This window comes from Pseudomonas sp. E1MeOHC2, from assembly GCF_058745025.1.
Genome location: NZ_CP196675.1, coordinates 511,764 through 567,981, shown reverse-complemented (window position 1 = coordinate 567,981; position 56,218 = coordinate 511,764). Strand labels below are relative to the sequence as shown.

General features: G+C 62.3%; 53 protein-coding genes (2 of these 53 only partly in view). 39 read left to right on the top strand and 14 right to left on the bottom strand.

The window, feature by feature from the left end:
• Window positions 1-52: the 3' end of an alpha/beta hydrolase gene (locus ACSSU5_RS02480; RefSeq protein ID WP_492560521.1), read on the top strand. 911 nt of this gene lie to the left of the window's left edge; the window shows 52 of its 963 coding nt (coding positions 912-963); the start codon falls outside the window, past its left edge; its stop codon occupies window positions 50-52.
• Between the two features lie 51 nt (window positions 53-103).
• Here the strand turns inward: ACSSU5_RS02480 and pvdN are convergent, their stop codons facing one another.
• Together pvdN and ACSSU5_RS02470 are read right to left on the bottom strand one after the other, a co-directional pair.
• Entirely contained in the window at window positions 104-1,387 is a 1,284-nt protein-coding gene (gene pvdN, locus ACSSU5_RS02475) for a pyoverdine-tailoring periplasmic protein PvdN (RefSeq protein ID WP_492560520.1), read from the bottom strand.
• Window positions 1,388-1,403: 16 nt separating this feature from the next.
• Window positions 1,404-2,750 (bottom strand): dipeptidase, encoded by a 1,347-nt coding sequence (locus tag ACSSU5_RS02470; RefSeq protein WP_264312302.1) that lies wholly within the window; start codon window positions 2,748-2,750, stop codon window positions 1,404-1,406.
• Between the two features lie 198 nt (window positions 2,751-2,948).
• Between ACSSU5_RS02470 and pvdP the strand changes: the two genes are divergently transcribed.
• Window positions 2,949-4,577, top strand: a complete 1,629-nt coding sequence (pvdP, locus tag ACSSU5_RS02465) for a pyoverdine maturation tyrosinase PvdP (protein ID WP_492560519.1) — start codon at window positions 2,949-2,951, stop codon at window positions 4,575-4,577.
• 176 nt (window positions 4,578-4,753) lie between these two features.
• Here the strand turns inward: pvdP and ACSSU5_RS02460 are convergent, their stop codons facing one another.
• From ACSSU5_RS02460 to ACSSU5_RS02450, 3 genes are read right to left on the bottom strand one after another with little or no spacing between them, the layout of a single operon-like run.
• A complete protein-coding gene (locus ACSSU5_RS02460; RefSeq protein ID WP_492560518.1) occupies window positions 4,754-6,157 on the bottom strand; it encodes an efflux transporter outer membrane subunit in 1,404 nt (467 codons plus the stop codon).
• Window positions 6,158-6,160: 3 nt separating this feature from the next.
• Window positions 6,161-8,125, bottom strand: coding sequence for a MacB family efflux pump subunit (locus tag ACSSU5_RS02455; RefSeq protein ID WP_492560517.1), 1,965 nt, complete (start codon window positions 8,123-8,125; stop codon window positions 6,161-6,163).
• On the bottom strand, window positions 8,126-9,295 hold the full coding sequence (locus ACSSU5_RS02450) for an efflux RND transporter periplasmic adaptor subunit (protein WP_264312306.1): 1,170 nt from the start codon (window positions 9,293-9,295) through the stop codon (window positions 8,126-8,128).
• 225 nt (window positions 9,296-9,520) lie between these two features.
• On the opposite strand from ACSSU5_RS02450, the gene ACSSU5_RS02445 reads away from it, so the two are divergent.
• The 5 genes from ACSSU5_RS02445 (at window position 9,521) to ACSSU5_RS02425 (ending at window position 12,836) form a co-directional block, all read left to right on the top strand.
• Window positions 9,521-9,997, top strand: a complete 477-nt coding sequence (locus ACSSU5_RS02445; protein WP_264312307.1) for a sigma-70 family RNA polymerase sigma factor — start codon at window positions 9,521-9,523, stop codon at window positions 9,995-9,997.
• A gap of 170 nt (window positions 9,998-10,167) precedes the next feature.
• Complete coding sequence (locus ACSSU5_RS02440) at window positions 10,168-10,647, top strand: histidine kinase (protein ID WP_264312308.1); 480 nt, start codon at window positions 10,168-10,170, stop codon at window positions 10,645-10,647.
• Window positions 10,648-10,716: 69 nt separating this feature from the next.
• The gene (locus ACSSU5_RS02435; protein ID WP_492560516.1) at window positions 10,717-12,042 is read left to right on the top strand and encodes an MFS transporter; all 1,326 of its coding nucleotides are present in this window, start codon (window positions 10,717-10,719) and stop codon (window positions 12,040-12,042) included.
• 94 nt (window positions 12,043-12,136) lie between these two features.
• The gene (locus ACSSU5_RS02430; protein WP_492560515.1) at window positions 12,137-12,433 is read left to right on the top strand and encodes a type II toxin-antitoxin system MqsR family toxin; all 297 of its coding nucleotides are present in this window, start codon (window positions 12,137-12,139) and stop codon (window positions 12,431-12,433) included.
• Between the two features lies 1 nt (window position 12,434).
• Window positions 12,435-12,836, top strand: coding sequence for a type II toxin-antitoxin system MqsA family antitoxin (locus ACSSU5_RS02425; RefSeq protein WP_492560514.1), 402 nt, complete (start codon window positions 12,435-12,437; stop codon window positions 12,834-12,836).
• 72 nt (window positions 12,837-12,908) lie between these two features.
• Here ACSSU5_RS02425 and ACSSU5_RS02420 read toward each other — a convergent pair whose 3' ends face one another.
• Complete coding sequence (locus tag ACSSU5_RS02420) at window positions 12,909-14,591, bottom strand: electron transfer flavoprotein-ubiquinone oxidoreductase (protein ID WP_492560513.1); 1,683 nt, start codon at window positions 14,589-14,591, stop codon at window positions 12,909-12,911.
• Window positions 14,592-15,129: 538 nt separating this feature from the next.
• Between ACSSU5_RS02420 and ACSSU5_RS02415 the strand changes: the two genes are divergently transcribed.
• The 9 genes from ACSSU5_RS02415 (at window position 15,130) to ACSSU5_RS02375 (ending at window position 22,192) form a co-directional block, all read left to right on the top strand.
• Entirely contained in the window at window positions 15,130-15,879 is a 750-nt protein-coding gene (locus tag ACSSU5_RS02415) for an electron transfer flavoprotein subunit beta/FixA family protein (protein WP_027592887.1), read from the top strand.
• The gene (locus tag ACSSU5_RS02410; RefSeq protein ID WP_264312313.1) at window positions 15,880-16,809 is read left to right on the top strand and encodes an electron transfer flavoprotein subunit alpha/FixB family protein; all 930 of its coding nucleotides are present in this window, start codon (window positions 15,880-15,882) and stop codon (window positions 16,807-16,809) included.
• 90 nt (window positions 16,810-16,899) lie between these two features.
• Window positions 16,900-17,721, top strand: a complete 822-nt coding sequence (locus ACSSU5_RS02405) for a substrate-binding periplasmic protein (protein WP_264312314.1) — start codon at window positions 16,900-16,902, stop codon at window positions 17,719-17,721.
• 9 nt (window positions 17,722-17,730) lie between these two features.
• Complete coding sequence (locus tag ACSSU5_RS02400) at window positions 17,731-18,084, top strand: DUF4398 domain-containing protein (RefSeq protein ID WP_264312315.1); 354 nt, start codon at window positions 17,731-17,733, stop codon at window positions 18,082-18,084.
• Window positions 18,081-18,893, top strand: coding sequence for an OmpA family protein (locus ACSSU5_RS02395; protein WP_264312316.1), 813 nt, complete (start codon window positions 18,081-18,083; stop codon window positions 18,891-18,893). Before ACSSU5_RS02400 ends, ACSSU5_RS02395 begins: the two co-directional genes overlap by 4 nt.
• A gap of 293 nt (window positions 18,894-19,186) precedes the next feature.
• Complete coding sequence (locus ACSSU5_RS02390; RefSeq protein WP_264312317.1) at window positions 19,187-20,629, top strand: aminotransferase-like domain-containing protein; 1,443 nt, start codon at window positions 19,187-19,189, stop codon at window positions 20,627-20,629.
• A gap of 62 nt (window positions 20,630-20,691) precedes the next feature.
• Window positions 20,692-21,168: a hypothetical protein gene (locus ACSSU5_RS02385; RefSeq protein WP_492561299.1), complete on the top strand. Its 477-nt coding sequence runs from the start codon at window positions 20,692-20,694 to the stop codon at window positions 21,166-21,168.
• A 130-nt stretch (window positions 21,169-21,298) separates the two neighbouring features.
• Window positions 21,299-21,553: a YkgJ family cysteine cluster protein gene (locus ACSSU5_RS02380; protein WP_033699278.1), complete on the top strand. Its 255-nt coding sequence runs from the start codon at window positions 21,299-21,301 to the stop codon at window positions 21,551-21,553.
• Window positions 21,554-21,586: 33 nt separating this feature from the next.
• Window positions 21,587-22,192, top strand: coding sequence for an START domain-containing protein (locus ACSSU5_RS02375; RefSeq protein WP_492560512.1), 606 nt, complete (start codon window positions 21,587-21,589; stop codon window positions 22,190-22,192).
• Window positions 22,193-22,363: 171 nt separating this feature from the next.
• Here ACSSU5_RS02375 and gltA read toward each other — a convergent pair whose 3' ends face one another.
• Window positions 22,364-23,653 carry a citrate synthase gene (gene gltA, locus ACSSU5_RS02370; protein WP_264312318.1) on the bottom strand — a complete coding sequence of 430 codons (1,290 nt, stop codon included), beginning with the start codon at window positions 23,651-23,653 and terminating at the stop codon, window positions 22,364-22,366.
• Between the two features lie 351 nt (window positions 23,654-24,004).
• Between gltA and sdhC the strand changes: the two genes are divergently transcribed.
• The 11 genes from sdhC to ACSSU5_RS02315 all read left to right on the top strand — a co-directional run bounded on the left by sdhC (window position 24,005) and on the right by ACSSU5_RS02315 (window position 38,060).
• A complete protein-coding gene (sdhC, locus tag ACSSU5_RS02365; protein ID WP_077068487.1) occupies window positions 24,005-24,391 on the top strand; it encodes a succinate dehydrogenase, cytochrome b556 subunit in 387 nt (128 codons plus the stop codon).
• Entirely contained in the window at window positions 24,385-24,753 is a 369-nt protein-coding gene (gene sdhD, locus ACSSU5_RS02360; protein ID WP_027592876.1) for a succinate dehydrogenase, hydrophobic membrane anchor protein, read from the top strand. The genes sdhC and sdhD overlap by 7 nt, the downstream gene beginning before the upstream one ends.
• Before the next feature lie 3 nt (window positions 24,754-24,756).
• Window positions 24,757-26,529 (top strand): succinate dehydrogenase flavoprotein subunit, encoded by a 1,773-nt coding sequence (gene sdhA / locus ACSSU5_RS02355; protein ID WP_027592875.1) that lies wholly within the window; start codon window positions 24,757-24,759, stop codon window positions 26,527-26,529.
• Window positions 26,530-26,540: 11 nt separating this feature from the next.
• On the top strand, window positions 26,541-27,245 hold the full coding sequence (locus ACSSU5_RS02350) for a succinate dehydrogenase iron-sulfur subunit (RefSeq protein WP_008091906.1): 705 nt from the start codon (window positions 26,541-26,543) through the stop codon (window positions 27,243-27,245).
• Window positions 27,246-27,490: 245 nt separating this feature from the next.
• A complete protein-coding gene (locus tag ACSSU5_RS02345) occupies window positions 27,491-30,322 on the top strand; it encodes a 2-oxoglutarate dehydrogenase E1 component (RefSeq protein WP_264312319.1) in 2,832 nt (943 codons plus the stop codon).
• Window positions 30,323-30,364: 42 nt separating this feature from the next.
• Complete coding sequence (gene odhB / locus ACSSU5_RS02340; RefSeq protein ID WP_492560511.1) at window positions 30,365-31,582, top strand: 2-oxoglutarate dehydrogenase complex dihydrolipoyllysine-residue succinyltransferase; 1,218 nt, start codon at window positions 30,365-30,367, stop codon at window positions 31,580-31,582.
• A 93-nt stretch (window positions 31,583-31,675) separates the two neighbouring features.
• A complete protein-coding gene (gene lpdA / locus ACSSU5_RS02335; protein WP_492560510.1) occupies window positions 31,676-33,112 on the top strand; it encodes a dihydrolipoyl dehydrogenase in 1,437 nt (478 codons plus the stop codon).
• A gap of 172 nt (window positions 33,113-33,284) precedes the next feature.
• On the top strand, window positions 33,285-34,451 hold the full coding sequence (gene sucC, locus ACSSU5_RS02330; protein ID WP_008091914.1) for an ADP-forming succinate--CoA ligase subunit beta: 1,167 nt from the start codon (window positions 33,285-33,287) through the stop codon (window positions 34,449-34,451).
• Window positions 34,451-35,335: a succinate--CoA ligase subunit alpha gene (gene sucD, locus ACSSU5_RS02325; RefSeq protein WP_264312322.1), complete on the top strand. Its 885-nt coding sequence runs from the start codon at window positions 34,451-34,453 to the stop codon at window positions 35,333-35,335. Before sucC ends, sucD begins: the two co-directional genes overlap by 1 nt.
• A 439-nt stretch (window positions 35,336-35,774) precedes the next feature.
• A complete protein-coding gene (brnQ, locus tag ACSSU5_RS02320) occupies window positions 35,775-37,088 on the top strand; it encodes a branched-chain amino acid transport system II carrier protein (protein WP_492560509.1) in 1,314 nt (437 codons plus the stop codon).
• Window positions 37,089-37,310: 222 nt separating this feature from the next.
• Entirely contained in the window at window positions 37,311-38,060 is a 750-nt protein-coding gene (locus ACSSU5_RS02315) for a DUF599 domain-containing protein (RefSeq protein WP_492560508.1), read from the top strand.
• 67 nt (window positions 38,061-38,127) lie between these two features.
• Here ACSSU5_RS02315 and ACSSU5_RS02310 read toward each other — a convergent pair whose 3' ends face one another.
• Entirely contained in the window at window positions 38,128-38,439 is a 312-nt protein-coding gene (locus tag ACSSU5_RS02310) for a hypothetical protein (protein WP_264312325.1), read from the bottom strand.
• Between the two features lie 154 nt (window positions 38,440-38,593).
• Here ACSSU5_RS02310 and ACSSU5_RS02305 point away from each other — a divergent pair, with 154 nt between their 5' ends.
• The 4 genes from ACSSU5_RS02305 to ACSSU5_RS02290 all read left to right on the top strand — a co-directional run bounded on the left by ACSSU5_RS02305 (window position 38,594) and on the right by ACSSU5_RS02290 (window position 42,314).
• The gene (locus ACSSU5_RS02305) at window positions 38,594-39,070 is read left to right on the top strand and encodes a PaaI family thioesterase (RefSeq protein WP_264312326.1); all 477 of its coding nucleotides are present in this window, start codon (window positions 38,594-38,596) and stop codon (window positions 39,068-39,070) included.
• Window positions 39,067-39,549, top strand: coding sequence for a PaaI family thioesterase (locus ACSSU5_RS02300; RefSeq protein WP_264312327.1), 483 nt, complete (start codon window positions 39,067-39,069; stop codon window positions 39,547-39,549). The genes ACSSU5_RS02305 and ACSSU5_RS02300 overlap by 4 nt, the downstream gene beginning before the upstream one ends.
• Before the next feature lie 70 nt (window positions 39,550-39,619).
• A complete protein-coding gene (gene htpG / locus ACSSU5_RS02295) occupies window positions 39,620-41,524 on the top strand; it encodes a molecular chaperone HtpG (RefSeq protein WP_492560507.1) in 1,905 nt (634 codons plus the stop codon).
• Window positions 41,525-41,588: 64 nt separating this feature from the next.
• Window positions 41,589-42,314 (top strand): dienelactone hydrolase family protein, encoded by a 726-nt coding sequence (locus tag ACSSU5_RS02290; RefSeq protein WP_264312329.1) that lies wholly within the window; start codon window positions 41,589-41,591, stop codon window positions 42,312-42,314.
• A gap of 177 nt (window positions 42,315-42,491) precedes the next feature.
• On the opposite strand, the gene ACSSU5_RS02285 is transcribed toward ACSSU5_RS02290, so the two are convergent.
• Window positions 42,492-43,355: a pirin family protein gene (locus ACSSU5_RS02285; protein ID WP_492560506.1), complete on the bottom strand. Its 864-nt coding sequence runs from the start codon at window positions 43,353-43,355 to the stop codon at window positions 42,492-42,494.
• Window positions 43,356-43,470: 115 nt separating this feature from the next.
• On the opposite strand from ACSSU5_RS02285, the gene ACSSU5_RS02280 reads away from it, so the two are divergent.
• Window positions 43,471-44,475 carry an amidohydrolase family protein gene (locus ACSSU5_RS02280; protein WP_264312331.1) on the top strand — a complete coding sequence of 335 codons (1,005 nt, stop codon included), beginning with the start codon at window positions 43,471-43,473 and terminating at the stop codon, window positions 44,473-44,475.
• A 168-nt stretch (window positions 44,476-44,643) separates the two neighbouring features.
• Here the strand turns inward: ACSSU5_RS02280 and fabB are convergent, their stop codons facing one another.
• From fabB to ACSSU5_RS02255, 5 genes are all read right to left on the bottom strand, one after another.
• Complete coding sequence (fabB, locus tag ACSSU5_RS02275) at window positions 44,644-45,864, bottom strand: beta-ketoacyl-ACP synthase I (protein WP_264312332.1); 1,221 nt, start codon at window positions 45,862-45,864, stop codon at window positions 44,644-44,646.
• A gap of 11 nt (window positions 45,865-45,875) precedes the next feature.
• A complete protein-coding gene (gene fabA / locus ACSSU5_RS02270) occupies window positions 45,876-46,391 on the bottom strand; it encodes a 3-hydroxyacyl-[acyl-carrier-protein] dehydratase FabA (RefSeq protein WP_027592861.1) in 516 nt (171 codons plus the stop codon).
• 207 nt (window positions 46,392-46,598) lie between these two features.
• On the bottom strand, window positions 46,599-48,530 hold the full coding sequence (locus ACSSU5_RS02265) for a response regulator (protein WP_492560505.1): 1,932 nt from the start codon (window positions 48,528-48,530) through the stop codon (window positions 46,599-46,601).
• The gene (locus ACSSU5_RS02260; RefSeq protein WP_264312334.1) at window positions 48,527-49,417 is read right to left on the bottom strand and encodes an ABC transporter substrate-binding protein; all 891 of its coding nucleotides are present in this window, start codon (window positions 49,415-49,417) and stop codon (window positions 48,527-48,529) included. The genes ACSSU5_RS02265 and ACSSU5_RS02260 overlap by 4 nt, the downstream gene beginning before the upstream one ends.
• Window positions 49,417-51,564 (bottom strand): TonB-dependent receptor plug domain-containing protein, encoded by a 2,148-nt coding sequence (locus tag ACSSU5_RS02255; RefSeq protein ID WP_492560504.1) that lies wholly within the window; start codon window positions 51,562-51,564, stop codon window positions 49,417-49,419. Before ACSSU5_RS02255 ends, ACSSU5_RS02260 begins: the two co-directional genes overlap by 1 nt.
• A gap of 138 nt (window positions 51,565-51,702) precedes the next feature.
• Between ACSSU5_RS02255 and ACSSU5_RS02250 the strand changes: the two genes are divergently transcribed.
• The 7 genes from ACSSU5_RS02250 to ACSSU5_RS02220 form a co-directional block, all read left to right on the top strand.
• The gene (locus tag ACSSU5_RS02250; protein ID WP_264312336.1) at window positions 51,703-52,728 is read left to right on the top strand and encodes an NAD(P)H-dependent glycerol-3-phosphate dehydrogenase; all 1,026 of its coding nucleotides are present in this window, start codon (window positions 51,703-51,705) and stop codon (window positions 52,726-52,728) included.
• A gap of 36 nt (window positions 52,729-52,764) precedes the next feature.
• Window positions 52,765-53,112 (top strand): DUF4389 domain-containing protein, encoded by a 348-nt coding sequence (locus ACSSU5_RS02245; protein WP_264312337.1) that lies wholly within the window; start codon window positions 52,765-52,767, stop codon window positions 53,110-53,112.
• Complete coding sequence (gene sixA / locus ACSSU5_RS02240; protein ID WP_264312338.1) at window positions 53,109-53,567, top strand: phosphohistidine phosphatase SixA; 459 nt, start codon at window positions 53,109-53,111, stop codon at window positions 53,565-53,567. The genes ACSSU5_RS02245 and sixA overlap by 4 nt, the downstream gene beginning before the upstream one ends.
• A gap of 94 nt (window positions 53,568-53,661) precedes the next feature.
• Window positions 53,662-54,048, top strand: coding sequence for a hypothetical protein (locus ACSSU5_RS02235; RefSeq protein WP_264312339.1), 387 nt, complete (start codon window positions 53,662-53,664; stop codon window positions 54,046-54,048).
• Between the two features lie 93 nt (window positions 54,049-54,141).
• Complete coding sequence (locus ACSSU5_RS02230; RefSeq protein WP_264312340.1) at window positions 54,142-54,930, top strand: alpha/beta fold hydrolase; 789 nt, start codon at window positions 54,142-54,144, stop codon at window positions 54,928-54,930.
• Window positions 54,927-55,781 carry an alpha/beta hydrolase gene (locus tag ACSSU5_RS02225; protein WP_492560503.1) on the top strand — a complete coding sequence of 285 codons (855 nt, stop codon included), beginning with the start codon at window positions 54,927-54,929 and terminating at the stop codon, window positions 55,779-55,781. Before ACSSU5_RS02230 ends, ACSSU5_RS02225 begins: the two co-directional genes overlap by 4 nt.
• Window positions 55,782-55,890: 109 nt before the next feature.
• Window positions 55,891-56,218, top strand: partial view of a DUF4892 domain-containing protein gene (locus tag ACSSU5_RS02220; protein ID WP_492560502.1) — the start only. The gene runs 467 nt beyond the window's last position; the window shows 328 of its 795 coding nt (coding positions 1-328); its start codon is at window positions 55,891-55,893; the stop codon falls past the right edge of the window.

Sequence of the window (56,218 nt, the reverse complement as noted above, 5' to 3'; positions counted from 1 at the left end):
GGGGGAGATATATCAGGATGTGGGGGACTGGCTAAAGAAGGTTGGGGGGTGAGCTGACTTTGGGTTCGCTGGGGCCGCTTTGCGGCCCCAGCATTCTTCAAGTTCAACTCACCCGCCGCCCCAGCACATCGACCAACCGGTCAATTTCGGCCTCGGTGTTCAACAGCCCAGGCGCGGTACGCACCACCGGCCCAACATCACGCGACACGGCATCGACGACAATCCGCTGGCTGTTGAGATACCCGGCCACTTCATCCGCATCCTGGCCCTTGACCCTGAAGAAGGTAAAGCCAGCCGAATACTGGGCACTACGCGGCGTCACCAGCTCGACAGCTTCAAGCGCCTCAAGGCGCTGCTTGAGGTAGTCGTTGAGCCCATGAATACGCGCCTGGATATTCGCCTTGCCCTGCTGCAGGTGCAGTTCGAATGCCTTGCCCAGCGCCCAGCGGTGCTCGAAGGCATGGTAGCCACCTGGGGTCATGACGGTGGCGAAGTCTTCATTCTCGGAAAACGTGGCGATGGTCGGGTTCAGGTGCTTGAGCTCGGTGGACGCCGCGCAGATGATCCCGGTGCCGCGTGGCCCGAACATCCACTTGTGGGTGCCGGCGATGAAGTAGTCGCAGTTCAGGTCGGCAAAGCGCATGTCCTCGACGCCGAAACCATGTACGCCGTCGATCACGTAGATGATGTGGTCGTTCTCATCGCGCTGGCGGTTGACCTCGCGCACCAGTGCGCCGATCTCGCCCACCGGCAACTTCACGCCGCTGCCGGAATGGACCCAGGTCATGCCCAGCACCCGCGTCTTGGCGCTGATGGCGGCGGCCAGGGTGCCGAGTACCTGGTCGGTGCTGACCTGTGAGGGTTCTTCGAACAGGCGCAATCGGCGCACCGGCGTCCCCTCGCGTGCTGTGCGGAAACTCAGGGTATGGCGCGCCGCCGAATGCTCGTGCACGGTGGTAAGTATTTCCTGCCCCGGCGCAAGTTTCAGGCCGCCATAAATCAGGCCCAGGCCTTCCGTGGTGCTGCCGGTCAGGGCGATCTGTCGAGGGTTCACGTCAAGGTAGCGGCCGGCCCACTCGCGCACTGCGGCTTCGTGCTTCCACTCCGATTGGCTGTCCCAGTCGACCATGCGTGCCGGGTGGCGGTCGAAACGCGCGCGCAGGGCCTCGATGGCCTCGCGCACCGGTTTTGGGTGTGACGTGATCAGGAAGTTGGCGAAGTGTGCATAGGCCGGGTCCAGGTCGAACAGGCCGCGAAAGGCGGCCCAGGCATCGCCGCCTGTGGGGGGCGAGGGTGCGGCCTGTGCGGCCGGTAACAGCTGGCTGGCCAGGGGCAGGGCAGCGGCCAGAAGGCCAGCCTGCTTGAGGAAGGTACGGCGATCGTTCATGAAGGCGCTCGCAGGGTTATCGGGACGAGGTGCTGGCGGGCTGCGCGGCGTTCTGCACCTGCTCCCACACCCGCAGGAAGTTGCCGCCCCAGAGCTTGGCGATATCGGCCTCGGAATAGCCACGGGTGATCAGTTCGGCGGTCACGTTGCGCGCCTCGCTGGCGTCGTGCCAACCGTCGATGCCGCCACCTTCATTGAAGTCCGAACTCAGCCCCACATGGTCGATGCCGACCTTGCGCACCGTATAGTCGATGGCGTCGCCGAAATCCTTGAGCGTGGCCGGCGGCTCTTCGTCGAGGATCCCGTACAGCGCGTTGGCATACTGGCCTACCTTCTGCTCGGGCCAGCCTGCGATGACCGGGTCACCGGGCATCAGCGCGTAGTTGAGGTTGGCCAACGGCGGCAGGTCGTAGCGGGCGCGCAGGGCGTTGAGTTTGTCCTGGGTTTGCGGGCTCAGTGGCTTGAGGTAGGTGGAGAAGGCCACCAACTGAATCACGCCGCCGCTGTCCTTGATCAGTTGCATTTCCTTGTCGGAAAGGTTGCGGGCGATGTCGACCATGGCCCGTGGCGCGGAGTGCGAAGCCACCACGGGGGCGCGGCTAAGGCTGACCGCCTGGGTCAGTGCCTTGCTCGACATCTGCGACACATCAATGATCACGCCCAGGTCATTGAGCCGCTGTACGGCGCGTTTGCCGACCGGCGAAAGGCCATCCAGGGCATCGACGGTGTCATTGAAGAACGGCAGTGGGCGCGAAGAGTCCGCCCAGCTGTTGTTGCCCACGTAACTGAAACCGAACATCCGCACGCCACGTGCGGCCCAGCGGTCCAGCTGATCGATATCGTCGCCCAGGGCATAGGCATTGAGCATGCTGAGGAACACCGCGAACTTGCCTTCGCCCTGCAGGCGCCGCATGTCTTGTGGGGTGTAGGCGATACCGACCTGCTCGGGGAAGTCGCGGACCATGGCATCGATGGCGTTGTAGCGCACTTCCTGGGTGTGGCGTGCGGCTTCGACGAAGCCTGCGGTCGGCCGGTGCGGGCCATCGTCGCCGGTCCAGGATTCGGGCCAGGCGAAGATCGTCAGTGCGGCGCCGGACAGCCGCCCACGGGCGGCCTTGGCCAGGTCGAAACGGCCATTGCCATCCTGGTCGGCTTCGCTGCCTTCTGTGCCGAAGGTCAGCGGCAGGGTGACATGGCTGTCGAACGAGATGATGCGTTCCTGCAGGTCGTTGGCCTGGCGCACCACCTCTCTGGAGTAGCCGGCCGGCGTAGTGAAGTAGTGCCAGACGGCCAGCCCGGCACCTGCGGTTACGGCCGCGGCCAGGCTGATAAACAGGGCTTTTTTCCAGCGTGGAGTCGTCATCTTGGTCTCAGTAGGTTCACCGTCGAGGGATGGGCACAGAGGCCGCCGCTACCTGGAGTGAACGAGCGCGCATTGGCGAAATTTAGCCAGCCGTGGCGGCTTGCTTGCGCCAGCAGCGGTAAATTTCGCGCTGTGTGCAACGTTCTAGCCTTGAACGGGCCGTGCTCCATGGCCGCAATGAATGCACAGGTAGTTGCAATGACGATTTCTCGACGCGGGTTCATCGCCGGTGTGGCATTGACGGGCGTGGTGGTGCCCGGTGCGTTGTATGTACAGCGCCAGCGGGCCGCCGAGGAGTTCCCGGAAACCTCCGGCGAGGCTGTCGTCGAACTGGCCGATACGCACGTGCAGCAGTTGGGCGACACCTTGCGCGGTATCTGGCGCTGGACCCTGCACGGCAAGGACGCGGGCCTTGCAGGGTTGCCTGCAGGTGAGCTGGAGTTGTTCCTGGATGTTGCACCCAGTGGGCGAGCGTTACGCGGCTACCTGGATACCCCCGAGCGCCTGCGCAGCGATGAGCCGCCGCGCTACCGTGTGGTGGGCGACCTGCTGGCGGACAAGCCGGGCACCTTGCGCTGGCGCTTGTTCTCGACCCGGCTGGGTGAAACGCAGGCCCGCTACGAATGCCATATCGTCATCGACGAGGTCTGGGGCCGCTTCGGCAATGCTGGGCCGGCGACCCTCAATGGGCGCATTGCGCAACTGGACCGAGCGTTGTCGTTGCCGGTGCAAGACAATCACTTTCTGGCGCTCAAGCACACTTTCCCCGAGGCGCGCGAGCGCACGCCGTTGAGCCCGCAACTGCTGGCCTGGCTGATCACCCCGGAGCACCGGCTGTTTCACCAGCTGTGGCATGCCTCGCGTGACAAATGGCACAAGCTGGACAAGGACAAGCAGGGCGCCCTGCGCGGCCTGGGCTGGCAGCCGGGGCCGCGTGATCGGGAGCGTGATGCGCGTGGTCGGCACAAGGACCGCAACGGTTCGGGCGAGGACTTCTTTTTCATGCACCGGCACATGCTTGGCAGCGCCCGGGCATTGCAGGACCTGCCTTCATGGACGCGGTTTCCGCAGCCACAGCCGGAGCTTGAGCGCGACCGTGCGGGTTTCGCCCGCTATTTCGACAACCATGACGGCAATGCCTTGCCGCCCACCTGGCTGGCGAGCGGCGACGAGGAATACACCCAGTGGGTGCGCGACATCAAGAACCCGGATACCTACCATGGCAACTTCCAGGTCTGGGAGTCGCGTTACAGCGACCCGGACTACCTGAGCACGCTGACCCTGGGCCAGTTCGGTTCGGAGGTGGAACTGGGCCTGCATGACTGGCTGCACATGCGCTGGGCCTCGGTGCCGCGTGACCCGGTCAACGGCATGCCGGTGCCGACGGCGCGCACGCCCGATGATTTCGCCTTGCGCTGGTTTGCCGCCCAGAATGACTTTCTTGGCGACCCGTTTTCATCCCATGTGAACCCGGTGTTCTGGCAGTTCCATGGCTGGATCGATGACCGCATCGAGGACTGGTTTCGGGCCCATGAGCGGGTTCACCCCGGCGAGGTGCGGCGCCTTGAAATCAATGGCGTGCCCTGGTTTGCGCCAGGGCGCTGGGTCAAGGTGGCGGACCCTTGGCTGGGGCCTGACACGCATGGTTGCTCGACGGTGCCGGGCTTGCGGCCTGGGCGCAGCGTCGAGATGGACCCAGAGACGATGAAGCTGGCCTTGCGCATCATCTACAGCGATGAAGAGCTGTTTGGCAAGTTGCGGCCGAAGGTGCCGCAGCGGCCATGGTATGCGCGTAATCTCAAGGTGGCGCAGCGGTCGCGTAGTTAACGAAGTTGGTAAGCGCGTTGCCTAGTCGCACGCACAAAGATCGCAAGCGAGTTGCAGCCCCCTGTGGGAGCGGGCTTGCCCGCGAAGAAGGCGAAGCGGTGTATGGCACCGGCTTTGCCGGTGTTCGCGGGCAAGCCCGCTCCCACAGGGGGGCGCAACTTGCTGGCGGCCTGTGTTCACTGCTCAACCTTCCACCCACCCCCCAACGCTTTGTACAGCGCCACACTCCCTTGCAGCCGTGCCAGGCGCAGTTGCGCCTGCTGGTCCTGGGCCAGGTACAGGGTGCGCTGGGTCTCCAGGACGCTGAGCAGGGTCTCGGCGCCTGCACCATAGCGCTGCTGGGCCAGGTCGAAGGCCAGGCGCGCCTGTTGCACCTCCTCGTCCTGCCATTGGCGCTGGCGGTCCACGCCGTGAATGGCGTTGAGCGCTTTCTCGACATCGGCGAAACCGGCCAGGATGCTGCCCCGGTAAGTTTCCAGCAACTCGGTTTGCTCGGCTTCTGCCAGGTCGCGCGACGCCCGCAACCGGCCGTTGTTGAAGATCGGCGCGACCAGCCCGGCGCTGAGGGTGTAAAAAGAGCTGTCGAGCACATGGGCAAAGGTATTGGCGCCACTGCCCAGGTTGGCCCCCAGGGTCAGCTTTGGCAGCATCGCGGCCCTGGCCACTTGCACGTTGGCGCTGGCCGCAGCCAGTCGCGCTTCGGCAGCGGCGATGTCCGGGCGACGGGCCAGCAGTTCGCTAGGGACGCCGCTGCCAATCGACGGCCACTGCAACGCATCGAACGCTTCACGGCTGGGTGGCAGGGCCTGGACCGGGTCGCCAAGCAGGGTGGCCAGGGTCACCCGGCTGTCCTGCCACTTCTGTTCGAGCAACGGCACCTGCCGCTCCTGGGCGGCCACTAGGCTGCGTTGCTGGGCCAGTTCCAGGCGAGTGGCCGAGCCGGTGCGCTGGCGGGCTTCGACCAGGCCCAGCACATCCCGTGCATTGCGCAGGTTGAGCTTGGCGATGTGTACCTGTTCTGCAAGGGCCAGGCCTTGCAGGTAGCTGTCGGCCACGGCGCTGACCAAGGTCAGTTCGACCGTCTGCCGATCGAAGCGGCTGGCGTCGAGGCTGCTCAACGCGCTGGCTCGGGCTGCACGCAGGCCGCCCCAGAAATCGATCTCGTAGGCGGCGCTGAGCTTCAGGTCGAACGAGGTGCTGGTGCGCTCGCTGCTGCTGACGTCCAGCTGGTCGTTGCCTTGGCCATGCAACAGGCGCTGGCGACTGCCATCCAGGCCCAGGTTCAGTTCGGGGAGCAACGGCGCGCCTGCAATGACCGCCTGGGCCTGGGCTTGGCGCACCCGTGCCGTGGCGGCCGCCAGGTCATAGGCGTTGAGCCGGGCGCGCTCGACCAGGCGGTCCAGTTCGTTGCTGGCGAAGGCACGCCACCACTGGGTTGAAGGCAGCGGGGTCGATGACGGTTCGACCTCGCCTTGCCAGGCGTGCGGTGCGCCAATCCCGCTTTCGGGCGTGGGCGGCGTGCTGCAAGCGGCAAGGCTCAGGCACAAGGTCAACAGGCTGATACGGCTGGGCAAGGTCATGGATTATTCGCTGGTAAGGGCTTTGACCGGGTCGAGTCGGGCGGCTTTGCGGGCCGGCATGAAGCCGAACACGATGCCGGTAACGACAGCGCAGGCGAACGCGCCGAATATGGCAGGCAGGGCGAAGGCCACGGCAACTTCGGCCAGCATCAGGGCGCCGCCGATGGCCAGGGCCAGGACGATGCCGGCCACGCCGCCGACCATCGACAGCATCACGGCCTCGCTGAGAAACTGCCGCAGGATGTCGCGCTGGCGTGCGCCGGTGGCCATGCGGATGCCAATTTCACGGGTGCGCTCGCGCACGGTCATGAGCATGATGTTCATCACCCCGATGCCGCCCACCAACAACGAAATCGCAGCGATCGCGCCCAGCATCAGCGACAGGCTGTTCTGCGTGCGGGCTTCGGCCTGGATCAGTGCGGCGTCGTTGGTCAGCTCGAAATCCTGGCGGCCCTGGTGGCGCTGGCGCAACAAGTGATCGATGGCCACTTCGGCTTCGTTGACCCGGGTCGAGTCGTGGGCGGCGACGGCGATGTAGTCTGGGTCGCGCTGGCCGAACAGGCGGATAGCCGCGGCGGAGTAGGGCACCGCGATGCGTCCGTCGCTGTCCTGGTCGCCGGAACTGGCGCCTTTGCCCGCGAGAATGCCAACGACCTGGAAGGGTACATTGCCGATCAGGATGTATTGCCCCAGCGGGTCGCGCCCGGGGTCGAGCATCTTCTCTCGCACCTTCTGGCCGATCACCGCCACGGGTGCGGCACTGGCTTCGTCGGCCTCGCTGTAGAAGGCGCCCTCGACCGCCGGCCAGTTGAAGATCTCCGGGAACCAGATGTTGTTGCCGCCGACATAGAACTGTTGGCTGTTGTTGCCGTGGCGCACCATCAGCTTGTCGCCGATTACTGGCATGACGTGCTTGACCTGGGGCAGTTCACCGATGGCCGCGACGTCGTCGAGGGTGATGGTGCCGGCCTGTTCACCCAGGGTTGCCGGTTTGCCATTGAGGTAGAGGACGTTCGAGCCAAACGCCGCCATTTGCGCCATGACCTGGCGCTTGCTGCCTTCGCCGACGGCGAGCATGACCACCACCGAGGCTACCCCGATGACGATGCCGAGCAAGGTCAGGGCGGTGCGAAAGCGGTTGACCCACATCACCCGCCAGGCGGCCTGCAGGGCCTCGAACAGTTCACCTTTCCAGGCCCCGCGCAGGGTTGCGCCACGGTCCAGGCGCTGGCGCAGGTCGTCGGCCTGTAGCCCTTGGTTTGTGTGGGGCGGAGGCTGCTCGGCGGCCGAATCGCTGATGATCAGGCCATCGCGGATTTCAATGACCCGCTGCGCCCGCGCCGCCACTTCGCGGTCGTGGGTGATCAGGATGATCACATGGCCTTGGCTGGCCAGTTCGTCGAGCAGCGCCATGACTTCGGTGCCGCTGTGGCTGTCGAGCGCGCCGGTAGGTTCGTCGGCGAGGATGATGTGGCCACCGTTCATCAACGCCCGCGCAATCGATACGCGCTGTTGCTGGCCGCCGGACAGCTGATGCGGGCGGTTGCCCGTGCGGCTCGCCAGGCCCAGGCGGGTGAGCAGGGCGGTAGCGCGCGCGTGGCGCTCGCTGGCGTCGATGCCGGCATAAATGGCCGGCATCTCGACGTTCTCCTGGGCCGAGCCCGAGGGGATCAGGTGGTAGCCCTGGAATACGAAGCCAAAGGCTTCGCGGCGTAACCAGGCCAGCTCGTCGCTGCCCAGTTCGGCGACGTCCTTGCCTGCAAAACGGTAGTGCCCGGCGGTGGGCCGGTCGAGGCAGCCGAGGATGTTCATCAGCGTCGATTTGCCTGAACCGGACGCGCCGACAATGGCGACGAACTCGCCGGGGTGGATGCTCAGGCTGATGCCCTGGAGGATGTCGACCTTGGGGGTATCGACGCCGCCGTAGGATTTACGGATGTCGATCAGTTCGATCAGGGGCGTAGTCATTCAACCTCCGCTGACGCTGGGGGCGCCGATCACCAGGCGCTCGCCTTCGCTGAGGCCGTCAAGTACCTGCACCCGCAGCCGGTCGCTCAGGCCGGTCTGGACTTGGCGCTGTTCCACTTCGCCTTTGCTGTTGAGTACCCGGGCGAGGCGCAAGCCATCGCTGTCGTCCAGCGCGGCAAGTGGCACGGTCAGCACCTGGCTGGCCTGGCCTGCGACAAAGAACACCTGTGTGGTCATCTCGGCCATCAGGGCGCCATCCGGGTTGTCGACATCCAGCAGCACGGTGTACTGCACCACTTGGCTGCCGGTGGTGCCATTGGTGGCGCTGGTCGGGCTTCCGCCCCCTTGGCTGCTCTGGTCCAGCGGCTTGGGCGGGATCGGCAAAATCTGCCGGACCGTGCTGGTCCAGCGGCGCTTGCCGCCGGCCAAGGTGGTGAAGTAGGCGGTCATGCCGGGTTTGACCTTGCCGATGTCAGCTTCCGACACCTGGGCCCAGACGGTCATGGGCGAGAGCCTGGCGATGCGCAGGATCAAGGGGGTCTGCTGTTGGGCGTTAAGGGTCTGGCCTTCTCGGGCATCGACCGCCACCACGGTGCCGTCCATGGGCGCATAGATGCGCGTGTAGCCCAGTTCTGCCTCGTCGCTGCGCAGGTTGGCCTGGGCCTGACGGATCTGCGCCTGGAACATGTCGATACGGGCCTGGGTCACCTTGAGCTGGGCATCGGCCGTCTGCACGTCTTCGTCACGGGTCGCGCCGGCGGCGGCCAGGTCGCGCTGGCGCTTGAGCTGCTGTTGGGCCAATTGAAACTGTGCGCGCTGCTCGGCCAACTGGGCCTTGAGGTTGTCAATCGAATAGCGCCCGGCATCGAGCCTGGCTTGCTGGGTGGACGGGTCGATCTCGACCAGCAACTGGCCCTTGCGCACCTGGTCGCCGGTTTCAACGTGCAGCTTGTGGATCTGTCCGGAGGCTTGGGCGCCCACGTCGACGTAACGCCGCGGTTGCAGCGTGCCCAGGGCGGTGACGCTGCTTTCGATATCGGCTCGGGTGACGGCGACCGTGCTGATCGGCTGCGCGCCGAAGGGCAAGGTCTTCCAGGCCAGCAAACTGCCCAGGCTCAGGGCAAGGCCACCGAGCAGTATCCGACGGCGGTTGTGGGGTAAACGTCGCATGCAGACTTCCAGCCAGGAGTGAAGGCCACGCGCCGAAAAGCGGCGCGTACTGAGGTCCCAGATAGACGAAGGCTAGCGAGACGGATTTAGCGTACAGGGTAGGAGGATGTCGTGTTGCTGAGAATAATTATAATTTGTAAGATCGCACGTTGACATCACTTCGGTCCTGCGCAGCTTTGCGAAAGGCTTCCAGACAAAAGCTGCAGGGCCCTCTCAGGTAACGTCGTGGAACATTACTATCGCGAACTGGTGGGCTTTCTTTCCGCGCGCCTGGGCAGTCGTCAGGCAGCCGAAGACGTTGCGCACGATGCTTATCTGCGGGTGCTGGAGCGTACCGATGCGCAGCGGATCGAGCATCCGCGTGCTTTCCTCTACCGCACCGCGCTTAATCTGGTGGTCGATCGTCACCGGCGCCATCAGGTGCGCCAGGCCGAGCCATTGGAAGTGCTGGACAGCGACGAGCGCTGGCATAGCCCTGCGCCCAGCCTCGACATCCAGCTTGACCAGCGTCTGGCGCTGATGCAGCGCGCCCTGGATGAACTGGGCAAGGTCTGTCGAGATTGCTTCCTGCTGCGCAAGCTCGATGGCCTGTCGCATCAGCAGATCGCCGAGCGCCTGGGGGTGTCCCGCAGCGTGGTGGAAAAACACATCGTCAATGCCATGAAGCACTGCCGTGTGCGCATGCGCGAGTGGGAATCTTGAACGCCCGACTAAAAGACAGATGAAAATTCCGTCAGCCCGCGACTTGATTTATGCGGCTTTCCCGACAACTATCAAGAGAGACCCCAGCCAGGCATAGCTTTGGCGATTGCCGTTACTGGCGCAGTATGGTCAGGGAGTGTCCCTTATTACCTAACTGCCCAGGTCCGATAATGGCAAACAAGACCCTGCGCATCCTCATCGCCGACGAGCATCCGTGCCAGCGCTTGCAGCTGGAAAAACTGCTCAATGGCCTGGGCTATTACCGGATTGCGCCCGTGGACAGCTTCGAGGAACTGCAGCGCCTGGTGCACTGTGCCTTGCAGCCCTTTCATCTGCTGCTGGGCAACATCGAACTGGCCAGCCACGTCGGCGTCGACCTGGCACGCTTCTGCCGGGTCAGTACGCAGATCCAGCATGCCCTGCTTTATCACTCCCAGCAGTTGAAAGTGCCCGCGGTGCCGCAGACCGAGCGCCAGGCCGTCAGCGTGAGCCTGCCGCAGGCACCGGATAACGAGGCGCTTGAGTCGTTCATGGCGATCATCGACGCGCCGCTGCTGGTGAGCAAACTGCCCCTGCCTGTGGCGGCACCGGCCAGCTCGCCGCGCCCGCGCCCAAGGGCGAACTTCGCCCACACGGTCTTCAGCCGCTAGCGCCGATACAGGCAGGGCAAGGCAGGGATTTGCTATCCTCTTGCCCTTTGCCGATCTGCGGACCCTGCCATGACTGCCATCGATACCGTTCGCCCGCCCCGTTTCAGCCGTGGCGACCACCGGACCCTGGGGCTGGCGGCACTGGGTGGCGCGCTGGAAATCTACGATTTCATCATCTTCGTGTTCTTCGCCCTGACCCTGAGCAAGTTGTTCTTCCCGCCAGAGATGCCCGAATGGCTGCGTCTGCTGCAAAGCTTCGGGATCTTCGTCACGGGCTACCTGGCGCGGCCGCTGGGCGGCATCCTGATGGCGCATTTTGCCGATCATCTGGGGCGCAAACGGGTATTCAGCCTGAGCATCCTGATGATGGCCCTGCCGTGCCTGCTGATCGGCGTGATGCCGACGTATGCCGACATCGGCTATGCCGCGCCACTGATCCTGCTGGCGCTGCGCATTCTGCAGGGGGCAGCGGTAGGGGGCGAAGTGCCGAGCGCCTGGACGTTCGTTGCCGAGCACGCGCCACCGGGTCGGCGTGGCTATGCCCTGGGCTTCCTGCAGGCCGGGCTAACCTTCGGCTACCTGCTGGGCGCGCTGACGGCCACGCTGCTGGCGCAGGTGTTCACACCCGAGGAAATTCTCGACCATGCCTGGCGTTACCCTTTCCTGCTCGGTGGGGTGTTTGGTGTGATTGGTGTGTGGCTGCGCCGTTGGCTTAGCGAGACGCCGGTGTTTCTGGCCCTGCGCGAGCGCCGGGAGCCGCCGGTGGCGTTTCCGCTGCGGCGTGTGCTGGGCGAACATCGCCGGGCGCTGATCCCGGCTGCGCTGTTGACCTGTGTGTTGACGTCGGCCGTGGTGGTACTGGTGGTGATTACCCCGACGGTGATGCAGCAGCGCTTTGGCATGACGGCCGGGCACACCTTCGCCTTGAGCAGTGCAGGCATCGTTTTCTTGAATATCGGCTGCGTGCTGGCTGGCCTGCTGGTTGATCGCTTGGGCGCCTGGCGTGCGCTGATGATCTATAGCCTACTGCTGCCGCTGGGCATCGGCGTGTTGTATGCAAGCCTGGTGGGGCAGTGGGGCGCAACCTGGCTGGCTTATGCAGTGGCAGGGTTGTGCTGTGGCGTGGTGGGCGTGGTGCCGTCGGTGATGGTCGGGCTGTTCCCTGCGCAGATCCGGGTGTCGGGCATTTCCTTCACCTACAACGTCGCCTATGCCCTGTGGGCCAGCACCACGCCGCTGGCGCTGATCGCCTTGATGCCCTGGAGCCCGTGGGTGTGTGTCGGCTTTTGTCTGATCATGGGCGCGGTAGGTTTGCTCACCGCCCTGTACTTCGGGCGTCGCGAGCCCTTGGCGTTTGCGGTGGAGCCGATGCCGATCATGTGTGGTGACAAATGAGCCAGTAGCGGCTGGCAGGTGGTGAGGCAGACTTCCGGGTGGGGGCTATTGGAATAACCTATTAGCCAAATTTAACCTGGAAGGTTAATTTCTCATGGAAAAGAGAACGCCTCATTGCCCACTGGAGCGGGTGCGATTGCTGTTGAACCAGGGCAAGGTCAATACAACACAATCGGCGACGCTGGGAGCGCTGGCGTTGGGTTTAGGTCCCTTTGACATCGTCGACATCGTTCGTGGTCTGTCCGTCAAGGATTTCTATAAAAGCATGACGACTTACCATGATCACCGCCTTTGGCAAGATGTCTATCGCCCCCAAACTACTGTTGGCAGGGTCTATCTCAAGTTGATGGTGATTGATGATCTGCTGATCGTGTCATTCAAGGAGCTTTGATATGAAATGCCCGATGTGTGGAGGGGCGGAACTGGTCGCACAGGCGCATGACATGCCATACCGGTATAAAGGTGAGTCAACTGTAATTCCCGATGTTTTCGGCGATTATTGCGGTGTATGCGGCGAGAGTGTGCTGAGTATGGATGAAGCTCAGCGCATCAGTGACCTGATGTCGGCGTTCAATCGCCAGGTCAACGCTGCGGCGGTCGACCCTGGTTTCATCGTCTCAGTGCGCAAGAAATTCGATCTCGACCAGCGCGAGGCAGGGGAGATCTTCGGGGGTGGCGTCAATGCGTTCTCCCGCTACGAAAACGGTAAAACCAGACCACCCGTGGCGTTGGTCAAGCTGTTCAAACTGCTGGACCGCCACCCTGAACTGTTCGAGGAAGTGCGTACCGCCTGATGCAGGTAGGCAACAAATAGCCCCCGGCTCTCACGAGGCGGGGGCTTTTTGTTGCCGCAAGGGCAGGGGGCCTTACATGTTCGGATAGTTCGGCCCGCCGGCGCCTTCAGGGGTGACCCAGGTGATATTCTGGGCGGGGTCCTTGATGTCGCAGGTCTTGCAGTGCACGCAGTTCTGCGCGTTGATCTGGAAGCGTTTGCTGCCGTCTTCGTTGCTGACTACTTCATACACACCTGCTGGGCAGTAACGCTGGGCCGGCTCGTCGTACAGCGGCAGGTTGCTGGCGATCGGGATGTTCGGGTCGGTCAGTTTCAGGTGGCAGGGTTGTTCCTCTTCATGGTTGGTGCTGGAGAGGAATACCGAGCTGAGCTTGTCGAAGCTGAGCTTGCCGTCCGGTTTCGGGTAGTCGATCTTTTTCGACTCCGTCGCGAGCTTGAGGCAGGCGTAGTCCGGCTTGGTATCGTGCAGGGTGAACGGCAGCTTGCCGCCGAACCAGTTTTGGTCGACATAGTTGAATGCCGCACCGAGCAATGGGCCGAACTTGTGCATGGCCGGGCCAAAGTTACGGCTGGCGAACAATTCTTCGTGAAGCCAGCTGGCCTTGAACGCGGTGACGTAGCCATTGAGCTGGTCGCCGCCCTCGCTACCGGCGATCAAGGCGTCTGCTACGGCTTCAGCGGCAAGCATGCCGGATTTCATCGCCGTGTGGCTGCCTTTGATCTTGGCCACGTTCATGGTGCCCAAATCGCACCCGATCAGCGCACCGCCGTTGAAGACCATCTTCGGCAGTGAGTTGATACCGCCTTTGGCCAAGGCGCGGGCGCCGTAGCTGATGCGCTTGCCGCCTTCAAGGTATTGGCTGATCACGGGGTGGTGCTTCAGGCGCTGGAACTCATCGAACGGCGACAGGTAGGCATTGCTGTAGGAAAGATCGACGATCAGACCCACCACCACCTGGTTATTTTCCAGGTGGTACAGGAACGAACCACCGGTGTTCTCGGTACTCACCACGTCCAGCGGCCAACCGGCGGTGTGCACCACCAGGCCCTGCTGGTGCTTGCTTGGGTCGATTTCCCAGATTTCCTTGAGGCCGATGCCGTAGTGCTGGACATCGGACTCGCTGTCGAGGTTGAAGCGCTTGATCAACTGCTTGCCGATATGGCCACGGCAACCCTCGGCGAACAGGGTGTACTTGGCGCGCAGTTCCATGCCTGGGGTGTACAGGCCCTCTTTCGGGTTGCCTTCGCGGTCGACACCCAGGTCGCCGGTGACGATGCCGCGAACCACGCCGTTCTCGTCGAACAACGCTTCCTGGGCAGCGAAGCCTGGGTAGATTTCCACGCCCAGGTTCTCGGCCTGCTGGGCCAGCCAGCGGCACAGGTTGCCCAGGGAGATGATGTAGTTGCCCTGGTTGTGCATGGTCTTGGGCACGAACAGGTCAGGGACTTTGACCGAGCTGCCAGCATCCTTGAGCACATAGATATCGTCGCGCTTGACCTCGGTGTTCAGCGGCGCGCCCAGTTCCTTCCAGTCAGGGAACAGTTCGTTCAGGGCGCGCGGCTCGAACACCGCGCCGGAGAGGATGTGTGCACCGACTTCAGAGCCTTTTTCGACCACGCAGACGCTGATCTCGCTACCGGCTTCGGCGGCCTTCTGCTTCAGGCGGCAGGCGGCGGACAGCCCCGCCGGGCCGGCGCCGACGATGACCACGTCGAATTCCATGTATTCGCGTTCCACTGGTTCTCTCCTACTCATCAAGGCTCGTGCTGTTGCTTTGTCTTATGGGTGTGGGGTGATCATGCGCACCACGCTTCACGGGAGCGGAGCTGTAGCAGCGCAGAGGATGGACTACACCGTTTTGTCTTGGCCGCGCATTATATCTACACCACTTGGCGGGTCCAATACAAACGTTTGTTTGAATTTGCCGCAGGCCAGTAAAATCACAGGAGTGCGGCTGGAGGGTGACCGATTTGCCGTATTGACCGGATTGGGTGTTGCGGTCAAGATACGAGCGGTTTTACGTTCGCCGTAGGCTTGCCGCCGGGCGCAGGTACACCTCTAAAGACCAGGTGTGGGGTAGGGCTTTCGGGCCAATTCACGGTTTGTAGTGGAGTTTACACGCCACCACAGAAAATGACCCGCGGGTATTTACCGCAAGCGTCTCGAAAAGACTGCTCGGTCACCATGAAGTTTGCGCCTCCCGGTACGTTTTTAGAGGTGCCCTTGTACCCACGCGCATCGCCGGGCATGTCCCCAGGCGACTTTCTATTCACCGGAGAGTAACGAGGAATCCATGAAGGTTCTTGTAGCTGTCAAACGAGTGGTCGACTACAACGTCAAGGTTCGCGTCAAAGCGGACAACTCCGGCGTCGACCTTGCAAACGTCAAGATGTCCATGAACCCCTTCTGCGAAATCGCCGTTGAGGAAGCCGTACGCCTGAAAGAGAAGGGCGTTGCGACCGAGATCGTCGTGGTTTCCGTCGGCCCGACCACTGCCCAGGAGCAGCTGCGTACCGCCCTGGCCCTGGGTGCCGACCGCGCCATCCTGGTAGAAGCCGCTGATGAACTGAACTCCCTGGCCGTGGCCAAGGCGCTCAAGGCCGTTGTCGACAAAGAGCAGCCACAGCTGGTCATCCTCGGCAAGCAAGCGATCGACAGCGACAACAACCAGACCGGCCAGATGCTGGCCGCGCTGACCGGCTACGCCCAAGGTACCTTCGCCTCCAAGGTGGAAGTCGCTGGCGACAAGCTGAACGTCACCCGTGAAATCGATGGCGGCCTGCAGACCGTATCGCTGAGCCTGCCTGCTATCGTCACCACCGACCTGCGCCTGAACGAGCCGCGCTACGCGTCGCTGCCGAACATCATGAAGGCCAAGAAAAAGCCGCTGGAGACCGTAACGCCAGACGCGCTGGGCGTATCGCTCGCTTCCACCAACAAGACCCTGAAAGTCGAAGCGCCGGCTGCACGCAGCGCGGGTATCAAGGTCAAGTCGGTGGCCGAACTGGTCGAGAAGCTGAAGAACGAAGCGAAGGTAATCTAAATGACTATCCTGGTTGTCGCTGAATACGAGAACGGTGCTGTAGCCCCGTCCACCCTGAACACTGTCGCCGCAGCCGCCAAGATCGGTGGTGATGTGCATGTGCTGGTCGCTGGCCAGAACGTCGGCGGTGTTGCCGAATCCGCTGCCAAGATCGCCGGTGTTGCCAAGGTACTGGTTGCTGACAACGCAGCCTACGCCCATCTGCTGCCGGAAAACGCCGCGCCGCTGATCGTCGAGCTGGCCAAGGGCTACAGCCACGTGCTGGCCCCGGCCACCACCAACGGCAAGAACATCCTGCCGCGCGTCGCCGCTCTGCTGGACGTCGACCAGATTTCCGAGATCATCTCGGTCGAATCGTCTGACACCTTCAAGCGCCCGATCTACGCCGGTAACGCCATTGCCACCGTGCAATCGAGCGCTGCGGTCAAGGTCATCACCGTGCGTACCACCGGTTTCGACGCAGTCGCTGCCGAAGGTGGTTCCGCCTCGGTTGAAGCCGTTGCTGCCGCCCATGACGCTGGCAAGTCGTCCTTCGTTGGCGAAGAGCTGGCCAAGTCCGATCGCCCAGAGCTGACCGCTGCCAAAATCGTCGTTTCCGGCGGCCGCGGCATGGGCAACGGTGACAACTTCAAGCACCTGTACAGCCTGGCCGACAAGCTCGGCGCTGCCGTGGGTGCCTCGCGCGCCGCAGTCGACGCAGGCTTCGTGCCCAACGACATGCAGGTCGGCCAGACCGGCAAGATCGTCGCGCCGCAGCTGTACATCGCCGTCGGTATCTCGGGCGCGATCCAGCACCTGGCCGGCATGAAAGACTCCAAAGTGATCGTTGCGATCAACAAGGACGAAGAAGCGCCGATCTTCCAGGTTGCCGACTACGGCCTGGTTGCCGACCTGTTCGAAGCGGTTCCGGAGCTGGAAAAGCTGGTCTGATCCGCCTGCTTCACTTATAAAGAAGCCCGGCCCTCGTACTGAGGGCCGGGTTTTTTTATGGATTTCAGGGTGTCACGGCTAGGAGTGAGCATGAGGTTTTGCAAAGCGGGCGGAGTACTGGCATGCATGGCGGCGTTGCTGTCGCCGGTCGCGATGGCGGCAGGCAAGTGCGAGCGTCTGATCGCGACCGGCAGCCCCGATGCACCGCCCTATTCCTGGCAGGATCCAAAGGACCCCAAACACCTGATCGGGGCCAATGTCGATCTGTTGCAACAGGTGGCCAGCGAATTGGGTGTCAAGGTTGAGGTGCTGAGTGCCGGGCGCCGCGATCAGGCCCTGGAGGAGGTGCGCAGCGGCCGCATGGACCTGCTGCTCGATACCCCTCTGCAGGTTGGGCAACTGACCGCGCTGGACTATATCCACCCACCCTTGCAGTTGAACGAATACCTGGTCTGGACCCGTCACGACGCCGAGCTGGCGTTCGACGGCCCGGCGGACCTGGCCAAGTATCAGGGCGGGGTGTCCGAGCGCGCACGCCTGACCCCTGCCTTTGAAGCCTTTGCCAAAGCCCACCTGAAGTTGCAGCCGGCGCAAAACCTGACCCAGGCATTCCAGAAGCTGGTGTTAGGGCAGGTGGATTATGTGCTCGCCGGGCGCTACTCGGGCATGGCCATGACCCAGAGCCTGGGTATGGGCAACAACCTGATTGCCCGCGGTCTGCCGGTCGATCGCCCTGGGCTGTACCTGGCCGTGTCGCACAACTCGGCGTGCAATGACAGCTGGCTGCGTGGGCAACTGGCGAAAAAACTGACAGAATTGCCGATCTCCGGTGCGTCCGAGGCTGTGCTGCAACGTAATGTCGAGCGCTGGAAGGCGCAGATGCAGGTGCCGCTGGACGCCCCCAAACACTAGGAAGATTGCGTGAGAATCCAACCACTAATCCTTGCTCTGGCCATGCTCGGCCTGGCGGGTTGCGCCAACGACCCGGCGCCGAACGAGCAACTGCGCATTTCCGAGCAGGCGCTGGAGCAGGCCAAGGCGGTCGGCGCCACCGAGCAGGTCGAAGCGCTGAAGCTGGCCGAAGACAAGCTCGCCCGGGCCAAGACCAACATGCTCACCGAAGATTATCGCGATGCGCGCATGCGTGCCGAGCAGGCCGAGCTGGATGCACGCCTGGCCGAGGCCCAGGTGTTGAACCAGAAGAGTGAAGAGCAGCTGCAACTGCTGCAGTCGCGGGTCAAGCGCCTGCGCAAACAGCTGGAGGTTCAGCCATGATGCGCTCCACACCAATGGCCGCGCTGGTGTTGCTGGCGTTGACGGCGGGGCTGCAGGGCTGCGCCAGCCAACGCAGCGAGGCGGCACTGGATGAAGCCAGCGCCACCTTCCAAAAGGTCAAGGACGACTCCGACGTGCTGCGCAGCGCGCCGCGCGACGTGATCCGCGCGGGCGAGTCGCTGGCACGGGCCGAGCGCCTGTCCAGTTACATCGGCACCGGCACCGATGTGCGTCATTACGCCTACCTGAGCCAGCGCTACAGCGAAATTGCCAGCGAGCACGCCAAGCTCGCGCTTAACCAGGAGCGCCAGGCCAAGCTCGACCTTGAACGTCAACGCCTGCAATTGGCGCTGCGTGAGGCCAAGCTGGCCAGCGTGCAGCAGCAAGGCAAGTGGGTCGAATCGCAGATCGCCGCGTTGGCCTCGGAGCAGACCGACCGTGGTCTGGTGATGACCCTGGGCGATGTGCTGTTCGACACCGGGCGTGCTGACCTCAAGAACTCGGCCAGCCGTACCGTGCTCAAGCTGGTGCAGTTCCTTCAGCTCAATCCGCGCCGGATCGTACGTATCGAGGGTTACACCGACAGCACCGGTGCCTCGGAAGACAACCTCAAGCTCTCGCGTGATCGGGCGCAGGCAGTGGCCGATATGCTGGTCGACCTGGGTATCGACGAAAAGCGTCTGCAGGTTGAAGGTTACGGTGACCAGTACCCGATCGAGGCCAATGCCTCGGAGCGGGGCAGGGCGCAGAATCGTCGGGTAGAAATCGTCTTCTCTGACGACAAGGGCAAGCTCGCGCCGGCGCGCTGATCTCGCTGGCGGTTGGTTCTCCTTGCAGGTGATTGAACCTGCTCATTGTGGGAGCGGGCGTGCCCCGCGAATGGGGCACGCCCGCTCCCACAGGTTAACCCACTCTCCAGTCACCTCTGTTGCCTGCCAGTTATCGGTGAGTGGGCCGGCTCGCTGGTCTGGATGCTGTCCTGGCATTGTATTGTTGGCTATTCTGCAATCTGTCCCAGTACACTTCGCAACTGTTACGGTATTCTCTGCCGTCAGTGTGTCGCACAAGAATAACGAGCCCGTCCGCGCGTCGAGATATCGCCATGACCAACCTGCTGCTATACCAGCGTATCGCCCAGCAACTGGCCGAGGACATCCGTCGCGGTGTCTACCAGCCAGGCGAGCGCGTACCCTCCGTGCGTAAGATGAGCGCCCAGCTCAACGTCAGCCATGCCACGGTGCTGCAGGCCTATGCCAATCTCGAAGACCAGGGGCTGATCCGTGCGCGTCCGCAGTCGGGGTATTACGTTCACCAAACCCCGGCCCTGACTGCGCAGACGCCGGACATCGCCCGTGTGGAGCGCCCTGGCCTGGTGACCCGGGCCAGCATCATCCAGCAGGTATTGACCGAGGCCCGCCGCGATGGCGTGTTCCCGTTCGGTGCGGCGGTTCCCCATGTGGACTACCTGCCGGTGCGTGCCCTGCACCAGCAGATTGCCAAGGTGACCCGCTTCCATAGCCCGCGCGCTTTCAGCTACATGTTCAGCCCAGGCTTCGAGCCGCTGCGCCGGCAGATCGCCATTCGCATGCGCGATGCGGGGGTGCTGGTTGACCCGCGTGAAGTCATCGTGACCCATGGTTGTGTCGATGCGTTGCAGATGTCCCTGCGGGTGCTGACCCGCCCGGGGGATCTGATCGCCGCCGAATCGCCGACCTATTACGGTTTGCTGCAGTTGGCCGACTTGCTGGGCCTGAAAGTCATCGAGATCCCCAGCGATCCGTCCACCGGCGTCAGCCTTGAGGCCTTGCAGCTGGCGGCCAACCAGTGGTCGATCAAGGCGCTGGTGCTGACGGCGCGCCTGAGCAACCCGTTGGGCGGCACTATCCCCGAGGAGCGGCAGAAGCAGTTGCTGCGTCTGGCTTCGGACTTCGATATTCAGATCATCGAAGACGACATCTATGGCGAGCTGATGTTCGAGCAGGGCAAGACCAAGGCGCTCAAGGCATTCGATCGACTGGATCGAGTGATCTACTGCTCAAGCTTTTCCAAGACGCTGTCGCCGGGTGTGCGTGTCGGCTGGATGGTGGCGGGGCGCTACCAGGAGGAAATCCAGCGCCTGCAGACGTTCACCACCCATTCGGCATGCAGTGTGACGCAGATGGGGGTGGCTGCTTACCTGGAGAACGGCGGCTATGACCGCCATCTGCGCTACATCCGCCAGGAATACCGCAAAAACCTCAGCGCCTACCAGCTGGCGGTGCAGCAGCACTTCCCCGAAGGCACTCAGATGACTCGCCCAACGGGGGGGTTCATTCTGTGGGTGAGCCTGCCGGGGCGCGTCAATACCCAGGATCTGCATGTGCGGGCGCTGGAGCAGGGCATCAGTATTGCGCCAGGGTTGATCTTCAGTAACACCGAACAGTTCAACCACTGCATCCGGCTTAACTGCGGGATTCCGTGGAATAAAGAAGCCGAGAGGGCGGTGATTACCCTTGGCCTGTTGGCTCAGCAATTGTGCAGGGAGACTACGGGTTCGCTTTTGTAGGCTTGCCAGGCGCTGACGGAACAGGGAGCATACGCATTTTCCCAGCCTGACTGTCGATGTCCATGAAACTGTTGCGCTGTATCGCCCTGAGCTTTTGCCTCGCACCGCTCTGCCACTTCAGCAATGTGGCCCAGGCTGCACAGCCTGCTGCAGAGGCGCGTGCTCCCCAAACCAAGCCTGTGCAGAAGGCCGCAGCCAAGCCTGTGACCAAGCAGGCTGCCAGCAAGGCCAAGGCAAAGCCTGTGCGCAAGCCGGCCAGCAAACAGGTCAGTAAGGCGGTAGCCAAGCCGCTGCCCAAACCTAAGCTGGACCTGAGCCTGCCTGTCGAAATGGTCAATGACCTTGAGCCTAATGTGGGCAATTCGACCACGCGGCGCAAACCTTTGCTGCCCGCCATGTTCACCGAAAAGCCGCCAGCTAATGAAAGCCCGTTCCAGCTCAACGGCCGATTGATCAGCAACGAAATGCAGCTGCAATTGCGCAACGAGAGCCGCCACGATGTGGAAGGGGCGGCGATCGAATTCGAGTACCGTCAGTAGCCAATGAACTGACTGCCGGGTCACGGCAGATTTCATCGGGCCAGTAATTTCAAACGCACGTTTGAGCGGTTACTATCCGGGGACGTTCGTCCCGTTTTGCTCCAGGGGGACCTGATTTTGGTGAATAGCCATGAATTGCCGTGAGGGTTGCGGTGCTTGCTGCATCGCCCCGTCCATCAGCTCTGCAATGCCGCGCATGCCTCATGGCAAGCCGGCGGGTGAGCGCTGCCTGCACCTGACTGTCGACAACCTCTGCGACCTGTTCGGCAAGCCCGAGCGCCCGGCGGTGTGCGGCGGTTTCAAGGCGGATGTCGAGGTGTGCGGCAGTGATCGCGATGAGGCAATCAGGATTCTCGGCTGGTGGGAGCAGATGACGGCGGCGTGACAGGCTGGATCTTCGACAACAAGGATAAAGATGATGAGATCGTTCAAGCGTATTGCACTGCTGTGTGGCATGGGGGTGTTGCTGGCGCCCGCGGCCTGGGCCGAGAACTGGCAGGTGGCCAAGGACGAGGATGGGATCAAGGTTTCCCTCAGTGAGGTAGCGGGCTCCAAGTACAAGGCTTACCGCGGTGTCACTGTGATCAAGGCGCCACTGGCCAAGGTCCAGGCGCTGCAAGAGGATGTGGTCGGGGCTTGTGCCTGGGTCCACGAGTGCAAATCGCAGAAACTGCTCAAGCGTGAAGGCGACCAGAGCTGGACCTACACCCAGTTCAACACGCCATGGCCAGTGACGCCGCGCGATTCGGTGCTGCGTGTCACCACGGTAAAGGACGCGGATGGCAGTCTGACGCGCAACCTGAAGGAAGAGCCGGCCTATATCCCGGACGAGAAGGGGTTTGTGCGGGTGGCGAAAGTCGAGGGCTTCTGGAAGTTGGTGCCCAAGGGCGACACTACAGAAGTGACCTATCAGGTGCACACCGAGCCGGGTGGCAGTGTGCCGGCGATGGTGGCCAACAAGTTCGTGGTCGATGCGCCGTTCAATACCCTGAAAGCCTTGCGTGAGCGGGCTGAGAAAAACTGAGGTTTCGTGCTGCTTGTTCTGGCCTCTTCGCGGGCAAGCCCGCTCCCACAAGTGCCTCACAATCTTCGGTACCTCTTTGGGAGTGGGCTTGCCCGCGAAGAGGCTGGTACAGAAAAAAGGCAATAAAAAAGGCTGCCCGAGGGCAGCCTTTTTGCGTTCGGCTCGATGAGCTTACTTGCGGTCCTTCAGCGAGACGATGTCGCGCTTCTGCTCGCCGGTGTACAGCTGGCGCGGGCGGCCAATCTTGTACGGGCTGGAGAGCATTTCTTTCCAGTGCGAGATCCAGCCCACGGTACGTGCCAGGGCGAAGATTACGGTGAACATGCTGGTCGGAATGCCGATCGCCTTGAGGATGATCCCCGAGTAGAAGTCGACGTTCGGGTACAGCGAGCGCTCGATGAAGTACGGATCGGTCAGGGCGATCTCTTCCAGGCGCATGGCCAGTTCCAGCTGCGGGTCGTTCTTGATGCCCAGCTCGCGCAGGACTTCGTCGCAGGTCTGCTTCATCACGGTGGCGCGCGGGTCGCGGTTTTTGTAAACGCGGTGACCGAAGCCCATGAGCTTGAACGGATCGTTTTTGTCCTTGGCCTTGGCGATGAAGGTGTCGATGTTCGAGACATCGCCGATTTCATCGAGCATGGTCAGTACGGCTTCGTTCGCACCGCCGTGGGCAGGACCCCACAGTGCGGCGATACCGGCGGCGATACAAGCGAACGGGTTGGCACCCGAGGAGCCCGCCAGGCGCACGGTAGAGGTGGAGGCGTTCTGCTCGTGGTCGGCGTGGAGGATGAAGATCCGGTCCATTGCCTTGGCCAGCACCGGGCTGATCGGTTTGATCTCGCACGGGGTGTTGAACATCATGTGCAGGAAGTTTTCCGCGTACGACAGGTCGTTGCGCGGGTACATCATCGGCTGGCCCATGGAGTACTTGTAAACCATCGCGGCCAGGGTCGGCATCTTGGCGACCAGGCGCACCGCGGAAATTTCGCGGTGTTGCGGGTTATTGATGTCCAGGGAGTCGTGATAGAACGCCGACAGGGCGCCGACCACACCGCACATCACCGCCATTGGGTGAGCGTCGCGGCGGAAGCCGTTGAAGAAGGACTTCAGCTGCTCGTGAACCATGGTGTGGTTTTTCACGGTGCTGACGAACTGGGCCTTCTGCTCGGCATTCGGCAGTTCGCCGTTGAGCAGCAGGTAGCAGGTTTCGAGGTAGTCCGATTGCTCGGCGAGCTGTTCGATCGGGTAGCCGCGGTGCAGCAGAATACCCTTGTCGCCGTCGATGTAGGTGATCTTCGACTCGCACGAGGCGGTCGCCATGAAACCAGGGTCGAAGGTGAAGTGACCTGTGGCCCCCAACCCGCGGACGTCGATTACATCAGGACCAACGGTGCCGGTTAAAATGGGCAGCTCGACGGGGGCAGCGCCCTCGATGACCAACTGCGCTTTTTTGTCAGCCATGTGGCCTCCTATTAATGCTTGAAATCATCAGACAGACCCCCCACGCAGGGCCCGCACCACTATAGAGGGATAAATTCAGATGTCAATTTGCCTAAAGGCTGGTTGAAACGGGCTCTGAGGCCTGATTTTTCTCGAAATTCTCGCCCATTTACGCCTTTTGCGGGCTAAAGGCAATGCGCTATTTGGGCTACCCCATCACGTTGTCATAAGCAGCCTAACTGTCTATACTCGGCACCCGACCGCCAGGGGCTTGCAAGCCCGAACTGCTGGGGGTCGCCGTTCCCTGGGTGGTGGGTACCTGACCAGTACACTTACCAACAACTTTGCCCTGTTCGCTAGGGGCTCTTCAGTGTGAAAAAAGCCGTGAAAAGCCAACGACCTGTAAACCTAGACCTAAGGACCATCAAGCTCCCGATCACCGCGTACACGTCCATTCTGCACCGTATCTCCGGCGTCATCCTGTTCCTCGGCCTGGCCATCATGCTTTATGCATTGGGCAAGTCCCTGGGTTCCGAGGAAGGCTTCGGTGAGGTGAAGGCGTGTCTGACCAGTCCGCTGGCCAAACTGGTGACCTGGGCCCTGCTGTCCGCCCTGCTGTATCACCTGGTGGCAGGTGTTCGCCACCTGATCATGGACATGGGCATCGGTGAGACGCTGGAAGGCGGCAAACTGGGCTCGAAAATCGTGATTGTCATCTCCGTGGTGGTGATCGTTCTGGTGGGAGTTTGGGTATGGTAACCAATGTCACGAACCTGTCGCGTTCGGGCCTCTATGACTGGATGGCACAGCGCGTCTCTGCGGTCGTTCTCGCGGCTTACTTCCTCTTCCTGATCGGTTACGTGGTAGCCCACCCAGGTATCGACTATGCCCAGTGGCACGGTCTGTTCTCCAACAACGCGATGCGGATCTTCAGTCTGCTGGCCCTCGTTGCCCTGGGCGCTCACGCCTGGGTCGGCATGTGGACCATTGCCACCGACTACCTGACGCCGATGGCGTTCGGCAAGTCGGCAACTGCGATTCGTTTCCTGTTCCAGGCGGTATGCGGCGTTGCGATGTTCGCTTACTTCGTCTGGGGTGTGCAGATTCTCTGGGGTATCTGATCCATGGCTAGCATTCCAACTATTTCCTTCGACGCCATCATTATTGGTGGCGGCGGTGCCGGCATGCGCGCAGCGCTGCAGCTGGCTCAAGGTGGTCACAAGACTGCCGTAGTCACCAAGGTCTTCCCGACCCGTTCGCACACTGTATCCGCCCAGGGCGGCATCACCTGCGCCATCGCTTCGGCCGACCCGAACGATGACTGGCGCTGGCACATGTACGATACCGTCAAAGGTTCCGACTACATCGGTGACCAGGACGCTATCGAATACATGTGTCAGGAAGGCCCGGCTGCGGTCTTCGAGCTGGACCACATGGGCCTGCCGTTCTCGCGTACCGAAACCGGCCGTATCTACCAGCGTCCGTTCGGTGGCCAGTCCAAGGACTTCGGCAAGGGTGGCCAGGCTGCCCGTACCTGTGCCGCCTCCGACCGTACCGGTCACGCGCTGCTGCACACCCTGTACCAGGGCAACCTGAAAGCCGGCACCACCTTCCTCAACGAGTACTACGCCGTTGACCTGGTGAAGAACCAGGACGGCGCTTTCGTTGGTGTGATCGCAATCTGCATCGAAACCGGCGAAACCCTGTACATCAAGTCCAAGGCCACCGTTCTGGCCACTGGCGGTGCGGGCCGTATCTACGCCTCGACCACCAACGCCCTGATCAACACCGGTGACGGTGTCGGCATGGCCCTGCGTGCCGGTGTGCCGGTGCAGGACATCGAAATGTGGCAGTTCCACCCAACTGGCATTGCCGGCGCCGGTGTACTGGTCACCGAGGGTTGCCGCGGTGAAGGTGGCTACCTGATCAACGCCCACGGCGAGCGCTTCATGGAGCGTTACGCGCCGAACGCGAAAGACCTGGCCGGCCGCGACGTGGTTGCCCGCTCCATGGTCAAAGAGATCATCGCCGGCAATGGCGTGGGCCCGAACAAGGACCACGTACTGCTGAAGCTGGACCACCTGGGCGAGGAAGTGCTGCACAGCCGCCTGCCAGGTATCTGCGAGCTGTCCAAGACCTTCGCCCACGTCGACCCAGTGGTCGCGCCGGTGCCGGTCGTGCCAACCTGCCACTACATGATGGGTGGTGTTGCCACCAACATTCATGGCCAGGCCATCACCATGGACGCCGAAGGCAAGGACCACATCATCCCAGGCCTGTTCGCCGTAGGTGAAGTGGCGTGCGTATCGGTCCACGGCGCCAACCGCCTGGGCGGTAACTCGCTGCTCGACCTGGTGGTGTTCGGTCGTGCTGCCGGCCTGCACCTGGAAAAGGCGCTGACCGAAGGCGTCGAGTACCGCGATGCCAGCGACACCGATGTCGACGTTGCCCTGAACCGCCTGAACAAGCTCAACGAGCGTACCACTGGCGAAGACGTGGCAAGCCTGAAGCGCGAGCTGCAAAGCTGCATGCAGAACTACTTCGGTGTATTCCGTACTGGCGAATACATGCAGAAGGGTATCGAGCAGCTGGCTGGCCTGCGTGACCGCATCGCCAACGTGAAGATCAACGACAAGTCCCAGGCCTTCAACACCGCGCGTATCGAAGCGCTGGAGCTGCAGAACCTGCTGGAAGTTGCCGAAGCTACCGCCATTGCGGCCGAAGCCCGTAAAGAGTCGCGCGGTGCTCACGCCCGTGAAGACTTCGAAGACCGTGACGACGAGAACTGGCTGTGCCACACCCTGTACTACCCGGGTGAGAAGCGCGTTGCCAAGCGTGGCGTCAACTTTGCGCCGAAGACCGTACCGGCCTTCGAGCCAAAAATCCGGACTTACTAAGGGTGGCTGCTATGTTGAAAGTCGAAGTTTATCGTTACAACCCCGACACCGACTCGGCGCCCAAGATGGAGTCGTTCGACGTCGATACCGGCGGCAAGGACCTGATGGTTCTGGACGTGCTGGCGCTGATCAAGGAAAAGGACGAGGGTTTCTCGTACCGTCGCTCCTGCCGTGAAGGCGTGTGCGGTTCCGATGGCATGAACATGAACGGCAAGAACGGCCTGGCCTGCATCACCCCGCTGTCGGGCGTGGTCAAGGGTAACAAGCTGGTGCTGCGCCCGCTGCCGGGCCTGCCGGTCATTCGTGACCTGGTCGTCGACATGAGCATCTTCTACAAGCAGTACGAGAAGGTGAAGCCGTTCCTGCAGAACGACACGCCGGCCCCAGCCATCGAGCGTCTGCAGTCGCCAGAAGAGCGTGACAAGCTGGACGGTCTGTACGAGTGCATCCTGTGCGCTTGCTGCTCGACCTCCTGCCCATCGTTCTGGTGGAACCCAGACAAGTTCCTGGGCCCAGCGGCCCTGCTGCAGGCCTATCGCTTCCTGGCCGACAGCCGTGACACCAAGACCCAGGAGCGTCTGGCGTCCCTGGATGACCCGTTCAGCGTATTCCGCTGCCGCGGGATCATGAACTGCGTCAACGTTTGCCCGAAGGGTCTGAACCCGACCAAGGCAATCGGTCACGTACGTAACATGCTGCTGCAAAGCGGCACCTGATTCAAAGCGTTGTAACTGCAGTAAGCCGAGGTGCGGGTGGTGAGCCCGCACTGAGGTAAACCTGAGCAAGGGCCCACAAAGCCCGCGCTCGATACCTATGAAGATATGAGACCAGCAGGGGCTTTCCGGGCTGGTACCCGGAAAATCAGCAAGATCCAAGTGGCGTGGTTCAGTCGCTGTGTTCGGACTTTTCCAGGTTTGCTGTGGCTCTCGCCGATCAGTCCCCTAACCGAGGGTGACCAAGCATGCAAGAAAGCGTGATGCAGCGCATGTGGGAAAGCGCCCACCTTTCAGGTGGTAACGCTGCATATGTGGAAGAGCTCTACGAGCTCTACCTGCACGACCCTAACGCTGTGCCAGAAGAGTGGCGCACTTACTTCCAGAAGTTGCCAGCCGACGGCAGCACCGCTACTGATGTATCGCACTCGACAATCCGCGACCATTTCGTACTGCTGGCAAAGAACCAGCGCCGCGCCCAACCGGTATCCGCCGGGAGCGTGAGCAGTGAACACGAGAAGAAGCAGGTTGAAGTTCTGCGACTGATCCAGGCCTATCGTATGCGCGGCCATCAGGCTGCCAAGCTCGACCCGTTGGGGTTGTGGCAGCGCCCAGCGCCCGTAGACCTGTCGATCAATCACTACGGCTTGACCAATGCCGATCTTGATACGACCTTCCGTGCCGGCGACCTGTTCATCGGCAAAGAGGAAGCGAGCCTACGCGAGATCTTCGAGGCGCTCCAGAAGACATATTGTCGCACCATTGGCGCCGAGTTCACCCACATCGTCGATTCCGAGCAGCGCAGCTGGTTCCAGCAGCGCCTCGAAAGCGTGCGCGGCCGTCCGGAGTTTTCCGCAGACGTGCAGGCTCACCTGCTTGAGCGCGTCACAGCCGGTGAGGGCCTTGAGAAGTACCTGGGCACCAAGTACCCAGGCACCAAGCGTTTCGGCCTGGAGGGCGGCGAAAGCCTGATCCCGATGCTGGACGAAATGATCCAGCGCTCCGGCTCCTACGGCACTAAAGAAGTCGTAATCGGCATGGCCCACCGCGGCCGTCTGAACGTGCTGGTCAACACCTTCGGCAAGAACCCGCGCGAGCTGTTCGACGAGTTCGAAGGCAAGAAGATGAACGAGCTGGGCTCCGGTGACGTGAAGTATCACCAGGGCTTCTCCTCGAACGTGATGACCACCGGTGGCGAAGTTCACCTGGCCATGGCGTTCAACCCGTCCCACCTGGAAATCGTCTCGCCAGTGGTTGAAGGCTCGGTGCGCGCCCGTCAGGACCGTCGCAACGACACCGTCGGCGACAAGGTGCTGCCGATCTCGATCCACGGTGACGCTGCATTTGCCGGCCAAGGCGTGGTGCTGGAAACCTTCCAGATGTCGCAGACCCGCGGTTTCAAGACCGGCGGTACCGTGCACATCGTGATCAACAACCAGGTTGGTTTCACCATCAGCAACCCGCTGGACGCGCGTTCCACCGAGTACGCCACCGACGTCGCCAAGATGATTCAGGCGCCGATCCTGCACGTCAACGGTGATGACCCGGAAGCCGTGCTGTTCGTGACCCAGCTGGCCATCGATTACCGCATGCAGTTCAAGCGTGACGTGGTCGTCGACCTGGTCTGCTACCGTCGTCGCGGCCACAACGAGGCCGACGAGCCGAACGGTACCCAGCCGCTGATGTATCAGCAGATCAGCAAGCAGCGCACCACCCGTGAGCTGTATGCCGAGGCACTGATCCAGGCCGGTCGCATCGACGCCGAGCGCGCTCAGGCCAAGATCGACGAGTACCGCAACGCCCTGGACAACGGCCTGCACGTGGTCAAGAGCCTGGTCAAGGAGCCGAACCGCGAGCTGTTCGTCGACTGGCGTCCGTACCTGGGCCACGCCTGGACCGCGCGTCACGACACCCGTTTCGACCTCAAGACCCTGCAGGACCTGTCGGCCAAGCTGCTGGAGCTGCCAGAAGGCTTCGTCGTTCAGCGCCAGGTTTCGAAGATCTACGAAGATCGCCAGAAGATGCAGGCCGGTGGCTTGCCGATCAACTGGGGTTATGCAGAGACCATGGCCTACGCCACCCTGCAGTTCGAGGGTCACCCGATCCGCATGACCGGCCAGGACATCGGCCGTGGCACCTTCTCGCACCGTCACGCGGTGTTGCACAACCAGAAGGACGCCAGCACCTACGTACCGCTGCAGAACCTGTTCCCAGGCCAGCCGCGCTTCGACCTGTACGACTCCTTCCTGTCGGAAGAAGCGGTACTGGCCTTCGAATACGGCTACTCGACCACCACGCCGAACGCGCTGGTGATCTGGGAAGCTCAGTTCGGCGACTTCGCCAACGGTGCGCAAGTGGTGATCGACCAGTTCATCACCAGCGGCGAGCACAAGTGGGGCCGTCTGTGCGGTCTGACCATGCTGCTGCCACACGGCTACGAAGGTCAGGGCCCGGAGCACTCCTCCGCGCGTCTGGAGCGTTACCTGCAGCTGTGCGCCGAGCACAACATCCAGGTCTGCGTACCGACCACCCCGGCACAGATCTACCACCTGCTGCGTCGCCAGGTCATCCGTCCGCTGCGCAAGCCGCTGATCGTCCTGACGCCTAAGTCGCTGCTGCGCCACAAGCTGGCCATCTCGACCCTGGAAGACCTGGCAGAAGGCTCGTTCCAGACCGTGATCCCGGAAATCGACACCCTGGATCCGGCCAAGGTTGAACGCCTGGTGCTGTGCAGCGGCAAGGTCTACTACGACCTGCTGGAAAAACGCCGTGCCGAAGGCCGTGAAGACATCGCCATCGTGCGTATTGAGCAGCTGTACCCGTTCCCGGAAGACGACCTGGTCGAAATCCTGGCGCCGTACACCAACCTCAAGCATGCCGTCTGGTGTCAGGAAGAGCCCATGAACCAGGGCGCCTGGTACAGCAGTCAGCACCACATGCGCCGTATCCTGGGCCGCCACAACAAGGCGCTGGTCCTGGAATACGCCGGCCGCGACGCGTCTGCCGCGCCAGCCTGTGGTTACGCTTCGAAGCACGCCGAACAGCAGGAAAAACTGCTGCAAGACGCCTTCACTGTTTAACGCCTTCGCGCACTTGAAACCGAATTTAAGGAAACACTGATAATGGCTATCGAGATCAAAGCCCCAACCTTCCCGGAATCGGTTGCCGACGGCACCGTTGCCACCTGGCACAAGAAGCCGGGCGAAGCCGTCAAGCGTGACGAGCTGATCGTCGACATCGAGACCGACAAAGTCGTCCTGGAAGTCTTGGCCACCGCCGATGGCGTGATGGGCGACATCGTCAAAGGCGAGGGCGACACCGTCCTGTCCGACGAAGTACTGGGTTCGATCGTTGAAGGTGGCGCTGCCGCTGCACCTGCTGCTGCTCCGGCCGCTGCTGTCCCGGCTGCCGCTGCCGCCGACGCTGGCGAAGACGACCCGGTTGCTGCTCCAGCCGCACGCAAGCTGGCTGAAGAGAACGGTATCGACCTGGCTACCGTTGCCGGCACTGGCAAAGGCGGTCGCGTCACCAAGGAAGACGTGGTGGCTGCAGTTGCCAACAAGAAGTCCGCACCTGCTGCTGCACCGGCTGCCAAGCCTGCCGCTGCCGCTGCCCCGGTTGTGACCGCCGCTGGCGATCGCACCGAGAAGCGTGTGCCGATGACCCGTCTGCGTGCCAAGATCGCCGAGCGCCTGGTCGAAGCCCAGTCCAACATGGCGATGCTGACCACCTTCAACGAAGTCGACATGACCGAAGTCATGGCCCTGCGTTCGAAGTACAAGGACCTGTTCGAGAAGACCCACAACGGCGTACGCCTGGGCTTCATGTCGTTCTTCGTCAAGGCCGCCACCGAAGCGCTGAAGCGTTTCCCGGCTGTCAACGCCTCGATCGACGGCAACGACATCGTCTACCACGGCTTCGCCGACGTCGGTGTTGCTGTCTCCAGCGACCGTGGCCTGGTGGTTCCGGTACTGCGTAACGCCGAGTCGATGAGCCTGGCTGAAATCGAGAACGGCATCGCTACCTTCGGCAAGAAGGCCCGTGACGGCAAACTGTCGATCGAAGAAATGACCGGCGGCACCTTCACCATCACCAACGGTGGTACCTTCGGTTCGATGATGTCGACCCCGATCGTCAACCCGCCGCAGGCTGCCATTCTCGGCATGCACAACATCATCCAGCGTCCGATGGCCATCAACGGCCAAGTGGTCATCCGCCCGATGATGTACCTGGCGCTGTCGTACGATCACCGCCTGATCGACGGCAAGGAAGCGGTAACCTTCCTGGTCACCATCAAGAACCTGCTGGAAGATCCGTCTCGCCTGCTGCTGGACATCTAACCCTCTGGCTGCGTACCGTTCGGCGCCTGGCCTCGAAAGAGGCGGGGCCGCGCGGTTCGCGGCTTGTAGCTTGTAGCTGATAAGGAATCTTTTATGACCCAGAAATTCGACGTAGTGGTGATTGGTGCAGGTCCTGGCGGCTATGTGGCTGCCATCAAGGCTGCCCAACTTGGTCTGAAGACTGCCTGTATCGAGAAATACACCGACGCCGAGGGCAAACTGGCCCTGGGCGGCACCTGCCTGAACGTAGGTTGCATCCCATCCAAGGCGCTGCTGGACAGCTCCTGGAAGTACAAGGAAGCCAAAGAGAGCTTCAACGTCCACGGTATCTCCACTGGCGAAGTGAAGATGGACGTCGCCGCGATGGTTGGCCGCAAGGCCGGCATCGTCAAGAACCTGACCGGTGGCGTTGCCACCCTGTTCAAGGCCAACGGCGTTACTTCGATCCAGGGCCACGGCAAACTGCTGGCTGGCAAGAAAGTCGAAGTCACCAAGGCTGACGGCACCACCGAAATCATCGAAGCCGACAACGTGATTCTGGCCTCCGGCTCGCGTCCGATCGACATTCCGCCGGCTCCGGTCGACCAGAACGTCATCGTCGACTCCACCGGCGCCCTGGAATTCCAATCGGTTCCCAAGCGTCTGGGCGTTATCGGTGCTGGCGTGATCGGCCTGGAGCTGGGTTCGGTATGGGCTCGCCTGGGTGCTGAAGTCACCGTCCTGGAAGCCCTGGACACCTTCCTGATGGCTGCCGACGCCGCTGTCTCGAAAGAAGCCCAGAAGACCCTGACCAAGCAAGGCCTGGACATCAAGCTGGGCGCTCGCGTCACCGGCTCGAAAGTCAACGGCAACGAAGTCGAAGTCACCTACACCAACGCCGAAGGCGAACAGAAGATCACCTTCGACAAGCTGATCGTCGCGGTCGGCCGTCGTCCGGTAACCACTGACCTGCTGGCCTCCGACAGCGGCGTGACCATCGACGAACGTGGCTACATTTTCGTCGACGATCACTGCGCTACCAGCGTTCCGGGCGTGTTCGCCATCGGTGACGTGGTACGCGGCATGATGCTGGCCCACAAGGCCTCGGAAGAGGGCATCATGGTTGTCGAGCGCATCAAGGGCCACAAAGCCCAGATGAACTACGACCTGATCCCTTCGGTTATCTACACCCACCCGGAAATCGCGTGGGTCGGCAAGACCGAACAAGCCTTGAAGGCAGAGGGTGTTGAGGTTAACGTAGGCACCTTCCCGTTCGCGGCCAGCGGCCGTGCGATGGCGGCCAACGACACCGGTGGTTTCGTCAAGGTCATCGCCGATGCCAAGACCGACCGCGTACTGGGTGTGCACGTGATTGGCCCATCGGCTGCCGAGCTGGTACAGCAGGGCGCAATCGCAATGGAATTCGGCACCAGTGCCGAGGACCTGGGCATGATGGTCTTCAGCCATCCAACCCTGTCCGAAGCGTTGCATGAAGCAGCGCTGGCAGTGAATGGCGGCGCCATTCACGTGGCCAACCGTAAGAAGCGTTAATTATAAGAAACCACGGCGGGCTGCCCGTCGTGAGTCTTGCGTGCATGACTCACCGCGGAAAGTTCGCCGGATCGAACTACACGGGAAAACCCGGGGTTAACGGTCACAGGTGGTGCGGCGCCAGCAATGGCGCAGCGCCGAAGCGCAGTACCTAACGAAGACGGTAAAAAGCATGAATCTTCACGAGTATCAGGGTAAGCAGCTGTTCGCTGAATACGGCCTGCCAGTTTCCAAGGGTTTCGCAGTCGACACCCCTGAAGCTGCAGCAGAAGCTTGCGACAAGATCGGCGGTTCCGAGTGGGTTGTAAAAGCCCAGGTTCACGCAGGTGGTCGCGGTAAAGCGGGCGGCGTCAAGCTGGTTCGCAGCAAGGAAGACGCCAAGGCGTTCGCTGCGCAATGGTTGGGCAAGCGTCTGGTAACCTACCAGACCGACGCCAACGGTCAGCCAGTGACAAAGATCCTGGTCGAATCCTGCACTGACATCGCCAAAGAGCTGTACCTGGGCGCTGTAGTCGATCGCTCGAGCCGCCGCATCGTGTTCATGGCCTCCACCGAAGGTGGCGTGGACATCGAGAAAGTTGCTCACGAAACTCCTGAGAAGATCATCAAGGCTACTATCGATCCGCTGGTCGGCGCTCAGCCGTTCCAGGGTCGTGAACTGGCATTCCAGCTGGGTCTGGAAGGCAAGCAAGTTGCTCAGTTCGCCAAGATTTTCGTAGGCCTGGCCAAGCTGTTCAAAGAACACGACCTGGCCCTGCTGGAAGTCAACCCGCTGGTCATCAAGGCCGACGGCGACCTGCACTGCCTGGATGCGAAGATCAACATCGACGCAAACGCCATGTACCGTCAGCCTAAGCTGAAAACCTTCCACGACCCGTCCCAGGACGATCCTCGTGAAGCCCACGCTGCCAGCTTCGAGCTGAACTACGTGGCCCTGGAAGGCAACATCGGCTGCATGGTCAACGGTGCCGGCCTGGCCATGGGTACCATGGACATCGTCAACCTGCACGGCGGCAAGCCAGCCAACTTCCTCGACGTAGGTGGTGGTGCTACCAAAGAGCGCGTTACCGAAGCCTTCAAGATCATTCTGTCCGACAGCAATGTCGCGGCCGTTCTGGTCAACATCTTCGGCGGCATCGTTCGCTGCGACATGATTGCCGAAGGCATCATCGGTGCAGTGAAAGAAGTCGGCGTTAAAGTTCCAGTTGTTGTTCGCCTCGAAGGCAACAACGCCGAACTGGGCGCTAAAGTACTGGCAGAAAGCGGTTTGAACATCATTGCGGCAACCAGCCTGACCGACGCTGCTCAACAAGTTGTCAAAGCTGCGGAGGGCAAGTAATGAGCGTCCTGATCAATAAAGACACCAAAGTTATCTGCCAGGGCTTCACCGGCTCGCAGGGTACTTTCCACTCCGAACAAGCCATCGCCTACGGCACCAAGATGGTCGGCGGCGTCACCCCAGGCAAGGGTGGCACCACCCACCTGGGCCTGCCGGTGTTCAACACCGTCAAGGAAGCTGTGGAAGTGACCGGCGCTGACGCTTCGGTCATCTACGTTCCGGCTCCGTTCTGCAAAGACTCGATCCTGGAAGCGGCCTTCGGCGGCATCAAGCTGATCGTCTGCATCACCGAAGGCATTCCTACCCTGGACATGCTGGATGCCAAGGTCAAGTGCGACGAGCTGGGCGTTACCCTGATCGGCCCTAACTGCCCAGGCGTCATCACCCCGGGCGAGTGCAAGATCGGCATCATGCCAGGTCACATCCACTTGCCAGGCAAGGTCGGTATCGTGTCGCGTTCCGGCACCCTGACCTATGAAGCGGTCAAGCAGACCACCGACGCCGGCTTCGGCCAGTCGACCTGCGTCGGCATCGGCGGTGACCCGATCCCAGGCTCCAACTTCATCGATATCCTGAAGCTGTTCCAGGAAGACCCGAAGACCGAAGCGATCGTCATGATCGGTGAGATCGGCGGTTCGGCTGAAGAAGAAGCCGCGGCCTACATCAAGGCCCACGTTACCAAGCCTGTCGTTTCCTACATCGCCGGTGTGACTGCACCTGCGGGCAAGCGCATGGGCCACGCCGGCGCCATCATCTCTGGCGGCAAAGGCACTGCGGACGAGAAGTTCGCTGCGCTGCAGGACGCGGGTGTGAAAACCGTGCGTTCGCTGGCTGACATCGGCAAGGCCCTGGCCGAGCTGACTGGCTGGGAAGCCAAGAAGTAATACGCTTTACCCCCCACGCGCACAGAGGCCACCTTCGGGTGGCCTTTGTCGTTGTTGGGATTGTGTTTCTGCTGTGCTGGCCTCTTCGCGTGCACTGAACCTGTGGGAGCGGGCTTGCCCGCGAAGAGGCCAGTACAGGCAACAAAGAATGTTCGATAGGTTTGATAGGGCTTTTCACACAGACACTTTCCATACCCCTGCGATAATTACCCCGTCCCCGGTCACACAGACGACAAACACATACGCACATCGGACAAGCAGCACTGTGCCAGTGCGTTTAACTGTCAAAACAGTTAATCTACGCGTTCACTCTGTGCCCGTCCCCCAAAAGGGAACGACACGCTAAACGGGTCTGGCTCACCAAGCCGGGCAGCATTTCCCTCATCCATAGGGAAATCCCCTCTCGAATCCCGATTTCAGCAGTGTGGTACTACCTCAAATGAAAGTTTTAAAAGGCCAGGATATCCTGGCACTTGGCTTTATGACGTTTGCGCTTTTCGTGGGCGCCGGCAATATCATCTTCCCGCCTATCGTCGGTCTGCAGTCTGGCCCGCACGTGTGGATGGCTGCCCTAGGCTTCCTGGTGACTGCGGTGGGCCTGCCGGTGATCACCGTGGTCGCACTGGCCAAGGTCGGTGGTGGCATGGATGCCTTGAGCAGCCCAATCGGCAAGTTCTTCGGTGGCCTGCTGGCGGCCGTGTGCTACCTGTCGGTCGGCCCGCTGTTCGCCACGCCGCGTACCGCGACCGTGTCGTTCGAAGTGGGTGTGGCGCCGTTGACCGGTGAAAGCCCGCTGGCACTGTTCATCTACAGCCTGGTGTACTTCATCGTGGTGCTGGCGGTGTCCATGTATCCGGGCAAGCTGCTCGATACCGTGGGGCGCTTCCTCGCGCCGCTGAAGATCATCGCCCTGGCCGTGCTCGGTATCGCCGCGTTCGCGCTGCCTGCCGGCACCATTGGTGAAGCGCAACCTGCCTATGCGGCTGCTGCGTTTTCCAAGGGCTTTTCCGATGGCTACCTGACCATGGACACCCTGGGTGCGCTGGTCTTCGGTATCGTCATCGTCAATGCCATCCGCTCGCGGGGTGTCGAATCGCCTAAGCTGATCACCCGCTACGCCATCATCGCCGGCCTTATCGCCGGTGTGGGCCTGGCGCTGGTGTACATCAGCCTGTTCCGCCTGGGTGCCGGCAGCCACGATATCGCGGCTGACGCCACCAACGGTGCGGCGGTACTGCATGCCTATGTGCAGCACACCTTCGGTTCGCTGGGCAGTGGCTTCCTGGCCGTGCTGATCGCGCTGGCCTGCCTGGTGACTGCGGTGGGCCTGACCTGCGCGTGCGCCGAGTACTTCAGCCAGGTTCTGCCGCTGTCGTATCGTGCACTGGTGGTGATCCTGGCTGGGTTCTCGCTGGTGATCTCCAACCTGGGCCTGACCAAGCTGATCATGTTCTCGATCCCGGTGCTTACGGCGATCTATCCACCCTGCATCGTGGTGGTGGGCTTGAGCTTCGTGAAGGATCTGTGGAACTCGCCAACGCGCATTCTCGCGCCGGTCATGCTGGTGTCGCTGGTGTTCGGTATGGTCGATGCGATCAAGGGCAGCAGCATTGCCAACGTGTTGCCGGACTTCCTGGCGCACTTGCCGTTGAGTGATCAGGGCCTGGCCTGGCTGGTGCCTTCGGTGGTAACCCTGGGCGCTGCCGTGGTGTGCGACCGCATGTTGGGCAAGCCGCGCGAAGCGCTGGCTTGATAGGTTGAGGCCCGAGGGCTGCACCGGCCACAAGCCGTAGGGTGCCCGCCAGAGGTTTACACCTGAAACCCCGTATTCCAATGGATACGGGGTTTTTTGTTGCCTGTTTGGCGAGCAGGTTCGCGACGCGGCACAAATCGTGGGGGTGGTGTGCCTTTTGCCGATTGCAGACGTCGAAATCCGGTCTCTATTCTTTGTGCACCTGGCCTTCGGGAACCCTGCATGAACTTCATTCAAAGCAATCTCAACAACCTGCTGGCAATCTGCTGGTTCGCAGCCTGCTGGGGCGGCTACACCCGCTATGCCATCTGGAAGGGCCGCGACACCGCTTGCCTGGCCAGCGTGCTGCACTTGTACCGCGAAGACTGGATGCGGCGGATGCTGTTGCGCGACAACCGCATCGCCGATGCCAGCGTGATCGGCAACCTGGAGCGTAACGCCTCGTTTTTCGCGTCCAGTACCCTGATTATCCTGGCCGGCATTCTTACCGTGCTCGGCGCCTCGGACCGGGCCTTGTCGCTGCTGGCCGACCTACCACTGGTGCAACAGACGTCCCAGGGTATGTCCGAAATCAAGTTGCTGTGCCTGGCGACAGTCTTCGTGTATGCCTTTTTCACCTTCAGTTGGTGCATGCGCCAGTACAACTTCGCGTCGGTGCTGGTGGGGTCCGCGCCGATGATTGGTGAGCGGCTGGTCAATGAACTGGAGCGCAAGGCATTCGCCTCGCGCGCAGCGCGGGTGCTGTCGCTTGCGGCCAACCAGTTCAACTTTGGGCTGCGTTCGTATTATTTCGGTATGGCCCTGTTGAGCTGGTTTATTAGCCCGTGGTTGTTCATGGCCATGAGTGTCGGCGTAGTGCTGATTCTCTACCGCCGGGAGTTCCATTCCGATGTGTTGGATGTGATGGTGTTCACACCCACGGAAAGTGCGCCGATGGATACCCCGAAAGACAGTTCCGTTTCTGGCACCTGAAACGTTTAATCTTTAAACCGCAGGTACAAAAAAACCCGACAATGTCGGGTTTTTTTGTACAGACCGATTACTGCTTGGCAGGTTCGGCCGGAGTAGCAGGTGCAGCTTCTGGCGCTGGAGTGGCCGGGGCGGCTTCCGGAGCCGGAGTTGCCGGAGCGGCTTCTTCGGCGGCCTTCTGCTGCGCTTCGGCCTGAGCTTTGGCGGCTTCGGCGTTTTCCTTGGCGGCTTCGTTCATCTTATCCTGAGCTTCGCCCATTTTTTCCTGGGCTTGCTCGGCGTGTTGCTGTGCGTCCTGGGCTTTGTCTTCGCTCGCTTTATCGCAAGCGGCCAGGCCCAGGGTAGCAGCCAGCATCAGAGCAAAAGCAAAAGGTTTACGCATGGGTGTGTTTCTCCTTGGTGGAATAAGTGACTTGTTCCTTCGAGTGCAACTACGCGGAATAAGTTCCGCGCAGGTTACAGATATATAACACCCCGTTCTATATAGACTTTTTAACGTTTTTATGCCGTTGCGTCAGCGGCCCTGGAACTTGCCGATGAGTGATTCAACCTTGATGGCCATGGCCGAGCGTTTTCTTTCGGCCTTGAAGCATTGTCAGTTGTTGCAGATGCGCGTGGCGCATGCCGATGCCGACGGCATGACGTTGATCCTGCCATGGTCGCCTGCAATCGTGGGCAACCCGCAGACCGGTGCGGTACATGGCGGTGCGCTGACCACGTTGATGGACACCACTTGTGGCATGGCCACTTTGTGTGCGCTGCCACAGTTCGAGGTGTGCCCGACCCTGGACCTGCGCATCGACTACATGCACACGGCCGAGGCTGGTAAGGACATCCATGGCCATGCCCAGTGCTATCGGGTCACGCGCGATGTGATCTTCACCCGCGGCACGGCCTACCAGGACGATCCCAGCCAGCCGATCTGCCAGGTGGTGGGTACATTCATGCGCCTGGGGCCGCAGATCAAGGGCGGCATTCGCTTTGGCAACAGCCTCAAGGAGGGTGGCGCATGATCCCGCACGAGGTGCGTCAGCAGCTGAATGCGGCCCATGCGCTCGGCGACTATCGGCCGCTGCTGGCATTGATCCCCTACGCCGGCCTGATCGGCATCGAATGCGAACGCCAGGGTGAGGATCTGCTGTTTCGCCTGCCCGCCAGCCCGGACAACATTGGTAACCCTTTGCTGCCAGCGATTCACGGTGGGGTAATTGCGGGTTTCATGGAGCTGTCTGCGGCCTTGTACCTGCTGATCTATAGCGAGAGCGCCAGCATCCCGAAGGTCATCGACTTTTCCATCGACTACCTGCGCGCCGGGCATTTTCGCGATACCTACGCCCAGTGCCAGCTGTGGCGCCAGGGGCGGCGGGTCACCAATGTCGCCATCACCGCCTGGCAGGGTGATCGGCAGTCACCGATCGCCACCGCCCGGGCGCATTTCAAGGTCGAACCGGAAAAGCCCTTGAAATCGTCTGGGCAGCCCCCATCTGCATGACATCCGCCGTTAACGCAGGCCGAATCGGCTGCCGGGCGCCCACTGCCATCAGATCGGAGTTTTGAAGACCATGAGTGTGGAAACACAAAAGGAAACCCTGGGCTTCCAGACCGAGGTGAAGCAGCTGCTGCACCTCATGATTCATTCGCTGTATTCGAACAAGGAAATCTTCCTGCGTGAGCTGGTTTCCAATGCCTCCGACGCTGCTGACAAGCTGCGCTTCGAGGCCCTGGCCAAGCCGGAGCTGCTTGAGGGCGGTGCGGATCTGCGCATTCGGCTGAGCTTCGACAAGGACGCCGGCACGATCACGCTCGACGACAACGGCATTGGCATGAGCCGCGAAGACGTCATCACCCACCTGGGTACCATCGCCAAGTCCGGCACCGCCGACTTCATGAAGAACCTCACCGGTGACCAGAAGAAGGACTCGCACCTGATCGGTCAGTTCGGTGTGGGCTTCTATTCGGCCTTCATTGTTGCCGACAAGGTCGACGTTTACAGCCGTCGCGCAGGCCAGCCAGCGGCTGAAGGTGTGCATTGGTCCTCGAAAGGCGAGGGCGAGTTTGAAGTCGCCACCGTCGACAAGCCAGAGCGCGGCACCCGCATCGTCCTGCACCTGAAGAAGGACGAGCAGGAGTTCGCCGATGGTTGGCGCCTGCGCAACCTGGTCAAGAAATACTCCGACCACATCGCCTTGCCGATCCAGTTGCCCAAAGAGCAGGCGGCTGCTGAAGGCGAAGAGCAGCCAGCCGAGGAATGGGAAACCGTCAACCGCGCCAGCGCCCTGTGGACCCGTCCGCGTACCGAGATCAAGGACGAGGAATACCAGGAGTTCTACAAGCATATTGGCCATGACTTTGAAAACCCGCTGGCCTGGAGCCACAACAAGGTCGAAGGCAAGCTTGAGTACAACTCGCTGCTGTATGTCCCGGCCCGCGCGCCATTCGACCTGTACCAGCGTGAAGCACCGCGTGGCCTGAAACTGTATGTGCAGCGCGTGTTCATCATGGACCAGGCCGAATCGTTCCTGCCGTTGTACCTGCGCTTCATCAAAGGCGTGGTCGATTCCAACGACCTGTCGCTGAACGTGTCTCGCGAGATCCTGCAGAAAGACCCGATCATCGATTCGATGAAGACCGCGCTCACCAAGCGTGTGCTGGACATGCTGGAGAAGCTGGCGAAGAACGAGCCTGAGCAGTACAAGGGCTTCTGGAAGAACTTCGGCCAGGTGCTGAAGGAAGGCCCGGCCGAAGACTTCGCCAACAAGGAGAAGATCGCGGGCCTCTTGCGCTTCGCCTCCACCCATGACGACAGCGGTGAGCAGAGCGTCGCCCTGGCCGATTACCTGGCGCGTGCCAAGGAAGGCCAGGACAAGATCTACTTCCTCACCGGTGAGACCTATGCGCAGGTCAAGAACAGCCCGCACCTGGAAGTCTTCCGCAAGAAAGGCATCGAGGTCCTGCTGCTGACCGACCGTATCGACGAGTGGCTGATGAGCTACCTCAACGAGTTCGACGGCAAGAGCTTTGTCGACGTTGCCCGTGGCGACCTGGACCTGGGCAAGCTGGACTCCGAGGAAGACAAGAAAGCCCAGGAAGAAGTCGCCAAGGACAAAGAAGGCCTGGTCGAGCGCCTCAAAGGCGCGTTGGGTGACAGCGTTGCCGAGGTTCGCGTTTCGCATCGCCTGACCGACTCGCCGGCGATCCTCGCCATCGGCGAACAGGACCTGGGCCTGCAGATGCGTCAGATTCTTGAAGCCAGCGGGCAGAAGGTGCCGGATTCCAAGCCGATCTTCGAATTCAACCCGACCCACCCGCTGATCGAGAAGCTGGACAACGAGCAGAGCGAAGACCGCTTCGCCGAGTTGTCGCACATCCTGTTCGATCAGGCGGCCCTGGCGGCTGGTGATAGCTTGAAGGATCCGGCGGCCTACGTTCGTCGCCTGAACAAGCTGCTGGTCGAGCTATCTGCTTGAGTTGATGCAAAGGAAAGCCCGCTTCGGCGGGCTTTTTTCATGATGGGTGCCTAAGGAGTGCTTGATGAGCAAGGTAATCGTCGAATCGTTGGTTTATCACCTGGCTGGCAAGACCTATGAGAGCCGCCTGGTCCATGAGCCGGGCGCGCTGCCGAAGCCGGGCCTGGTGATGGCGCCGAACTGGATGGGCATTGGCGAAGGTGCCGAGCGCATTGCCAGGGAAGTGGCCGAAAAGGGCTACGTGGTACTGATTGCCGACCTTTATGGGCAGTCAGTGCGGCCGTCCAATGCCGATGAGGCAGGGGCGGCGATGATGCCGTTGAAGAACGACCGGGCAGAGCTGCGCAAGCGCATGAATGAGGCGCTGTCGCAGTTGCTGGCGCAGTCGAAGGCATTGCTGGAGCCTGGCAAAGTGGCCACGTTCGGCTTCTGCTTCGGCGGTTGTTGTGCCTTGGAGCTGGCGCGCACGGGTGCCGACCTGAAGGCGGCGGTGTCGTTCCATGGCACGCTGGATACCCCAAACCCCGAGGATGCCAAGCGTATCAAAGGCTCGGTGCTGGTATTGCACGGTGCATCCGACCCGCTGGTGCCGAAGGCGCAACTGCCGGCGTTCGAGGAAGAGATGAACGCGGCCAAGGTCGATTGGCAGTTGCTTAGCTACGGTGGCGCGGTGCATTCGTTCACTGACCCGAATGCCAATGTGCCGGGCAAAATGCAGTATGACCGCAAGACCTCGGAGCGGGCGTTCCGCTCGATGCACAATCTGCTGGCTGAAGTGTTCCAGCGCTGATAGTGCTTTGGGGCTGCTGCGCAGCCCTTCGCGGGCAAGCCCGCTCCCACAGGAAATGCGTCAATTTTTAGAAATTGAGCAAGGCAGTTGCTCTCGCGAATAAAGCGCTGAGCACTGGCAGTGGCGCTATCCCTGTGGGAGCGGGCTTGCCCGCGAAGGGCCGCCAAGCGGCCCCGGTCAACGAGGCAACTCGATCCGCGAAGTCTCCCCCGGTACCGTAGGCCAATCCCCCGCAGCCCACCTCGCCCTGGCCTGTTCAATCAATGCCGGGTCACTCGCCACGAAGTTCCAATTCATCCGCCGCGGCCCATCCAGCGGCGCCCCGCCGATCACTACCAATTGGCATTCACCTTCCGCATACAAGGTGGCCGCTTCGCCCTCTGGCAGCACCACCAAACTGCATGGCTCTACCTCCTCGTCGTTCAGCATCAGCTCGCCATCAAGCAGATAGAGCGCCCGCTGCGCGTGCTCATTAGGCACGCTAAGCGTGGTGGCGGGCTGCATCCGCACGTGTGCGTACAGGGTAGGGGAGAGCACCGGTACCGGCGATTCCAGGCAGAAGCCACTGCCCGCAATCATGCAAATGCGCACCCCCAGGTTGTCACTGACCGGCAGGCTTGCCGCCGGGTGGTGGCTGTAGCGCGGCGTGCCTTGTTCGAGCGCACGGGGTGACGCCAGCCAGACCTGCAAGCCATGCAGGCGCGAACCGCTGGCAAGCACATCGGCAGGTGTGCGCTCGACATGCGCCACGCCACTGCCTGCCGTCATCCAGCTGACATCGCCAGGCTTCACATGCTGCTCGGACCCGAGGCTGTCCTTGTGCAGGATTTCGCCTTCGAACAGGTAGGTCAGCGTCGACAAGCCGATATGTGGGTGCTGACGGATATCCATGCCACGGCCTGGGGCGTAGTCCGTTTCGAGCATGTGGTCGAAAAACACGAACGGGCCGACGCTGCGGCACTGGGCCGAAGGCAGCGGGCGCAGGATCGGCTGGCCCTCGACCGACTCCGCACGTGGGCGGATGACCAGGGGGATGCTCATGATGGGCTCCGGGCAAGTTGCAAGTGCTCCAAGCATAGCGGTTTGCCGGGCCAGGCTGAACTGCCACGCTTGCCGGTCGGTCTACCCTGTTCGTACCTGGAGAAGGAAGCTGCCCATGATCGCCAGAGCGCTGGCTTGTGCGGTGTTGTCTGGTTGGCTGTGCCTGTCGGCGCAGGCGCGCGATTACCGCTACAGTGACGCCCACTTGCACTACGTCGACTTTTTCCAGGAGACAGAGGGCATGCCTGCGTTGATCAAGGCCATGGATCAAGCGGGCATCGAGCAGTCGATGATCTCCGGCATTCCGGTGGCCAAAAAATGGCACGAGGACGAACCTAAGCGCCCGCGCTACTACGCAGGGGACGACGCCGATGCCTATTGGTACAGCGCGACCGATACCTATGTGGCTGCAGCGCTGCAGAAGCTGCCTGCCGAACAGCGCAAGCGCTTTCATCCGTTCCTGACCGGCTTCAATCCGGTGGACAAGAATGCCGTCAGCCATATCGAGCGCATGCTCGATCTCTACCCAGGGCTTTGGCAGGGTATTGGTGAGGTTTTCACCCGCCACGACGACCTGACCGCGCTGACCAGCGGTGACACACCGCGCGCCAACAACGAGGCCATGACCCGCATTTATCACCTTGCGGCCGAGCGAGACCTCCCGGTGCTGCTGCACAGCAACATCACCTCCAAGCGTGAGCGCAACCCGCTGTACCTGGCCGAGATCGAAGAGCCGCTGCGTAATCACCCGCACACGCGTTTCATCTGGGCGCATGCCGGCAGCAGCATGGAAATTCATCGTCACCAGACGCAGATGGATTTTCTGCTGCCGGTGCTGGCGCGTTTGCTGGAGGATTACCCGAACCTGTTTGTCGACTTGTCGTGGAGCGTGCTGGAGCCTTATCTGCTGGATGACAAGGGCGTGCCACGCAAGGCTTGGCTGGCGTTGGTAGAGCGCTTCCCTGAGCGGTTCATGCTCGGGTCGGATGTGGTGGGCAAGTTTGCGAGCCTTGGCGAGCAGATGCACGGGTTTAAGCCGTTTCTGGATGCGTTGCCGGAGGCGGTGGCGCAGAAGGTAGCCAGGGATAATTTTTTGGCTGTGTTGCCCAAGGCTAGGTAACAAACCTGTACGGGCCTCTTCGCGGGCAAGCCCGCAGGTATTGTGCAAGGCTCAGGCTATGCACGAAACCCTGTGGGAGCGGGCTTGCCCGCGAGGAGGCTCGTACAGGCAACACAAAAGAAAACGCCCCGAACCAGTCGGGGCGTTTTTCTTTACTGCATCACGGCCTTACTTGCCAGCCCAGCGCTTGAGCACCAGGGTAGCGTTGGTGCCGCCGAAGCCGAAGCTGTTGCTCATGACCGTGTCGATCTTGGCGTTTTCCAAGGTTTCGCGCTGAATCGGCAGGTCAGCAACTTCCGGATCCAGCTCGTCGATGTTGGCGGAGCCGGCGATGAAGTTGTTTTCCATCATCAGCAGGCAGTAGATCGCCTCGTGCACGCCAGCGGCGCCCAGCGAGTGGCCCGACAGGCTCTTGGTCGAGCTGATCTTCGGTGCCTTGTCGCCGAACACGGCGCGAACACCCTTGATCTCGGCAACGTCACCGACCGGGGTCGAGGTGCCGTGGGTGTTCAGGTAGTCGATCGGGGTGTCGACGGTGGCCAGCGCCTGCTGCATGCAGCGGATGGCGCCTTCACCGCTTGGGGCGACCATGTCGTAACCGTCGGAAGTCGCGCCGTAGCCGACGATTTCGGCGTAGATCTTGGCGCCACGGGCCAGAGCATGCTCCAGCTCTTCGACTACCACCATGCCGCCGCCGCCTGCGATGACGAAGCCATCACGGTCAGCGTCGTAAGCGCGCGAGGCCAGTTCCGGGGTTTCGTTGCGCTTGGTCGACAGGGCGCCCATGGCATCGAACAGGAACGACTGGCTCCAGTGCTCTTCTTCACCGCCGCCGGCGAAGACGATGTCCTGCTTGCCCCACTGGATCTGCTCCAGTGCGGTGCCGATGCAGTGTGCCGAAGTGGCGCAGGCCGACGAGATCGAGTAGTTCAGGCCCTTGATCTTGAACGGGGTGGCCAGGCACGCCGAAACGGTGCTGCCCATGGTGCGGGTGACGCGGTATGGGCCAACGCGCTTGACGCCTTTCTCGCGCAGGGTGTCCAGCGCTTCCATCTGGTTCAGGGTCGAGGCGCCGCCGGAGCCGGCAACCAGGCCGGTACGCGGGTTGGAAACCTGCTCTTCGGTCAGGCCAGCGTCCTTGATTGCATCCTGCATCGCCAGGTAGGCATAGGCCGCGGCGTGGCCGACAAAACGGTAGACCTTGCGGTCGATCAGTTCTTCGAGGTTGAGGTCGATGGACCCGGAAACCTGGCTGCGCAGCCCCATTTCCTTGTATTCCGGGTTGAAACGGATACCCGGACGGCTTTTACGCAGGTTTTCGGTGACGGTCTCTTTGTCATTGCCCAGGCACGATACGATGCCCAGACCAGTGATAACGACGCGGCGCATGCGAATAACCCTTAGAAATTGTCAGTGGAGGTGAACACGCCGACCCGCAGGGCTTCGGCCGTGTAGATCTCGCGGCCGTCGACGCTGACCGAGCCATCGGCGATGGCCATGTTCAGCTTGCCCTTCAGGACGCGCTTGATGTGAATGTTGTAGGTGACCTTCTTGGCGGTAGGCAGTACCTGGCCGAAGAACTTCACTTCGCCCGAGCCCAGCGCACGGCCGCGGCCCGGCAGGCCCTGCCAGCCGAGGAAGAAGCCGACCAGCTGCCACATGGCGTCCAGGCCCAGGCAGCCCGGCATCACCGGATCGCCTTCGAAGTGGCAGGCGAAGAACCACAGGTCCGGATTGATATCCAGCTCGGCGACCAATTCACCTTTGCCGTACTTGCCGCCTTCTTCGCTGATATGGGTGATGCGATCGACCATCAGCATGTTCGGCGCGGGCAGTTGCGCATTACCTGGGCCGAACAGCTCACCGCGACTGCAGCGCAGCAGGTCTTCCCGAGTAAAGGCGTGTTGTTTGGTCATGCGAGCTCCTCAATAACCCCCTGCGGCAGGGGACGAATCTTCCCGGCCGGCCCGAAAAGCGATGACTCCGGGGCGGCAGCCTACAGGTAGACTATTGCGTTGTGGTGAAAGTCACAGTGCACCAGACGAAAGAAGTACAGGTGTGCACTGAAACGTCTATTTTCAGGTCCGAAGAAGATCCTGTCCAGTCCTTAAGACTGCCGCACTTTAGCATTTATCGCCAGTCGCGGTTGTCTGACCGGGTAACCAGCGTTGCAGCACGCGCTGCAGGTCGGTGCGGCGCAAGGGTTTAGTCAGGTAATCGTCCATACCGGCGGCCATGCAGCGCTCACGATCACCTTCCAACGCGTTTGCGGTCAAGGCGATGATCGGCAGGTGCATGCCGTTTGGCAGCAGGCGGATGCGCTGGGTGGCTTCATAGCCATCCAGGTTCGGCAGGCGGCAGTCCATCAGAATGGCGTCGAACCGTTGCTGGCTGACCTGATCGACTGCCTGGATGCCGTCTGCCGCCACGCTGACCTCAAGCCCCAGGCTGCGCAACATGGCCTCGATGACGTTCTGATTGACCGGGTTGTCCTCCACCAACAGTATCCGCTCGCTACCGGCGAGCGGTCGTTGTTCGCGAACGGCCCCGGGCAGTTTCGCCTGTGCGGGCGCGGCCAGTGCCAACGGCATTTCCAGGGTGAAGGTCGAGCCCAGGCCCTCGCGGCTCTCGCCGCGCAGCTTGCCGCCCATGCGTTCGGCCAAGGTGCGCGCGATCGACAGCCCCAGGCCGGTGCCGCCGTAGCGTCGGGAAATCGAGCTGTCGGCCTGCTGGAAGGCGACGAACATCATTTCCATGCGGCCGCTGTCGATGCCGATGCCCGTGTCGCGCACGCTGCAGGTAAACCAGATCAGTTGTCGGTCCAGCACCTGGCAGCGCGCTTCAACGTGCACCTGGCCACGCTCGGTGAATTTCAGTGCATTCCCCACCAGGTTCAGCAAGATCTGCCGGATACGTGTCGGGTCGCCGTTCACGGTCAGGTGCTCGATGCCTTCGGCCATTTGCAGATGCAGGCCAAGGCCGCGTTGCTGCGCGCTGTGCTGGAACGACTGAACGCTGCTGGCAATCAGTTCGCCCAGGTTGAAGTCGATGCGCTCCAGCTCCAGCGCCGTGCGCTCGATCCGCGAGAAGTCGAGAATGTCGTTGATGACCTTCAGCAGGTGCCCGGTGGACTCACTGGCAACGGCGGTGTAGTCGGCCTGTTCGCTGGTCAGTGGGGTGGTTTCGAGCAGTTGCAGCATGCCCAGCACGCCATTCATGGGGGTGCGCAACTCGTGGCTCATCATCGCCAGGAAGTCCGACTTCGCCCGGTTGGCCTGTTCGGCTTCCTCGCGCGCCTGGGTCAACTGGGCAATGGCTTGCTTCTGCTCGGCACTGGCTTGCTCCAGCGCGGTGGCGAGGTTGTTGATGTGGCGCGCCAGATGGCCCAGCTCGCTGTCATCGACCACCGGCAGCGGGGTGTTGTACTCGCCTTGTTGTATGGCCTTCACGGCGTGGCCCATGTCGCTGATCGGCTTGGCCAGGCTGAGGGCCAGCCGGCGAGCGAGCAGGAAGGTGAACAGCAGCGCGAACAGGGCCAGGATGCCCGCCTTGATCACGATTTCCTGCTGGCGCTGGCTGAAGGCATCGTCGGACATGCCGACGATCACCCGCCCCAGGTAGTCGTCACCGATGGCGGGTACGGAGACCTTGCCCGGTTGCAGGAAGTCGGTGTCCAGGCGGATCTGCTGCAGGCGTATCGGGGCCTGGAACACTTCCACCCGCTGCGCCCGGTTGGCGCTTTCGTCAGACTGCTCGACGTAGACCAGGATGTGGTTGCGGCTGTCCTGCACCTCCAGAAAGCGCACGTGCGGAATGCTCAGCGTGGCACGCATCAGGCCTTCCAGCACTTCGTTGTTGCCCGAGATCACCCCGTATTCGGAGGCCGGCGCCAGCTGGTTGGCGATCAGCTGGCCGGTGTGGTTGAGCTCCTGGCGCAGGTCCTGGATACGTACGAAGGTGAAGAAGCTGATCAGCAGCAAGGTCAGCAGCAGGGCGGGGCCGAGGCTGATGATCTGGGTGCGGGTGTGGATGTCCCAGCTCAGACGTCTGCTCATGGGGTGGATTCTCCTTCGGCCAAGGCCTTGGCGGCGGCGTTCGGATCGATAGGTTCAAGGCCCAGGGCGCGTGCCACCTGCTGGTTGCCACTGACGCCGTAGCGCGCCGGATAAAGGCTTCGCGGCCAGCGTGTCGGCGGCTGGTCGAGCAATTGGTCGAGCACCGCCAACCAGTCGTCCTGGTCGCTGTAGGTGCTGGCAAGGGCGCCTGCGCGCACAAAACCTGCGTTCGGGCCGATCAGCGCCATTTGCCGGCCGTAGCTGCTGAGCAGCAGGTTTTTCGCGGTCTTTGGGTTGTACAGGGCAGGGTCATCGAGGCCTAGCAGCACGTCGCTGTTGCCCAGCAACTGCTGCAGGGGCCGGCTGTCACGCGGGTCGGGCCAGTCCTGGGCAATGATCTCCAGGCCCAGGGGGCGTGCGGCATGGCGCAGCTCATCGAGCAGGAAGACGCTGTGCTCACCGTAAAGCACACCGATGCGTTGCGCCTGTGGCAGCAGGTAGCGCGCCAGGCGCAGCTGGCGGGCCAGGGGCGGGTCGCTCCACAGCAGCGTAAGGAAGGCGGGGCGGGACTTTCCCAGGCGCTGTTCAGCCTGTACCCGGCTTACCCGCATGGCCAGCGCTGGCGGCCCGGCACTTTCACTCAGGCGCCATTCCAGTGCGGCACTGTCGAGCAGCACCAGGCGTTGATCGGCCTTGAGCCGGCTTGGGCGGGGCAGGTCGGCAGTGGTCTGGAAACGTACTTGGTCATGCGGGCGATGGCTTTCGAACGCTGCGACGAAGCTGCGAATGCCAGGCTGATCTTCGCCACCCACCAGCAGGATTTCACCGGCGGACAGCGGCCCCAGGGGCCACAGGCAAAGCAGCAGCAGGCGCAGCAGACGGGCCATCAGAATTCCAGCTCCGCGCTGACGCTCAGGCGCTGGCGGCTGTCGTAGCGGTTTTGCAGTGCGGTAGTCGGCTCATCGTCCAGACGTTGCTGCCACAGCGCTGCCAGCTCAAGGTTGCTGCCCAGCCCCCGCAAGCGCTTGGCCAGGCGCAGGTCCAGGCGCTCGTAGCGGTACTGGTTGAGTGCATCGTCACCATAATAGAACAGCGCGCTCGACCAACCATCGCCCCACTCGCGCAGCCAGCCTGCCGAGCCGCTGTTGCGGGCGCTGAGGCGGCGGTCGTCGGGGTTGCTGGCCCAGGCGTCGACGTAGGCGTAGGTCACGCGTAGGCGGTCGCGCAAGGTGGGGCGCCAGTCCAGTTGCGCCTCGCTGCCGGTAAAGCGTGCCTTGTTGGCATTGCTGGCGATGTACTGGTTGTTCTTGAGGGGCTCGCTGATCATTCCAGTGATCTCGTCGTAGAACAGCTTCACGTCCATGCTCAGGTCGATGTCGCTGAAATAGCCGTTGTAACCCAGTTCGCGCGAGCGCATGCGTTCCTGGTCGAGATCGCCCGGGCCGCGGGTCTTGACGAAATACTCGCCGTGCTGCTGGCCAAAGGCATTGGGGCTCAGGCTTTTGACCGTATAGCTCCAGTTGACGTTGTTCTCGAACATGTCGGGCGAGCGTACCGCCTCGGAATACACCGCACGCAGGCCATGGCGTGGGGTGATCAGGTAGTTGACCGCCACGCGTGGGGTCAGCGAGTTGCCGGACAGGCGCGAGTCCTCGAACATCGCGCCGCCCTGGATGATCCAGTGCTCGTCGGCGCGCCACTCCAGCTGGCCGAACAGGCGCCAGGTCTGGTCGTCGAGGCTGCCGTTGAAGTAGGTCTGCGAGTCGGCACGATCATAGCGGTAGTTCATGCCGCTGAGCAGGCGCAGGTTGTCGGTCAGGCTCAGGGTGTCCTGGATTTCCAGGTCGTAGCGGGTTTCACGGGTGCTTTGGTCGACATCACCGCACACCACATTGCGGCCGCCCTGGTTGTTCCACTGGTTCATGATGGCATCGACCAGTGCCTGTTCCTCGGGGTTGCTGCTGCGCGGCGGATTGTTGGCCCCACGAGCCACCAGCTCGGCATAGTTCGGGTTCATCTGCCACAGCCGGGTCAGCTCCGGGCTGAACGACAGGGCCGCATCACAGGCGCGCCAGACCTGCTGGCGGTCGAAGTGCTGGGCCGAGCCCTGGACATACAGGCTGTGCTCGGGGTTGAGGTCAATGTTCCAGCGTACCGAACCTGCGTAATCCTTGGCATTGACGTCGGCGCTGTCTCCCTGCTGGGTGACGTAGGGGAATACAGGCTGGTAGGTGTAGGGGCGCTGGTTGCTGCCTTCCTTGGCCGCCAACTGCCATTCCAGGGTCTGGTCGGGGGCCAGGCTGTGGCTGGCGCTGAGGTTGAAGCGGGTGAGGCGGCGGCTGTCGCGGTAGTCGCGGCCGTACTGGTCCTGGTCGAAGCCATCGTCCTGCAGGCCCGACACCGACAGGCGCATGTCGCCGCTGTTCCAGCCAAAGCCGTGGCTTGCGTAGAAATCGTTGATGCCGTCCTGGCCGCGGGTGACCTTGAGGCGCGTGCCATGGCTGTCGGCAGGGTTGCGGGTGAGGATGTTGACCACCGCCATCAGCGCATTGGCGCCATAGCTGACCGTGTTGGGGCCACGGAACACCTCGATGCGCTCGATGTCCTCCATGGCCAGGGGGATGTCGCTCCAGTCCACTGTCGCAAGGCCTGCGCGGTATACCGAGCGGCCATCGATCAGCACCTGCATGCGCCGTGCGTCGTTGACGTTGCTGCCATGGTAGTTGACCGTCGGCTGATTGCCGGCGCCGTAGCCGATCATCATGCCAGGCACCAGGCGCAGCAGTTCGGGGATGTCGCGGGCACCGCTGGCGCGGATCAGTTCACTGTCGAGCACGGTCATGCTGCCTGGGACCGCTGCCGGGGATTGTTTGAGGCGGGTGGCGGTCAGAACCTGCGGCAGGTCGGCGTTGTCGATGAACAGATCGTCGGCCATGGCCGGGCCGCCGAGCAAGGCGGTCAGTAGTAGAAGACGCGGGTAGGGGGGCGTGCCAGGCACCACGGTACGACCTTGTTTCAGGGATGAAACAGGCATGTTAACTGACCTTGGGTGTTTTGCCAGCGATCAGGCCTTCCATAGCGGCCCTTTCCCGGGCGCTGCCACTGGCCCTGTCGCCTATGCATCGTATAATGCCCCGGTCGCCACTTAACTTTTGGCTTTAACGGATTGGATATGACTGAACAGCAACCTGTTGCAGTTCTGGGCGGCGGCAGCTTCGGCACCGCCGTGGCGAACCTGCTGGCGGAAAACGGTGTGCCGGTGCGCCAATGGATGCGCGACCCGGAGCAGGCCGAGGCCATGCGCGTCAACCGCGAGAATCCACGCTACCTCAAAGGCATTCGCCTGCACGATGGTGTCGAGCCGGTCAACGACCTGCTGGCTACCCTGCAGGCCTGCGACCTGGTCTTCGTCGCCTTGCCGTCGAGCGCCTTGCGCAGCGTACTGGCGCCCCATGCCGAGCTGTTGCGCGGCAAGGGCCTGGTCAGCCTGACCAAGGGCATCGAGGCGCAGAGCTTCAAGCTGATGAGCCAGATCCTCGAAGAAATCGCCCCCCAAGCCCGCATCGGTGTGCTGTCGGGGCCTAACCTTGCCCGCGAGATCGCCGAGCACGCGCTGACCGCCACGGTGGTCGCGAGCGAAGACGAACAGCTCTGCCAGCGAGTGCAGGCCGTGCTGCATGGGCGTACCTTCCGCGTCTACGCAAGCGCCGACCGCTTCGGGGTCGAGCTGGGCGGCGCGCTGAAGAACGTCTACGCCATCATTGCCGGCATGGCCGTGGCGCTGGGCATGGGCGAGAACACCAAGAGCATGCTGATCACCCGTGCCCTGGCCGAGATGACCCGCTTTGCCGTGAGCCAGGGCGCCAACCCGATGACCTTCCTTGGCCTGGCCGGTGTCGGTGACCTGATCGTCACCTGCTCCTCGCCCAAGAGCCGCAACTACCAGGTGGGTCACGCGCTGGGCCAGGGCTTGAGCCTGGATGAGGCAGTCAATCGCCTGGGCGAGGTCGCTGAAGGGGTCAACACCCTCAAGGTGCTCAAGGCCAAGGCCCAGGAAGTGCAGGTATACATGCCGCTGGTAGCGGGCCTGCACGCCATCTTGTTCGAGGGCCGTACCCTGAACCAGGTGATCGAGCACCTGATGCGTGCAGAGCCCAAGACCGACGTCGATTTCATTTCCATCAGCGGTTTCAACTGAGCCGACAGCGGCTTTGACCAGAACAAGGAGCAAGACATGAACGATACGCCCGAACGCGCCCAGCGTGAGTCGATCCTCCTGCGGGTACTGTGGATGCTGGTGTTCCTGCTGGTCTGGCAAGTGGCCGAACTGCTGCTGGGCGGCCTGGTGCTGGTGCAGCTGATCTACCGCCTGATCTACGGTGCCCCCAGCGCCAGCCTGATGAACTTTGGCGACAGCCTCAGCCAGTACCTGGCGCAGATCGGCCGCTTCGGCAGCTTCCACAGCGACCAGAAACCCTGGCCATTCGCCGACTGGCCAGCCCCCCGTGCGCCAGAAGGCGAGGCCCCGCACGCCGTGGCTCCGGCGCCGCACCCCGTGCGTGACGAAGAGCCCAAGCTGTGAAGCTGTGGGTGCTGCGCCACGGTGAGGCGGAGCCTCGGGCCAATACCGACGCCGAGCGGCGCCTGACCAGCCATGGCCGCGAGCAGGTGCTGCACAGCGCCGCGCGCCTGCTCGGGCAGCCGTTGCAGGCGATCATCGCCAGCCCTTATGTCCGTGCCCAGCAGACTGCAGCGCTGGTGCACGACACCTTGGGCTTTGCCGAGCCTGTGCACACCGTGCCCTGGCTGACGCCGGAAAGCGATGTGCAGCGAGTGATCGGCGAAATCGAACGGCTGGGCCTGGAGCATGTGCTGCTGGTCAGCCACCAACCGCTGGTGGGGACGCTGGTCGGTGCCCTGGAACACGGTCATTTGCAGCAATCGGCAGCCATGAGTACCGCCAGCCTGGCGGAGCTTGAGGGTGACTGGCCGTTGGCAGGGCTGATGACCTTGCGCGCGCTTAATTCGCCGGCCTGACGCCTGGCAACTGGCATTTTTGTCAGTTGCCGCTTCGCTTGGCTGCTTGCTAGCGTTGCACCACATTGGGCGCGTGGACAGGCAGGGCACGATCATGAAAGGGCAGAGGCAAGCGCAGTTACGCTCCATGGACTTGCAGCCCACCGTGGACAAGGTGCAGGAAGGCGAGGTGCTGGACTTTGCCCAGTACAGCCTGCTGCGCGATTCGGCCGACGCCAAGCTTTATCAGCTGATGGGCAAAGTGCGCAGCCACGGCGGGCTGCAACCCAGCGTCATGCAGCAAGGCGAGACCGATTTATTTGCCCTGCAGGCGGCCTGTCTGCGGGTGTCTCACTTGTTGCAGACCAGCTGCCTGGCATTGCGCAGGCTGCAGCTCGACCACCACGACCAATGCCTCGCCCGCGAGGTGCTTGAGAGCCAGGTGGCCTACATGCAGGCTTGTCTGCAGCGTTCACTGGGCAGTTTCGATCGCACCCCATGACCTGATTGCCCTCGCCGATGACCTTTCCGGACATTGCCGAGCGGCCTTGCGATGCAGACAATGGGCCCTCATCCCCCGTCCGGACCCGGCGCCATGTCGCAGCACATCTTCTTCGCTCACGCCAATGGTTTCCCGTCTGCCACCTACGGCAAGCTGTTTGCCGCGCTGGCGCCGGACTACCAGGTCCGCCACCTGGCCCAGCATGCCCACGACCCGCGCTTCCCGGTGAATGAAAACTGGCAGAACCTGGTCGATGAGCTGCTGCACCATCTGGCCCAGCAGGATGCGCCGGTCTGGGGGGTTGGCCATTCGCTGGGCGGGGTGCTGCACCTGCATGCCGCCTTGCGTTGCCCCGAGTATTACCGCGGGGTGGTCATGCTCGACTCGCCGGTGCTGACCCGCGCCGATCAATGGTTGCTGCGTACCGCCAAGCGTTTTGGCTTCATCGACCGCATCACCCCGGCAGGGCGTACCCTGGGGCGCCGCGAGGCGTTCGCCGACCGCGACAGCGCACGGGACTACTTCGCCCGCAAAAGCTTGTTCCGCCACTTTGATCCCGACTGCCTCGAAGCCTACCTGGAGCATGGCCTGGAGCCTGCGCAGGATGGGCTACGCCTGCGTTTCGACCCGGCTACGGAAATCAGTATCTACCGCAGTATCCCCCACGCCAGCCCCGCGCCTGCCCGGCAGTTGCTGGTGCCCCTGGCGATGATCTGTGGCGAGCGCAGCAATGTGATTCGCCGTCACCACACGTCGGCCGTGCGCGACATGGCCAAGGGTGAGTACCACAGCGTGCCGGGCGGGCACATGTTCCCCCTGGAGCGCCCGACGGACACCGCCAGCCTGATCAAGGGCCTGTTCGACCGCTGGAGCCAGGCATGAGCGCGCACATGGAAGAAATCCGCCTGAGCCTGGGCCATATCGAGCTGGCCGCGCACCTGTTCGGCCCCGAAGACGGGCTGCCGGTGATCGCCCTGCACGGTTGGCTGGACAACGCCAACAGCTTCGCCCGGCTGGCGCCGCGGCTGCAGGGCCTGCGCATCGTCGCCCTGGACCTGGCCGGGCATGGCTACTCGGAACATCGCCCGCCAGGCGCAAGCTATGCCTTGCCCGACTATGCCCACGACGTACTGCGGGTTGCCGAGCAACTGGGCTGGCAGCGGTTTGCCCTGCTTGGCCATTCGCTGGGTGCGATCATTTCGGTGCAACTGGCAGGCGCCTTGCCGGAGCGGGTCAGCCACCTGGCGCTGATCGATGGCGTCATCCCGCCCACGGGCGCCGAGCAGGACGCCGGCGAACGCCTGGGCATGGCGCTGCAGGCGCAGCTACGCCTGGACGGCAAACGCAAGTCCGTCTACCCGGCGCTGGAGGAGGGCGTGCAGGCGCGCATGAAGGGCATGGTCGCGGTCAGCCGTGAAGCGGCCGAGCTGTTGGCCCAGCGCGGGCTGATGCCGGTGCCGGGTGGCTACAGCTGGCGCAGCGACAGCCGCCTGACCCTGCCGTCCCCCGTGCGCTTGAGCCACGCCCAAGCCATGGCCTACGTCAGGCGGGTGAGCTGCCCGGCCTGCCTGGTGGTGGCCGCCGATGGCATGCTGGCGCGCCACACTGAGTTGCTGGAGCAGCTACCCTTTGAGCAAGTGAAGCTGCCAGGTGGTCATCATCTGCACCTGAACGATGAGCAGGGCGCGGCCCTTGTCGCAGACTGTTTCAATCGCTTCTTTGGCTTTGCTTGACTTGCACCGGACAAGTGCCGAGGCTTGGCGGGTTGAACAGGGAGACAACCATGCAAATGCCAGACACGCTGGACCTTAACTTCGGTGCCACGCGCCGACTGGGCTGCCGATGAGCGCGCCCGTTACCCTCCGCACCACGCTCGCCGCCTGCCTCGTGCTCGCCAGCCCCTTGTTGTGGGCCGACAGCCTGCCCGTACCGGTGGATGCCAAGGTGGTCGATCAACGCCCTGCGGTGGAGCAGGAGCGCGTGTACCCCATGGGCCCTCTGCGCAAGATCAGCGGCCGCCTGCGGGTCGAGGACAAGGTCGAAAGCCGTGGCCAGGTGAGTTCGGTCACCTATGAACTGCCCGTTGAACGCTCGGCCCGCGAAGCGTTTACCAGTGCCCGTGAAGCACTGCAGCACGACGGCGGCTACCCGCTGTTCTGGTGCCAGGGCC

Bases quoted from the DNA above. Each gene is read 5' to 3' on its own strand.
- pvdN (WP_492560520.1), bottom strand. From the start codon at position 1,387: ATGAACGATCGCCGTACCTTCCTCAAGCAGGCTGGCCTTCTGGCCGCT.
- ACSSU5_RS02470 (WP_264312302.1), bottom strand. From the start codon at position 2,750: ATGACGACTCCACGCTGGAAAAAAGCCCTGTTTATCAGCCTGGCCGCG.
- pvdP (WP_492560519.1), top strand. From the start codon at position 2,949: ATGACGATTTCTCGACGCGGGTTCATCGCCGGTGTGGCATTGACGGGC.
- ACSSU5_RS02460 (WP_492560518.1), bottom strand. From the start codon at position 6,157: ATGACCTTGCCCAGCCGTATCAGCCTGTTGACCTTGTGCCTGAGCCTT.
- ACSSU5_RS02455 (WP_492560517.1), bottom strand. From the start codon at position 8,125: ATGACTACGCCCCTGATCGAACTGATCGACATCCGTAAATCCTACGGC.
- ACSSU5_RS02450 (WP_264312306.1), bottom strand. From the start codon at position 9,295: ATGCGACGTTTACCCCACAACCGCCGTCGGATACTGCTCGGTGGCCTT.
- ACSSU5_RS02440 (WP_264312308.1), top strand. From the start codon at position 10,168: ATGGCAAACAAGACCCTGCGCATCCTCATCGCCGACGAGCATCCGTGC.
- ACSSU5_RS02435 (WP_492560516.1), top strand. From the start codon at position 10,717: ATGACTGCCATCGATACCGTTCGCCCGCCCCGTTTCAGCCGTGGCGAC.
- ACSSU5_RS02430 (WP_492560515.1), top strand. From the start codon at position 12,137: ATGGAAAAGAGAACGCCTCATTGCCCACTGGAGCGGGTGCGATTGCTG.
- ACSSU5_RS02425 (WP_492560514.1), top strand. From the start codon at position 12,435: ATGAAATGCCCGATGTGTGGAGGGGCGGAACTGGTCGCACAGGCGCAT.
- ACSSU5_RS02420 (WP_492560513.1), bottom strand. From the start codon at position 14,591: ATGAGTAGGAGAGAACCAGTGGAACGCGAATACATGGAATTCGACGTG.
- ACSSU5_RS02415 (WP_027592887.1), top strand. From the start codon at position 15,130: ATGAAGGTTCTTGTAGCTGTCAAACGAGTGGTCGACTACAACGTCAAG.
- ACSSU5_RS02410 (WP_264312313.1), top strand. From the start codon at position 15,880: ATGACTATCCTGGTTGTCGCTGAATACGAGAACGGTGCTGTAGCCCCG.
- ACSSU5_RS02405 (WP_264312314.1), top strand. From the start codon at position 16,900: ATGAGGTTTTGCAAAGCGGGCGGAGTACTGGCATGCATGGCGGCGTTG.
- ACSSU5_RS02395 (WP_264312316.1), top strand. From the start codon at position 18,081: ATGATGCGCTCCACACCAATGGCCGCGCTGGTGTTGCTGGCGTTGACG.
- ACSSU5_RS02390 (WP_264312317.1), top strand. From the start codon at position 19,187: ATGACCAACCTGCTGCTATACCAGCGTATCGCCCAGCAACTGGCCGAG.
- ACSSU5_RS02385 (WP_492561299.1), top strand. From the start codon at position 20,692: ATGAAACTGTTGCGCTGTATCGCCCTGAGCTTTTGCCTCGCACCGCTC.
- ACSSU5_RS02380 (WP_033699278.1), top strand. From the start codon at position 21,299: ATGAATTGCCGTGAGGGTTGCGGTGCTTGCTGCATCGCCCCGTCCATC.
- ACSSU5_RS02375 (WP_492560512.1), top strand. From the start codon at position 21,587: ATGAGATCGTTCAAGCGTATTGCACTGCTGTGTGGCATGGGGGTGTTG.
- gltA (WP_264312318.1), bottom strand. From the start codon at position 23,653: ATGGCTGACAAAAAAGCGCAGTTGGTCATCGAGGGCGCTGCCCCCGTC.
- sdhD (WP_027592876.1), top strand. From the start codon at position 24,385: ATGGTAACCAATGTCACGAACCTGTCGCGTTCGGGCCTCTATGACTGG.
- sdhA (WP_027592875.1), top strand. From the start codon at position 24,757: ATGGCTAGCATTCCAACTATTTCCTTCGACGCCATCATTATTGGTGGC.
- ACSSU5_RS02350 (WP_008091906.1), top strand. From the start codon at position 26,541: ATGTTGAAAGTCGAAGTTTATCGTTACAACCCCGACACCGACTCGGCG.
- ACSSU5_RS02345 (WP_264312319.1), top strand. From the start codon at position 27,491: ATGCAAGAAAGCGTGATGCAGCGCATGTGGGAAAGCGCCCACCTTTCA.
- odhB (WP_492560511.1), top strand. From the start codon at position 30,365: ATGGCTATCGAGATCAAAGCCCCAACCTTCCCGGAATCGGTTGCCGAC.
- lpdA (WP_492560510.1), top strand. From the start codon at position 31,676: ATGACCCAGAAATTCGACGTAGTGGTGATTGGTGCAGGTCCTGGCGGC.
- sucC (WP_008091914.1), top strand. From the start codon at position 33,285: ATGAATCTTCACGAGTATCAGGGTAAGCAGCTGTTCGCTGAATACGGC.
- sucD (WP_264312322.1), top strand. From the start codon at position 34,451: ATGAGCGTCCTGATCAATAAAGACACCAAAGTTATCTGCCAGGGCTTC.
- brnQ (WP_492560509.1), top strand. From the start codon at position 35,775: ATGAAAGTTTTAAAAGGCCAGGATATCCTGGCACTTGGCTTTATGACG.
- ACSSU5_RS02315 (WP_492560508.1), top strand. From the start codon at position 37,311: ATGAACTTCATTCAAAGCAATCTCAACAACCTGCTGGCAATCTGCTGG.
- ACSSU5_RS02310 (WP_264312325.1), bottom strand. From the start codon at position 38,439: ATGCGTAAACCTTTTGCTTTTGCTCTGATGCTGGCTGCTACCCTGGGC.
- ACSSU5_RS02305 (WP_264312326.1), top strand. From the start codon at position 38,594: ATGAGTGATTCAACCTTGATGGCCATGGCCGAGCGTTTTCTTTCGGCC.
- ACSSU5_RS02300 (WP_264312327.1), top strand. From the start codon at position 39,067: ATGATCCCGCACGAGGTGCGTCAGCAGCTGAATGCGGCCCATGCGCTC.
- htpG (WP_492560507.1), top strand. From the start codon at position 39,620: ATGAGTGTGGAAACACAAAAGGAAACCCTGGGCTTCCAGACCGAGGTG.
- ACSSU5_RS02290 (WP_264312329.1), top strand. From the start codon at position 41,589: ATGAGCAAGGTAATCGTCGAATCGTTGGTTTATCACCTGGCTGGCAAG.
- ACSSU5_RS02285 (WP_492560506.1), bottom strand. From the start codon at position 43,355: ATGAGCATCCCCCTGGTCATCCGCCCACGTGCGGAGTCGGTCGAGGGC.
- ACSSU5_RS02280 (WP_264312331.1), top strand. From the start codon at position 43,471: ATGATCGCCAGAGCGCTGGCTTGTGCGGTGTTGTCTGGTTGGCTGTGC.
- fabB (WP_264312332.1), bottom strand. From the start codon at position 45,864: ATGCGCCGCGTCGTTATCACTGGTCTGGGCATCGTATCGTGCCTGGGC.
- fabA (WP_027592861.1), bottom strand. From the start codon at position 46,391: ATGACCAAACAACACGCCTTTACTCGGGAAGACCTGCTGCGCTGCAGT.
- ACSSU5_RS02265 (WP_492560505.1), bottom strand. From the start codon at position 48,530: ATGAGCAGACGTCTGAGCTGGGACATCCACACCCGCACCCAGATCATC.
- ACSSU5_RS02260 (WP_264312334.1), bottom strand. From the start codon at position 49,417: ATGGCCCGTCTGCTGCGCCTGCTGCTGCTTTGCCTGTGGCCCCTGGGG.
- ACSSU5_RS02255 (WP_492560504.1), bottom strand. From the start codon at position 51,564: ATGCCTGTTTCATCCCTGAAACAAGGTCGTACCGTGGTGCCTGGCACG.
- ACSSU5_RS02250 (WP_264312336.1), top strand. From the start codon at position 51,703: ATGACTGAACAGCAACCTGTTGCAGTTCTGGGCGGCGGCAGCTTCGGC.
- ACSSU5_RS02245 (WP_264312337.1), top strand. From the start codon at position 52,765: ATGAACGATACGCCCGAACGCGCCCAGCGTGAGTCGATCCTCCTGCGG.
- ACSSU5_RS02235 (WP_264312339.1), top strand. From the start codon at position 53,662: ATGAAAGGGCAGAGGCAAGCGCAGTTACGCTCCATGGACTTGCAGCCC.
- ACSSU5_RS02230 (WP_264312340.1), top strand. From the start codon at position 54,142: ATGTCGCAGCACATCTTCTTCGCTCACGCCAATGGTTTCCCGTCTGCC.
- ACSSU5_RS02225 (WP_492560503.1), top strand. From the start codon at position 54,927: ATGAGCGCGCACATGGAAGAAATCCGCCTGAGCCTGGGCCATATCGAG.